The organism is Gottfriedia acidiceleris, from assembly GCF_036421055.1.
Classification (GTDB): domain Bacteria; phylum Bacillota; class Bacilli; order Bacillales; family Bacillaceae_G; genus Gottfriedia; species Gottfriedia acidiceleris_C.
This window is the reverse complement of sequence record NZ_JAZGQS010000009.1, coordinates 1-57,671: the sequence shown is the minus strand read 5'-3', so window position 1 is coordinate 57,671 and position 57,671 is coordinate 1. Positions and strand designations below refer to the sequence as shown.

Here is a 57,671-nt window from a genome sequence, read left to right as displayed (position 1 = left end):
TTGCATCTTTTACTGAATCAGCGACTTTAAAAATATCTGATTTACTTACATTTGCTTTCTTTTCAATCTTATCGAAGAAACCATTTGGATTATTATTAGTCACCATTCAAACCTCCTTCTTTTCTATACAACATATGCTATGCAAAAAAAGAGAAATGGTGAAACGCCTATTTTAGTCCACACAAGAAAAAGCATTAAAACAAAGTTTTAATGCTTTTAATCTATCTATTTTAATAAAATTAATTACTCAGCAAGATCGCTTATATAATTTGAAGTACTTTCACCCTCATGTTTTTTTACACGAGACATAAGTGCATCTACTGCTAGTTTTGGATTTTTATTTTCAAATAATACTGCGTGCAATTCATTCACAATTGGCATCTCTACATTTACTTGTTTTGCTAATTGATATGCAGCCTTAGTCGTGCGAACACCTTCAACGACCATACCCATATTATCCAATACTTCGTCTAAAGATTTGCCTTTCCCTAATAAATTACCAGCTCTCCAATTACGGCTATGGACACTTGTACATGTTACGATTAAGTCACCCATTCCTGTTAAACCAGCAAAAGTTTGAGTATTAGCGCCCATAGCCTTACCTAAACGAATTATTTCAGCAAGTCCTCGAGTCATTAAAGCCGCCTTCGCATTATCGCCATATCCAAGTCCATCAGTAATACCTGCAGCAAGTGCGATAATATTCTTTAATGCTCCACCAATTTCTACACCAATCACATCTTCGTTTGTGTAAACACGGAAATAACCATTTGAGAATAATTCTTGAACAATTTCCGCATCTTCCATATTTTTAGATGCCGATGTTACAGTCGTTGGGTGTCTTAAAGCAACTTCTTCAGCATGACTTGGGCCTGATAATACAACAACTGATTTTAAGAACTTTGAATCAATTTCTTCAGAAATCATTTCCGAAACACGCTTAGATGTGTCAGGCTCAATCCCTTTACTTGCATGGATTATAGTAACCTCGTTCGTTAATTCATTATTTAATTGTTGGCATACTTCTCTTATTGCTTTAGTTGGAACAACAAGCAAAATATAGTTAGCTCCATTGATAGCTTCCTTTAAATTGACCGATGCCTTTAAATTTTGAGGTAAATTAATTTCTGGCAAGTATCTTTTATTAGTATGATGTTCATTTATTTCATTGATTAGTTCGGATTTATTTCCCCATAAAGTAACCGTATGACCATTGTCTGATAAAACCATGGCTAATGCAGTTCCCCAACTACCTGCACCTAAAACAGCGATTTTTTCCAAATCAACACTCCCCTTCATAAAGAATCCATATTTACATCGAATTTAAGCTCGTGCACGACCGATAATCTTAATTGGAGATCCCTCAAAATCAAAAGCATCTCTAATACGATTTTCTAAGAAACGCTCATAACTAAAGTGAAGTAATTCAGGATCATTTACAAAAACAACGAATGTTGGTGGTTTAATAGCTACTTGAGTTGCATAATACACTCTTAATCTTTGTCCATTATGAGTTGGTGTCGGATTCATCGCAATTGCATCCATAATTACATCATTTAATACATTTGTTGGAACGCGTAAACTATGGCTTTCACATGCTTTATTAATCATTGGTAATAAAGTTTGAGTTCTTTTCTTCGTTTTAGCTGATAGGAATACAATTGGAGCATAGTCTAAGAATTGGAAATGCGCTCGAATGTTTTCAATGAATTCATTCATCGTTTTTTCATCTTTTTCTACTGCATCCCATTTATTTACAACAATAACAACAGATCTACCTGCTTGATGTGCATATCCAGCGATTTTCTTATCTTGTTCGATTATACCTTCTTCACCATCTAATACAACTAAGACGACATCTGATCTCTCAATTGCACGTAATGCACGTAATACACTGTATTTTTCCGTACTTTCATATACTTTACCTTTTTTTCTCATACCAGCTGTATCGATAATGACATAGTCTTGGCCATCTTTTGAATAAGGTGTATCGACAGCATCACGTGTAGTTCCAGCAACATTACTTACAATTACACGTTCTTGACCTAATAATGCATTTACTAATGATGACTTTCCAACGTTTGGTCGACCAATTAAACTAAATTTGATTGTCTCTTCATCATAATTTTCATCTTCTTGGTCAGGGAAATGTTTTACAACTTCATCAAGTAAATCACCTAGTCCTAAACCATGAGAACCTGAGATTGGAAATACTTCTCCAAATCCTAATGCATAAAAGTCGTAAATATCGCTTCTCATTTCAGGATTATCTACTTTATTAACTGCTAATACTACCGGTTTTTTTGTTTTATAAAGGATTTTTGCAACTTCCTCATCTGCCGCTGTAACCCCTTCACGGCCATTTGTTAGAAATATAATAACATCCGCTTCATCTATTGCGATTTCAGCTTGTTGACGAATTTGCTCTAAAAATGGCTCATCACCAATGTCAATTCCACCTGTATCGATTAAACTAAATTCTTGATTTAACCATTCTCCTGAACTGTAAATTCGATCACGAGTAACACCTGGAATATCTTCTACAATTGAAATTCTCTCTCCCACTATCCTATTAAAAATAGTTGATTTCCCTACATTTGGTCGTCCAACTATTGCAACTGTCGGTTTAGACATTTAATTCATCCTTCCTAGCATAACTATGTACCATTTAAATCATCTAAATGAGTTTTAGTTTAGTTTTAAAAATTGATTTATTTAAATAACTTATCTATTTTAACAAAAAATATGAGAAAAGACCAATACACTTCAACTTTTTAATAATTTTCTATTTTTGAGACTTATTTTTGATACGTAAATTACTATGAATTGAATTGCTGACAATAATAAAATAGATATAAATAAAGTATCAAACCAATTTAAATCTCCTATTATATAGTTAAAATGAATCGACTTAAACGTAATATAATTAAAAATGTCTCCCTGAACTAGACCAATCGTTATATAGCGAATTTTGTCAAAATAGGATTTACTTAAAAAGAAAGAAAGTAGTATTGCTAAAAATGAACTAATTATCATCTCATCAATAAAAAAACTTGCAGGATCATAAATTGATAGAAGTGTAACTACACTATATGTCATAGCAATAATCAAGCCTTTAAAGAAATGAACGATTTGTTCAATAAAATTTAATAAACTAATAAAGTAACTTATGATAAAAATTATGATGATATATGAAAAATTTATTTCAATCGAAAATAGATCAATTGTGTAAGTAGAACAGCCGATTAATATTAGCAATCCCGCTAAATACAAGAAATTCTTCTTATTTCGATCCCGGTAAAGCAAAAGAAATAAAACAATAATCCAAGAACTAATGATAAATAGACTACCCTGCACACGAAAACCTCCTAATACTACTAGTATGAACAATTCATATTTCAAAAATAATCAAATACAAAAGAAAGTGTATAAGAAGTTGCTTTTAAAACGAATCTATAAATGAGATTTTTTTTGGAGGTGAAACGAATGGGAAAAGATCGTCAAGAAAAGAAACTTAAACAATCTAGAAGAGTTGAATCTGATCGAGATCAAAGCATTCATAACAAAGGTGCTACGCGTTTAGATACACCTGAAGAAGCAAGAGCTGAAAATCAGCATAACTAAAGTGTTCAAAATAAAAATCCTTCAGCAAATGGCTGAAGGATTTTTTATTATTTTTTAAATTTATTTAATTTGTCACCAAGTAGTTCGCTTAATTGGAAACCACTTTCACTTGGTTGTACATATTTAGCAATATCCTCTTGAAGTTCAGCTTCACCAGCTTCTTTAATACTTAATGATAAGCGTTTTTCAGTAGGGTTAATATCTAAAACTTTAACTTTTACTTGTTGACCTACTGTTAGGACTTCGTTTGGATTTTTAATATGTTTATCAGCAATTTGAGATACATGAACTAATCCTTCAATTCCATTTTGAACTTCTACAAATGCACCAAAGTTTGTAAGACGTTTTACAGTCCCTTCAACTACAGCCTCAGCTTTAATGCTTGGATTTAGTTGATCCCATGGACCTGGCTGAATTGCCTTCATTGATAAAGCAATACGGTTTGTATCTGTGTCAATTGATAGAACTTGAACTTTTACTGTATCTCCTACAGCTACAATCTCTTCAGGCTTTGTAACTCGTTTATGAGACATTTGTGATACATGGACTAATCCATCAACTCCACCAATATTTACAAAAGCACCGAAATTAGTTAATCTTTCTACTTTACCTTCAACGATTTGCCCAACTTTAATAGAAGAGTATGCTTGACGGCGATTTTCATTTTCATTTAATTGCTCAACAGCTTTATGAGATAGGATTACGCGATTTTTTTCGCGATCTAGTTCTTCAATCACTACTTCAAGCGATTGACCAACATAGCTTCCTAAATCTTCAACGAACTTTTTAGAAACGAGTGAAGCCGGAATAAATCCACGAACGCCTACGTCTGCAATAAGTCCACCATTTACTTGCTCAGTTACGATAACTTCAAAAACTTCTTTACTAGCTAATTTTCCTTCTAATTGTTCCCAAGCTTTAACAGCATCTACGGCACGTTTAGAAAAAACAACAGTATCTTCTTCAACTTTAATAACTTTTAATTCAATTTCTTGCCCAACAGTTAGCGCGTCACTTACATTTTCAATATGTACGTTAGAAATTTCTTTTATTGGAAGAATACCATCTGTTTTTCCACCGAACCCTACGATTGCTTGCTTATCTTCAATTTGTTCTATTACACATGAGATAATTTCCCCAACTTCTGGCATTACTTTTTCAACCATGTCATATTCCTCCTTATGTTTTAAAAATGGATAGACCAATTATGTATTATCCTCTTTTACTCTCTAATAAATAAGCAGAAAAGTCAAGAAATCTGATGACTAATTCTTCTAAATATTTTTTATTTTACCTTCAACAATCGTTAATATTTCATTTACAACATCATCAATGTTTTTAGAAGTCGTATCTAATGAGATTGCATCATCAGCTTTTTTCAATGGTGAAACTTCTCTTTCTGAGTCAATTCGGTCTCTTGTTGCGATTTCGATTTTCAATTGTTCTAAATCACTTTCAAAACCGTTTTTGACATTTTCGATATGTCTTCTTTGTGCTCGTTCATCCACAGAAGCAATCATGAAGATTTTAACTTCTGCACCAACTAATACATGAGTCCCAATATCTCTTCCATCCATTACAACTCCACCATTTACGGCATATTCACGTTGTAAATCGACCATTTTCTCACGCACTAAACTGTGTTTTGCAACAAATGAAACATTTCTAGTTACTTCTGGTGTTCTTATTGGCTCTGAAACATCGACATCATCAATGAAAACTTTTTGAGTACCTTCTTCCGGGATTAACTTAATCGTTATATTTGAAAGCAAGTTACTTAAATCCATCTCATTATTTACATCAATATTGTTTTGGATCGCTTTGAAGGTTAGAGCACGGTACATTGCACCAGTGTCTATATATACATATCCTAATTTTTTTGCAACAATCTTTGCAACTGTACTTTTTCCAGCAGCTGCAGGTCCATCTATCGCGATACTAATTTTTTTACTCATAAGTCCTCCTACATAAAAAAAGTGCTACTTCAATAGCAACCTTTAATCTTATCATGTCCTAAAAAAATAAAAACAAATAAAAATAAAGCAGGCTAGCCTGCTTTATTTTATATTACCATATGATTCAGACGAATTCATCTATTTACCAATATGATTATATACTTCTCTCGTTACGTCCTTAGCTTTTTGCGTAACGCCTTCATATAATTCAATTTTCGTTAAATAGACAGAAAGACTAGGGAATGATAAGACATATTGACTTATGATTAAACAAAATAATTGAATAATAATTAATTTTAATAGAATTCGTTCGATTCTTTTCATTTAAAATCATACCTTTTTTATTACCAGTATGATTAGATTCAATTAATTTTATACACAATTTTGAATTTAATTTTTAATTCATCTAACGTTTATCATTATTAAACCTAGCAAAAAAACAAGTAAAAATTATTTAGAGAATCCTTCAGTAATATCGTTTACTTCGGACGCTAACATAACAGTTAATTTAATTCTTGCTTTTTTACTATCATAATCTTTACCTAAAATAACACCTTTATTAACTAAATCATAAGCACTTCCGTAATAATCATAAGTCGGATATACTTCGCCTTCTTCAGAACTTGTAGTGATGATTACTTTAATGCCATCTTTAACAGCTTTTTCAATTTCTTCTGTCATATGTGGAGATACTTGTCCTCTCCCAACACCTTCAAGGATAATACCTTTAGCACCATTTTCAACTGCTGCTTTAATTAAATATCCTTTTGCTTCAATATAACATTTAATGATATCAACTTGAGGTAACTCACTTGTGATTTTGTATTTATCCTTTAATACCGGTTTTTGATAGATATGTACTTTATCATTATCGATAATACCTAGGTATCCGAATCCAAATACGTTAAAACCTTGAATATTAGATGCATGTTCTTTTTTTACATATTTTGCAGTGAAAATACGCTCATTAAAGACAACAACTGTACCAACGTTTCGAGTAGATTCGTCAGATGCAGTATAAATTGCATGTCTTAAATTGATAAAAGCATCGGTACCTAATTCACCTGGTGATCTTTGAGAACCAGTAATAACAACCGGACGATCATCGTCAATTGTTAAATCTAGAAAATAAGCCGTCTCTTCTAACGTATCAGTTCCATGGGTAACGACAACCCCATCGATTGTTTCATCTTGATAATACTCTTCGATTTTATTCTTTAACAACATCCAATGTTCGAAGCCTATGTGCATACTTGGAACTTGGAAAAAAGAATCAACAATAACATTTATATCTTTTGGTAAATTGAGCATTTCTGCAATTTCTTGACCTGACAATGCTCCAGAATCTAATTTTCCTGATTCTGCATTTGGTTTACTAGCAATTGTTCCACCTGTTGTTATTAATACTACTTTTTTCATTTTAGCACCTCATTTCACATGAAATTATAACATTTTAAAATTCTCTAAGTAAACAGAAAATAGTTTGAAAATGATTAATAAAAAAAACGTAGCATAGCTACGTTTCGCCTGTTGATAATAAACCTTGTCAATTCATTACCAAATTTTCGAGTTTCATTTTATAAAATTATTTATTACTAACTAAGTGTGACGCTATTAAGTCACCGTGAAATCGACCATTTTCTATAAATATTTCGTTTGCATTGTTTCCAGCAGCAATTACGCCGGCAATATATATGCCTGCAATATTTGTTTCCATCGTTTCTGGATTGAATAATGGTCTACCTGTTAGATCATCTACTTTTACGCCCATACTTTTAATTAATGTATGATCAGGATGGTAACCTGTCATGGCATAGACAAAGTCATTCTCAATCTCAAACTTTTGTCCTTCTCTTTCGTATACTACTGATGATTCTTTTATTTCAAGTAGATTTGCGTTAAATTCCATTTTAATTGTTTCAGAACGGACAAGTGCCTCGAATTCTGGTAGAACCCATGGTTTAATACTTGGTGAATAAGAACTGCCTCTATAAAGTACAGTTACATCCGCTCCACACTTTTCTAGCTCTAGTGCTGCGTCAACACTTGAGTTTTTACCACCAATAACGACAACCTTCTGATTAAAATGTTTGTGACCTTCAAAAAAGTAATGGGAAACTTTATTAAGTTGTTCACCAGGTGTTGATAAGTAGTTGGGTTGATCATAATATCCAGTTGCTACAATAACAGCTTTCGCTTCATAACGTTTTTCTTCACCGTTTATTGTAACTGATTCGATGATAAAATCACTTTTCTTATTAACCGTTTTTACTTCTTCAAAAGCATTAATTTTTATTCGATTTCGTTTAACAACATCACGGTAATATGCTAGAGCTTGGTGCTTTTTGGGTTTTCTACCTTCAATAATAAATGGAATATTTCCTACTTCCAATTTTTCACTTGTACTAAAAAATGTTTGATGCGTTGGAAAACGACTGAGGGTATGAACTATATTTCCTTTTTCAATTATTAATGCAGATATCCCTTTATTTTTTAATGCTAGATAAGCTGCAATACCACAAGGTCCTCCACCAATGATCAGAACTTCAACTTTTTCCATTTTGAAACATCTCCAATAAACTAGAGTCTTAGTTATATTTACTATTACTATTTTACGTAAAATATTCAATTTGTCTAATAATAGCTAATCAAAAAAAACAAGATGGAAATTTTCCATCTTGTTTTTATCATCAATTATAATATTATACCCAGCCTCTAAATCGGCTAGCTTCAGCCATTTTACGCGCACCAACCATGTAAGCTGCTAAACGCATATTTACTTTTCTATTAACACTTGTTTCATAAATATTATTAAATGAACGCACCATTACTTTTTCTAATCGTTCTTCTACTTCTTCTTCAGTCCAGTAGTAACCTTGGTTATTCTGTACCCATTCAAAGTAAGAAACGGTTACGCCACCAGCACTAGCTAATACGTCTGGAACTAATAAAATACCGCGCTCTGTTAAAATCTTAGTAGCTTCAAGTGTTGTTGGTCCATTTGCAGCTTCAACTACGATACTTGCTTTAATATTATGAGCATTATCTTTTGTAATTTGATTTTCAATCGCTGCTGGAACTAAGATATCACAATCTAATTCTAATAATTCTTTATTTGAAATTGTATTATTAAATAGTTTAGTAATTGTACCAAAGCTATCTCTACGATCTAATAAATAATCAATGTCTAAGCCATTTGGATCATGAAGTGCACCATAAGCATCTGAAATACCAATAACTTTTGCGCCAGCATCATGCATAAATTTCGCTAAGAAGCTACCTGCATTACCAAATCCTTGGATAACAACTCTTGCTCCTTCTAAGTTAATGCCTTTACGCTTTGCTGCTTCACGAATGACAATCGTTACACCTTTAGCAGTAGCTGTTTCACGGCCGTGAGATCCACCTAATACTAATGGTTTACCAGTAATAAAACCAGGCGAGTTAAATTCATCTATTCTAGAATATTCATCCATCATCCAAGCCATAATTTGTGAATTTGTAAATACGTCTGGAGCTGGAATATCTTTAGTTGGTCCTACAATTTGGCTAATTGCACGAACATAACCGCGGCTAAGTCTTTCTAATTCACGGAATGACATATCACGTGGATCACAAACAATTCCACCTTTACCTCCACCATATGGTAAATCTACAATTCCACATTTTAAGCTCATCCAGATTGAAAGGGCTTTTACTTCATTTTCTGTTACATTTGGATGGAAGCGGATACCACCTTTAGTTGGTCCTACTGCATCATTATGTTGAGCTCTGTAACCAGTGAAAATTTTCACTTGTCCATCATCCATGCGAACTGGAATTTTTACAGTCATCATACGAACTGGTTCTTTTAAAAGTTCATACATTTCATTTGAATATCCTAATTTTTCTAACGCTTCTTTAATAACTACTTGTGTAGGCGCTAGTACATCTAACATTTCTTCAGTGTTGCTATTTTTCTCTGTAGATTTCTCGGCAACCATTGTAAACCCCCTAGAAATTTGAACTATGAAAAGATTCATTCATTCTGAAATTAGTATACAACTTTCCATCCCTTTTTGAAAGTTATAAACACATAGAAAACAAAATATAATATCCGTTTAATGTAAGCGTTTTCTATGGTCATTATACTCCTATTTCCATAATTTGAAAAGGAAAGAATACGAAGAAATACAATATATTAATAAAAAATTTACAAAAGTAAAACCTCTCGTAATAAATTACTGAGAGGCTTTATTTTTAACGAAATAAAAATGCAGTTGTTCAATAGCATTTTCTGAGATAAGTTCCTTACCATATTCAATAATACGGTAAATTGTTCTTGTGGAAGGATTACCATATTCAGCTAGAATCGCATAAAATGTTTCTCGATCTAGTCTTCCTATTTCATTCTCCTCGAACTTTAAGTAAAACGTATTTTCAAAAGAGAATAATCTCCCACCTAAAGCATCACATGAAACTAATTTTTCAGAAAGTAGGATTAGATCATCTAAAGTAGAAAACTCGTACAATATATGTTCACTTTCATCTAGGATTACTTCCATCGAGATAAAATCGTCTTGAAATTCATCTTCCTCTTCTTCAATTTCATCGGATTTTGTTACAATAACAACCATTCCTTGAGCTTGAAGAGAGAAAACTTCAACGGATACTTTACCATCTACTTCGAAACCTAGTTCTACGCTAGCTTCATGCATCATATCTTGAAAAAGCTGTTGAACTTTTGGTGCATTGTACCATAAGTCTTCTTTTGTCAGACCACGTTCAGATAAATCATCAGATGTAAGAAAAACTTTTATTTTATTGTAGTTCAACCGTTCCAACCTCATGAACTAGCCTCCTTGCTGCATTTACCATAGTACAGTTTATGTTTTTATACAATTTTGGTGATTCTAAAGTCAAAATTCATTTATAATTAAAATTCTGCTTTAACCATTCATCCCAGTTCGATTGTTGACTCCCAATATAAAATTCCTGTATGGAATCCATAATTGGGCTCTCACAAGTTGAAACTGCGTGTCCACCAATTCCAATAATGATATCCGGTTTAATTTTTTTGATTATGATGGCTAGATCAATTGTTTTCTTTAAATTTTCTCTTAAAGTACAAGTCATGATAAATCCAGCTGGATTCACTTCATTTATTACTTGTTCAACATCATTTGAATCAATGGATGCACCTAAATAAATAACTTGAAAACCGATTCTTCTTAAATAAATCGTAAAAATTAATAAACCTAGTTCGTGTTTTTCTTCTGGTCCACAAACTGCAATTAACTTTGGCAAATGTTTATTGTTAGGTAAATTTTGATAAATCATACCTAATCTCGTTCTCAAAAAAGATGTTGCAAAATGCTCATGGGCACTTGTAATTTCACCATTACGACATTTATCACCTATTAATATGAAAACCTTAGATATAATTTTAAATAATACTTTATCTACAGAAAAAAGACTAAAAGCGTCATTCACATAATTGTGGGCTTCACTTTCTTCAAAAGATAATAATGAAGAAACAATTCGATTTACTAAAGCATCTGATTGAAGATTTTCAGTAAGAGAGCTGTCATTAGACGATTTATGTTCTTTTGCTTCGTATAAATTAATTGCTTGTCCAATTGTAAACCCTTCATTAACTTTTTGAACGAGCCATTTTAAAATATAAACATGTTCCTCTGTATATAGTCGATGGCCAGCATCATTTCGTACAGGACTTATAATATTATATCTTCTTTCCCAAGCTCTTAATGTACCTGGTAAAATCCCAACAATGTTAGAAATTGCTTTAATATTGTATTTTCCTATTTGGGCCAATTTTCTTTCCTCCTGCATGTAAACAACAAACACTTATTTCATAACTTCAAAATTTAAAATTGTTATTGTGTTTTGTTTGAGAATTCCTTTATTGTTATGTAGCTCCAAATATACCGTTTTCTGATTTCGATTTACAGTTAATTGACTTCTTTCAAACAGATAAACTTGAATACTTTCAAAATTACTACAATTACTATCCATGACTTCAGTATAGCTGGTTAAAATACTAAAATCATCTTCATATCGCTCTTCAAGTGCAAAGTCTAAATGATCTCTCTTTGTTTTCACATCATCTAAACCAACAATCGAAAACTTAGTACCATTTTCAGTTTCAAATGAAGCACTTTTATTTTCTAAAATTGTAATTTTACAATCTAGTAATAATGCATTTAAATCCCTATAGTTGCCATTATAGTCAAATTCATTCCACAAAAAATAGACAGGTGCTATAGAAGATAAATAATGGATGTTATCATCTTTATATTTTTTTGACTTCTTTTTTGAGTAACCACTTAAAAGAATTAATGTATTATGATTGCATATTTTTTCAATCTCACTCAATTTAATAGGAATATCGCCTATATTTGGAATCCATATAAGCTGAATTGACTGTAATGAATCATCTACATGCTTTATTTTAATTTTTTTATGTATAATTTCTAGCTTACTTTTTCGATTAAACAACAAAATAATAGCTAAAATTAATACGAATCCGATCAATGATAATACTTTTATTTTAATTTCCCCCTTGATATTTAACCCATAAACGAAGTAAATGTCAGCTTCGTTCTCTGATCTTACTTTATTCTAAAAATCAGCTTATCTATTTCTTTTTGTAACAGTTCAGGAGTGCTTTTTTTTTATTATACAAAAACTAGTAGAAATTGAACAATTTTAAACAACAAAAAAACTTATGTCCATTAAAATATAATGGACATAAGTTCATGCTGTTGAAAAACAACCTTGTCAATTAAATTATCAAATTTTAGTAAAAGGAGTAGAGTGATGTTGATTTCCACTACGGGATGCTCGCTTTCCATATTGGCGAGATTCTTTAGCCTTCCCGCTAATCCCATAGGAGTCGCGCACCCCTACGTTTCATCATTTCCAAAAGTCTATTTTTGTATAGGATAAATAATATCCTTAATTAATATTTAGTGACAAAATATAGAGCAAATGGATCCACAATTGATTTCGAATTTCAAATCCCTACTTATCATTATTTATCCACATCAACATTTAATGGGATTTTTAATATCTGGCCGGGTGTCACTTCTATCCCATTTAAATGATTTGCATCTTGAATAATCTCTTCGCCATCACGGTTACCATAATATTTCATTGAAATAGTAAATAAAGTTTCTCCTCTTTGGACTTCGTGATTAATCTCTTTCACTCCAACAGTTTCACTTGAATCTGTTGGAGGTTTTACTTCATTTTTTATCTCTTTTTTGATTGGAGCTTTTTTCTGAGTTTCATTATTTTTTTGTTTTTTCAAATGATTGGTAGCAGCTAATTCAACTTTTTCAAATTTATTAGAAGGAATGATTAAACTACCTTTTTCAGTAAAAATTTTATCGTATTTACTATGTACAAACTTCACTACTCCAAATGGAAGCATGATAAAGATGATGACTAAAACAGTGATTAGAGGATATTTTATTTTCCACCAAGGTCTTCGTTGCTCCTCTTTTATTTTCATTGTTTCACTTCTAGGTGGTAGATTTAACACATCAACTGCTTTAGTTTGATCATTTATTTTTTTATTTTTTAATCTCTTATTTTTTTTCTTTCGACTTAAGTCAGCTATACTATTAGTCTCAAGCTCATTTTTCATTCTTTGTCTTCACTTTCCAAACTTAATTTCATATACATTCCTAAAACATAATCTAAGATAAAATGTGCGATAAATACTATAACAAGATTAGTTGTTTTCAAATATAAGTAACCCAAGAAAAAACTTTCAATTAATACGATCGTAAGTAAAATTGGTTTTTTCACATAGCGAAAATGAACTAAAGCAAACACAATTGATGCAATAATTAGTCCAAACTTAGCTTGAATAAATCCTCTAAAGAATAATTCTTCTGATAATGCGATTAAAATACAAAGTAGTGTCATTTCAGGAACTGAAAGTGACGTAAAGAATCTTTTATTAAACCCACCATCGTCCAACAAACGTTCTGGAATCGTATAATTTAATAAAATATTAAATAAGACGAGGGAAAATCCAGCACCTAACCCATATAAATATGTTTTATAACTTTTAAATAAATGTAAATCATCTATAAATTTTTCTGTACCAATAAAAAAAGTAATACATAAAATAGCGATCACTAAAATGATTAACTGCGTACCATATACACTTTTCTTTAAATAGTTAACTGGAATTTCTTGACGGTTTAATTCGCTTTCCATATAGATTCCTCACAGCCCCAATTTATTTCTTAATTCTTGTTTCCATGTAAGTACGTTCGTATTTTCATATTTCTCATAATCATATGAACAATACTCTTCAAACGATATACCACAAATATTACAGCAATTCATTGGTCTCTGTATTAACATTTCATCAAAAAGTAAAAGATATTTTTCGCGATAACAAGTGGATGACGATAAAAAATCGATCATCTCTTTAAGTTTTAAATATTTTACTTTTTTTCGCTCCGAAATTAATTCTTTAATCGATTCGATTAAGTCATTATTTATTTTTTCTAAATATAAGTGTTCATCTACGATTACATTATATTTAACCATTTCAGAATGAAGCGTTGTCCACTGTATTTCACTAAATTGAAAAACTGATTTCCAATTAGACACGAGCGTTTCAGTCAATTTGAACGAATTTTCATCTAATCTTTTTAAATACGCTAGAAAAGACTCAACTTGATTTACAGAAAGAATTTCGTCATCTATTAGCCTTAGAGGTAATTCATGATCTTCTTCACAAACGATTAGTATTGCTATACTAGGCTCTCCATCTCGGCCGGCACGTCCAATTTCTTGAAGATAGTTCTCAATGTTTGAGGGATACTGATAATGAATTACAAACCTTACATTTGGTTTATTAATCCCCATACCAAAAGCACTTGTACAAACTATGATATCGATTTGATTTTGAATAAATTGTTGTTGAATTAAAATTCTTTGTTCATGTTCCATTCCACCATGATAATAAGCGACTTTGCATTTTAATTTTTCACTTAAGGTATGTGAAATTTTCTCGCAAGCAGCTCTTGTGCCACAATAGACGATGCCTGGACCTGTTAATTTAGAAAGATGGTCAGTTAGAGTCTTAAGCTTTTCTATTTCCGAATCTACTTTTTCGACTTGAATGGCTATGTTCTCTCTATTAACAGATTGGATATATTTTTGAACATGTTTTAACTGTAAAGTTTCGATTATTTCTTCGCGTACATTTTTGCTAGCTGTAGCGGTTAAAGCTAAAACAGTCGGATTATTTAATTTCCGTTTTATTTCCCCTAAAGTTTTATATTCTGGTCTAAAATCATGCCCCCATTGCGATATACAATGTGCTTCATCAACAACAAATAACGAGATTCTAGACGCCGAAAGCTTTTGAATTAAAAATTGATTTTGTAACATTTCAGGCGATACAAAAATAAATTTATAGCTATTAATATTATTAAATAAATATTTTTTTTGCTCAAAACTTCTAAAGCTATTTAGTGCAATAACTCGTTTATCCCCAAATGCTTTAATTTGTTCTACCTGATCCTCCATAAGTGACAGTAATGGTGAAACGATTACCACAATTCCTGGCAATAGTAGCCCTGGTAATTGATATAATAATGATTTCCCCCCGCCTGTAGGGAGCATTGCTAAAACATCCTTCGAGTTTAACAAGTCTATAATAATTTCTTTTTGGTTTTTTCGAAAACTTGAATAACCGAACTTTTCGTATAGAACTTTATTTAGTTCCATGTAAATCACCCATTCTTGCAAGCGTAATACGAATTTGAAAATATGTTACCTCATTTAATAAAGCTTCTTTAATAATTTTTAATTTCCTTGTATTTAGTTCAATAATTTTATCTTTTATTAAATTAAATTGATTTGTTGTAATAAATTCATTAATTGGAAATAAATTATCTCCTAATACACACTCAACAATATGATCCTCTATTGTACTTATCTTTAAATTACGGATTACAGCTATTTCTTGAATTGTTTTACCCTCAGTAAATAGTCGCTTCGTTGCAATAGAGGTATTCGTAATATTAGTACTTTTATCTCCATTAACAAATTTTCTTAATAAAGGATATTGATTGTTTGGTTCAACTAAAATAGTGATCATATGATGCAAAGTATTAATTGAATTGAGATAAATTTTTTCAACACTCACTTTTTCTTCTAATGCAATTTGTTCATAAGTCATCCCATAAGCATTTGCGCCAGACAATCGTTTCACAAATCGTAATGCGTCTTCGTCACTTACATTTTCTAAAATTGAATGCAATTCTTTGTAAAATTGATTAACTAATTCGTTTTTATCCCCAGTAAAATTAAGAATTTCATTTTTTACCCATTCTTGTATATCTTGGTCTTGAATTACTGCCCTAAAATATTTTAAATTCATATTCAGATTGGAAACCGTTTGAAAAAACAATGAAAATCTTTTCCAAAATACCTTTTGAATACTAGAAAACCTTAGTCCGTTTATATATGTAAATTCCATAAACTCTAATTTTTGATTTGCTAAATAAGCTTGACCATTTTTATTTAACAAATAAATATTCTTATTTTCAGACTGACCTATAAACCCCTTAACTTCTAACTCATTTATAATTTCTTGCATATTCTGATGAGTAAGGAAATGAAAAAGTCCGAAAAATGATGTGACTTGATAAAAATGAGAATCTTGAATAATTTGAGCACTTTGTTTACCCTTTAATAAATACATTATACCTTGGATCGTTCGTTCTCCATTATATCGATGAAGTAAAAAAAGAATGATTTCTTCCAATATTGATAGCTTAAACATCATAAACCTCTCAAATAAAATTATTCCATTAATATATTTAAATATTTTTCGAATAATAATTAGTAGTACAAAAATAGTTGTGCACTTTTTCTAAATCGTTTTTATTTCTTCTAGCTTATCATATGTATCAATAACCAAACCATTTTAAAGATATAAAAATCATTATTTATTTTATTTGAGATTTCATCATTTCTCGTTTTTTTCAAAACCTTGTACAATTATATTGAAAAGTTTTGGAAACCGTTTTAAAATGTTTACAGGTACATTACAAAAATAGTATCTGTAACACAAACAGGGAATAATTTGGGAGGTCAATACAATGGCAAAATATACAATCGTTGATAAAGACACTTGTATCGCATGTGGCGCATGTGGCGCAGCTGCACCTGATATCTATGACTATGATGATGAAGGGATCGCATACGTTACTCTAGATGATAACCAAGGAATCGTTGAAATTCCAGACGTTTTAATTGATGACATGATGGATGCATTTGAAGGATGCCCTACAGACTCAATCAAAGTTGCTGACGAAGCATTCGATGGCGACGCTTTAAAATTCGAATAGTAAAAACTGCGGCGAAGTTATTTCGTCGCTTTTTTTATTTTTTTTAATAAAAACACTAGCTATGTTTATCGCTCGTGTTCTTTGGAACCCCTTTATATTAGTTCATATAGAATCTTATTTTTCTTCTGCTTTGATCCACAATATTTTTGAATTAGATTAAAACAACATAGGATAGAATGCCAATGTAAGCTAAATATGAGTTGCAAATTTGTAGTAATTCATCCGAATAGCTGTAAATAAAACAAAAAAGTGTCTACCAAAATTTAGTAGACACTTTTATTTATTTAAACGTTATGGACATTCATTCTTTGAGTTAACCAAACCTTTAATTTAGGGTAGATAACTAAGAATAAGATCATGATTAATAAACCTTTAATTGCATTAAATGGCATAATTGACGCAACAATTACTTCATTTGGTAGTTTAAAATTCATGAAATGTGCATATGCAGGTAATAACACAAAATAATTTAAAAGACTCAATATTCCAGTCATCACAAATGTACCAACGATTAATCCAAGAGTTAGCCCTTTAACTGAACGATATTTTCTAAAGAAATATGACGCTGGTAGAATGTATAATACTCCCGCACTAAAATTAGCAAATTCTCCAATCGGTACACCCGTCATACTACCATTAATAACATAATGAAGGATGTTTTTTATTAACTCTATTCCTATACCTGCGACAGGACCAAAAACAATTGCTCCTATTAATGCTGGAACGTCACTAAAATCAATTGTAAGCCATACTGGAAATGCAGGAAGTGGAAAGTACAGCATCATCAGTACATATGAAATACTGCTAAGCATTGCCACTATCACCATTTTATTTACTTTGTTACGTTGTTGCATATTACCTCTCTCCTTTTTCCCGATCATATCAAGAAAAATGAAAGGTTCGCTTAAGTTGCGTTATTATTTGCACAAATTATAATAAGACCAAAATAAAATTAAAAATAATATAAAATTATGCAAATAAAATAAAATCCCCTATTTTTTACGAAATAGGGGAGAAATTTCAGCACGCCAAATAAGCGTTCAAAAAGAAAAAATTTTTGAACTTGCGAACCTCCATCTTCTCCCATCCAGACTATACTGTCGGCTCTAGAATCGCACTAGATCCTGCCCAAAAATCAGGCTCGCGGGCTTATAAGCAATGCTTAATTACCGCCGGTGGGGAATTTCGCCCCGCCCCGAAGATAGATCGTTTATTAAATTACATTTTAATGTTACTAAATTAAATACAGTTTGTAAATAAAAATCTCCAACTAATCCTTTAAAGCATTACTCAGGTTTTCTTGACAAAAACGTACTAACGAATCATTCTTTTGATCGTTCGCATATAACAATAGCACAACGGTCGTGAAGACTGCTCTAAACTGTGCTAGTTTCTTTGACGGTTCCGTTACATTGCCATAAATCTCAAAAAACTTCTCTCTCATATCGTTCGGAATGAGACTATAAATAATTGATAAATCTAATTCACGATTACCGATATGAGCATCACCCCAATCTATAATTCCTTTAAGTTGGTTTTGTTCATTAACAATCAAATTCTTAAAATGTAAATCACCATGAACAAGAACTAATGGAGTCTCACTTTTAATTTCAACCAAGCTTTCTATATAATGATTAATTTCCTGTTCATCTTCAATTAGTTTCTTCTTTATTGCCTGTTGTATATATTTTTTAGCCTGAGGTTTCCTGAAGTTTATATCTAATCTCTTCAACTCATCATACGGTAAATTAATATCCTTTAATTCATCGATATTTATTGAATGCAAATTTTTCAAGAAATTCGCGAATGGTTCAATCATTAAAATTCTCTCAGTTCTATTTAAATAAATTGGAGGATTTCCTTCAATAAAATTATATCCTAAAAATGGCCAAGGAAATAATTCAGAAGGTTTACCCTCGAGTATTGGTAGTGTTGTCTTCAATTCAAAATGATTAAATATAATTGGGAGTAATCTTTTTTCAACGTTTAAAATTGCGACAGCTATTTCTCTTCGAGGAAATCTTAGTAAAATTTCATTATTTAAACAAAAAACAGTATTATCAAATCCTTCGCCAATTTTTTTTATTCCGTTTATTTTTATTTTTGGAAATTGTATCTTTACTATTTTTTTCACTAATTCTTCTTCCAATACAATTGCTGGATCCCATATATTAGTCATTTTTTCTCCTTAAAATCAAAAATAGAACTTCATATTTAAATGTACTTCACCAAATTTATTAGTAAATTACATTTATAATAGAAGTTCTAAAAAGTCTTTTCAACACTAATAATTTATAAGTCCAAAATAAACGGCTAAGGATTTGAAACGATTTTTAATTCATGAAAATTTTTATCAAATATTATATCTTTTAATTTCTCTCGACTTCCTCCGATAAATAAAAGGCCAATCGTTAAAACAAACACAACAATTACAAAACATCTCCTAAGAAAATCAAACATTATTTGCCTCCTACTTTAAAATGTAAAAAGTGTTTAATCTACCAAAAAAACCGTGGACTGACAGCTGGTAATTCAGAAAAAAATTGGATTAAGCGCAAAAAATTCATTTCGAACCTTATACTCTTTTTTATGTAAATTACTTAAGATGCCACTTGAGCAAATCGAAAATGTAAACGCTAAGAAGTATTTTTACTAAAACATACACTCAAACATTCTATGATTGAAAAAACTTATTTATTCAAAAAAATAGCGATTGATTAGAAAATTTTAACTAATCAATCGCTATTTTTTATTTTTTATCAGTTCGAAATACGATTGCACCTCGTTCGTATTCAACATCCTTAATATTTAAACGTGTGTTGATTAACCTTGCAAGTGCAAAGAAATAATCAGATAATCGATTCAAATATAAAAATACTGGAAGATGAATCGTTTCTTGCTTCATTAATGTTACGACCGTTCTTTCGGCACGTCTCGTTACCGCTCTTGCTTGATGAATGATTGCAGCAGGTTTTGACCCACCTGGTAAAATAAATCGCTGTAAAGGGGGAGTAGCTTCCATATATTCATCGATTAATGTTTCAAGCTCCTCAACCATTTTCTCAGTCGTTTTAAAAGGGATGCTATCCTTAACTACTGCTAAATCTCCGCCACAGTCAAACAGTTCATGTTGGATTTTTTGAAGTGAATTATAAATATCTCGCGTATCTTCTTGATCTAAATATGTCATTGCATACCCAACAATTGTATTTACTTCGTCAATTGTCCCGTAAGATTCTACCCTTAAATCATCTTTATCAACTCGTTTGCCAACTAAGCTAGTCTGACCTTTATCACCAGTTTTTGTATAAATTTTCATGAAAAACATCTCCTTTTTTCAATATTAATTTACAAAACATTACTTTTATAAATAATGACCTTTTTATTTGTTTCGGGATTATCTAAAATTTGAAAAGATGTGTCATATAAACCTTCTAATAAATTTTCATTTAAAACTGAGTCTGTTGTTCCTTCGATATAAATTCTTCCATTCTTTAATCCTACTAATCGGTCACAATAAAGACTTGCTAAATTTAAGTCATGAAAAACAGTTACAATCGTTTTATTTTCTTGTTTTTGTAATTCCTTTAAAACGTCTAAAATTTTAATTGTATGCATTAAATCTAGATGGTTACTTGGTTCGTCTAAAAAAATATATGGTGTTTCCTGAGCAAAGCATTGAGCAAGAAATACTCTTTGACGCTCACCACCACTAATTTCATTTATGAAGCTTTTTTCCATCTTCTTTGTACCAGTCATCATCATTGCGTTATTGACTGCAGTTTCATCGACTGTGGACCAGCTAGGAAAAAAGGAAGACGAATGAGCTAGACGTCCGAGTTTAACTGTTTCTTTTACCTCATAAGAATATGTATAGGAATTTTGTTGTGATAAAACCGCAATCTTTCTTGCTATTTGTTTATTAGACATACTAGTAACAAATTCTCCATCCAACATTACATTTCCTTTAGACGGCTTAAACAGTCCACAAAGAATATTTAAAAACGTTGACTTTCCACTCCCATTTGGACCAATAATCCCTAGCCATTCTCCTTGATTAATTGAATAAGACAGTTCATCCAAATCAGTATGAATTCCATCATATGAATATGAGATATCTTGACATTGAATCATACTTTTCCCCTATTTCTCTTTAAAGATAGTAAAATAAAAGCAAATATTGGCGCACCAATTAATGAAGTAATTACCCCTATTGGTAACTCTCTTGGAGCTAAAACAACTCTTGATAATATGTCAGACCCGATTAAAAATATTGCCCCATTGATCATCGATAAAGGAAGTAATTTTTTATGTAATGGCCCTACCATAGTTCTAGTAAAATGCGGAACAACTAATCCTACAAATCCAATTGTTCCCGATACTGCTACTGCTGCACCAGATAAGACACTTCCAGTTAACAAAATTAAATAAGTGGATTTTTTCACATCAATTCCGATATGTTTTGCATTTGTGCTACCAAATGTCATCGCATCTAACTGCCTATTTTGACTAAATAAAATTAAAAAAGAAACGATTAAAAACGGTAATAAACTAAGAGAGTATTGGATGCCTCTACCACCAATATTTCCCATTAACCAACCAATAACTGCTCGTAATTCATTATTTGAAAATGTAATAAATAATGATAATAATGCAGAACAAAATGAACTGATTATGATACCACCTAATATAATTGTCTCTACATTTAGAGATCGATCTAGTTTTCTAACAAAAAGGATTAATAAGACGAGTGTACCAAACCCAAATAATATACTAACAACTGGCAATGTAAAATAAGTTACAAAAGGTAAACTTATTTGGAAAAACAAAACTACAACAGCTCCGACAGAGGCGCCAGAAGAAACACCTAATGTAAAAGGATCAGCTAATGGATTTTTAAGTATTCCTTGAAATGCAACACCTGCCAACGAAAGGCACGCACCGACTAATCCAGCTAACATAACCCTTGGCACTCGTATATTCATGACAATTGTTTGAATATCAGTTGGAACATAATCTGTTTTAAAGAATGCATCTGAAAAGCTAGAAATAATAGAAGAAAAGGGAATCGATGTAGACCCAATCGAAACCCCTAAAATAAATAAAAAAATTAATAAGATAGTTGGTATTAAAAAGATAGAATATGTATTATTTATAAAGCTCTGGGTAAACCGCCTTTGCAATTGCTTCGACTCCCTCTGCAAGTCTTGGACCAGGTCTAGATGTTGTATCTGAATTAACATCATATACACGGTGATTTTTTATAGCGTTTACTGTTTGCCAGTTTTTCCTAGCCATTACAGTTTTTTCTAAATTTGGAACATAAGATCCATAAGTTGTTAAAATCACATCAGGATTCGCTTTAATAGCTGATTCCTCACTATACTTTACCCAACCTTTTTCACTTTCAGCTACGTTTTTAGCATGAACAATCGATAGCATTTCATCCAAGAAGGTACCTTTACCTGCTGTATATATTTCTGGTGGTCCTGATATTTCAAGCCAAACCTTTGGATTAGTATTTGCTTTAGCTGTTTTTTTGCTAATTTCATCTAATTTTGTTTTCATACCAGTTATAACTTTTTTCGATTGCTCAGTTTTTCCTGTTATTTCTCCAACTTGTTGAATTGTATCATACACATCATTAATAGTTGCAGCATTTTTTACGACAAAAACATTGATTCCCGCTTGTTTTATCTGCTCTAAACCGTCAGCAGAAATTCCTAAGCTTGATTCGTGTGCTAAAACTAAATCAGGTTTTAATGAAATAATTTTTTCAACATTATATGTCATATCAGCATTATTTCCGCCAACTTTATCTATTGATTTTACTTCTTTCGGATAATTGTCAAAGTCCGTTACCCCTACAACATCCTTGCCATCTCCAATAGAAAACAAGATTTCAGTATTACTTGGAATAAGTGATACGATTCTTTTAGGTGCCTCTTTAAAGCTAATTTCTTTGTTCGTAGCATCTTTAACAGTCATTGGAAAAGTTGCTTGTTCACTCTTACTTACATTCGATTTTTTTTGAGTCGTATCATTATTACAACCAAATAATCCTAAACACAATAACAAAATGATCACACTTGATAAAAACTTCTTCATTTAAATCCTCCTAATAAGTTTGGAAAGCATAAAAAAACCCCATTCATTTTGAACGGGGGCTGAAACAACATAACTATACAAGAAGTCTTGCAACTGCTGCTTCAAATTCTTACTCCCCGAAGAATTGAACAAGGATGAATTTAGCAGGTCTACTGACTTTGTTTCAACCTACTCCGACCTTCCCATTCTTAAAGAACAGTGGTTATACGTTTCGTCCACATTACAGTTGCGGGGACAGCTCTGGATTATACCAGATTCCCTATTAAGCAATACTTGCACTAAACTCATCAATATTTCATTAATTCAATCGTAAGATAAATTGGGTAAGAATTCAATTATTTTATTTATATGTTTATTATTTTACTATCCTTTTATTTGTTTTTTTGTGTGATTTGCAGAGATTTCGTCTCTAAACTTAATGGAAATATGTTTTATATGAAACAAGATTACTCTACATCTTTTTCGTTCATTCGTAAATTATGCGGTATTTTAACCTTAAATGTCGTTCCCTGTCCTACTTCACTATAGACCTGAATAGATCCACCATGTGCTGTTACAATATTTTTAACGATTGATAAACCTAAACCCGTGCCACTTCTACCTCTTGTACGTGCTTTATCCGCTTTATAAAAACGTTCAAATACAAATGGCAAATCTTCATTTGAAATCCCTGCACCTGAATCAATAAAATTAAATGTAGTTGATCGTTCATTTTGATTTACTGAAACAATTATTCTTCCATTTTCATTTGTATGTCTTATCGCATTATCAATTAAATTTGTAAAAACTTGTTCCATCCGATCCTCATCTATATAAATATACAAATATGGAATGTTGTCGATTTCACCAAATAGCTTAATATTTTTGTCCTTTGCCAATCCTTTAAACTTGCGTAAAATTCGATCTACAAATTGTACTAGAGGAACGTATTCTCTATTTAATTCAGTAAATCCGTTCTCCATTCTTGCTAAGTCTAACAAATCATTTACTAATCGACCCATTCTAAGTGACTCATCATATATGATTTGTGATAATTCTTGCATCTCTTCTTTGGATTCTGCTACACCATCAACAATCGCTTCGCTATAACCTTGTAATAATGAAATAGGTGTACGTAGTTCATGAGAAACATGGGCTATAAAATCTTTTCTCATTTTTTCTAAACGTCTTTGTTCTGTAACATCACGAATTACCGCAACAACGCCTCTTATATTTGTTTGATCATAAAGAGGCGACATTAAAACTTGCCAATTGCCTTGATCGAAATTTAATTCGATAAATTGTTTTTTCTCACTTTCGACTACTAATACAAATAAATCTAATAGTTCCTTCGTTAATACAAGTGAAGAAGGTTCTTCAAATTGATCATCATTAAGCATTTTCAAAAAGCGTTCAGCTGGTGGATTCGATGTCACGATTTGACCTTCTTTATCAATCGAAATTACACCATCTACCATACTTGTAATAATATTAGAAACTTTCTCCTTCTCTTGTTTTAATGCATTCATATTAAAATTTAATTGTTTACTCATCTTGTTAAATGAGTAGGCAAGTTCTCCAATTTCATCACTTGAATGGATTGGTACTTTCACATTAAAATTTCCTGAAGTCATACTACTTACAACTTCTTTCATCTTTCTAAGAGGTGCTGTAATTTTAGAAGAAAGAAAGAATGAGAAAAATGTTGTTAACACGATTCCGATCGATGCAGCGAGTAAAACAAAATTAGTCGTTTGGTGAATCATTACTTTTACAGGTTGTAAAGTTTGATATATAAATACAGCTCCATTTTTTGTGTTTGTATGTAATGGAACACCCACTACTAATTTTTCTCTCTCACTATTTTCACCATATACAAGTCTTTTACTGACCTCTTTATTATCAGTTAACGTTTTATTTAAGATTTCATCATTTTTAATTTCTTTAAAAGGTAGCTCCTGTATCCCATATGTATTATTTGAATACCATGGCTCTTGTCCGTCAATAGATATGATTACTCTTGAATATCTACTAACAATATTATTTGATAGATACTCTATATTGGAGAGTGGTTGACCATTTTCTATTAATTGCGCAATTTTCGTGGCATCATCTTTCATATTTTGTACTTGAAGGTCAATATAAAACTTTTCAAAAAATCCTATTAAGACAAAGGTCAAAAATGATAATACAAGAGAGACTAGTAAGATAATTGTAAGCCAAAGCTTCCCAACTAAACTTCTTACAATCATTACTCCTGACCTACTTCAAATTTATAACCGACACCCCAAACAGTGACGATCATTTTCGCAGCATCCTCAGAGCTTTTACTTAGTTTTTCTCGCAATCGTTTTACATGTGTGTCTACTGTACGTAAATCACCGAAAAAATCATATTGCCAAACTGATTTTAATAATGTTTCACGATCAAATACTTTGTCAGGTGCCTTAGCTAAAAACAACAGTAGTTCGTATTCTTTAGGCGTTAAGCTGATTTCTTCCCCTTCAACAATTACTTTATGCGCGTCATTATCAATCGTTAGATGCGGAAACACAACGACATCCTTTGCTGAAGTATTGTCTGAAGTAAATACTGGTACAGGTGAAGAACGTCTTAATAAAGCTTTAACTCGAAGAACGACTTCACGTGGACTAAATGGTTTAACGATATAATCATCTGTCCCTACTTCAAAACCTTGAACTCGGTTTGTTTCTTCACCTTTTGCCGTTAACATGATCACAGGAGTTGTTTTTGTTTTTCGTAATTCCCTACAAACTTCAATTCCATCAATTTTAGGCATCATCAAATCTAGTACAATTAAGGAATAGTCATTCTTCAATGCTAAATTTAAAGCATCCTCGCCATTTTCAGCTTCATCAATACTATAACCATCACGTTCCAAATACATTTTTAATAATCGTCTAATACGATCTTCATCATCTGCTATTAATATTTTTATATTTTGATCCATAATTTCGACCCCCTCTTCATAATTTTACATAATAAAAATTGTATATTCTAGTATAATTTGTGAACATTTTTACATAATTCTTAGAATTTATTATTTCCATAAAATAGTGAAAAAAAACTAAGAAGTAAGTCTACCATTTCTAGGGAATCAAAATTTAAATACATGTGCATCGAAAATATAAATTAGAAAAAAGCCCTGTAAAGGAAGTTTTATCATCCTTTACAGGGCTTTTTATTAATTAAGCATATGAGTGTAAGCCTGCAATGATTAAGTTAACAGCAATTAAGTTAAACATAATAATTGCAAATCCTAATACAGCTAACCAAGCTGATTTTTCACCTTGCCAATTTCGTTTGAAACGAAGATGCAAGAAAACTGCATAGAATAACCATGTTATTAATGCCCAATCTTCTTTTGGATCCCAGCTCCAGAACTTTGTCCAAGCAATTTGAGCCCAAATCATCGCAAAGATTAGTCCTCCAAGTGTAAATACCGGAAAACCAATCGCTACAGCACGGTATCCGATTTCGTCTAATAATTCACTATCTACTTTTTGTACAAAAGGTTGTAAAAATGCACCAATTCGTTTTCTTAATATTAAACGGATGATTGCATATAATGCCGCTCCAGCAAAAATTGACCAAATTACAGTGTTTAATTTCTTAGCATTAACCATTGCTGGTACTTCTGCAAGTGCTTCAAATCGGTCTTTTGTAGTCAATTCACCTTTATGTGGACCAACAAGTGACGGAAGATTATAGACCATTTCTTCTTGTACTTTATCTTTATTAATCCAATTATATTTTTCTTCGTATCCAGATGCAGTAAATGCTGTTGAAATAACGACGAAACCAACAACAGTTACTAAAAAATATAAAACTGCTTCTAACCAGAATGTTTTCTTTGTTGATACTTTTTGATCGATATTTTTAATTAAATAAATTAGTCCTGTAATAAAGCTAATGGCTAAAATAGCTTCCCCTAAAGCTGCTGTCGTTACATGGATATGTAACCAATAGCTTTTTAAAGATGGAACTAATGGTTTGATTTCATGTGGAAATACTGATGCATAAGCAATGATAATAATTGACAACGGTAATGCGAATAATCCGATTATATTTAAACGATACATAAAATAAATCATGATAAACGCAAAAATTAACATCATTCCAAAGAATGTAATAAATTCAAATAGATTACTTACAGGTGCATGTCCAGCAGCAATCCATCTTAAAATAAAATAAGTAATTTGCGATAAGAATCCAATTATTGTAATTGTAATACCAATTGTGCCCCATCTATTAGGACCATTATCATTTATTTTCATCGAGCCGCCAAAAAAGAAAGTAGCTACAATATAACAAATAAACGCGATAAATAAGAAATTACTACTTAGCTCGTACATATTTTCCCCCTATTAAACACTATTCATTAGCTTGTTGATCGATCGGCAATTCTATTTTTGTGTCTTTAAACACTTTCTTTAATTCCATTTTTAAACCATAATAGTTTTTATTTGTAAATGCCGCAACCCAAACTTCCCCATCTTGATTTTGGATCCAAATGCGTCGGTGATACCAATACATACCTTGAATTACACCGATCATAAAGATTGCTCCTCCAAGACCTAGTAACCAAAGAGTTAAATCTTTACGAACTGTTAAACCTGTTGAATCTTTTGTTTCAATACCAGCAAATGACATTTTATATTTGTTTTCACCATTTGGTTCAATATTTTGTTTGATCGCTACGAATGCTACTTCACCTTTTGGTGTTTTTGGAGTAGTCATTTTAAATACAAACGCTGGATTGTTTGGTTTTCTTGTTTTTGTATCAGGTTGACCATCAGAGTTAAAATAGAAATCTGGAAAATAATTTTTAAGTTCTACTTTATATCCATTTTTTAAGTCATATACTTCTTTAGGATTTTGTAAATCTACTGTTATTGGCCCTAATTTTTCACCTGTTTGTTTATTTTGTAATGTAAATAAAAATGCACTAAATTCACCAATTCGATAGTCTACTTGATAAAGAGCGAAGTTTTGGAACTTTAGAGGTTCATTAACTTTAATACTATAATCTTTTACTTTTTTAAGTTTTGGATCTTCTCCTGGTATTAAATTTCCTTCGCGTTTATACAACGTAACATCGGCTTGATAGTTTTTAGGAATTTTATCATTTCCAAAGCGCTCAATCGCTTTTTTATAAACTTTACCCTCTTTATCTTTATCATACGTTTCCATATGGAAATCATTTAATTTAATATAATAATTTTGGTTAGTACCTACGACAGGCTTTAATTCGCCTTCTTGAACCCAAAGGGCCTTATCCATATACATTCCTGGTACATATCTCATCATTACCCCAATAAGGAAGATAATTAACCCTATATGGTTTACATATGGTCCCCAACGAGAGAAACGACCTTTTTCTGCTAAGATATTGCCGTTTTCTTCACGGATTTTATAACCTCTTTTGCGTAAATTAACTTTAGCTTTTTCTATTTCGTCTGGAATATGTTCAACTCTACTAATTCCAAACATTTTTTGTCTTTTTAGAAAGTTTGGATGTCTAGTAACAGTTTGTTTGTTTAGAGCTTTATAAAGTGGTAAGATTCGATCTAAACTACATATTACTAGTGAGATCCCTATCGATGCCACAAGTAACATGAACCACCAAGAGTTAAACGTATTATCCAAACCAATTGCATCGTATATTTTACCAAAGATTCCATATTCATCTTGATAATACGTTGTCGGATTCGCAGTCGGCGGTAGTAAATCTCTTTGCGGAAAAATAGTACCTAATGCTGCTGCTACTAGCGTAATTAGGATGATTACAACAGCTACTTTCACAGATGAAAAAAACGTCCATATTTTATCTATAAAAGTTTGATTATTAACGATTGATCTTCTAGCAGTTCCTTCATAGCGCATATCAAGTATTTCAGTTGATTTTTCATCTTGTGGTTTACCACAGGACTCACATATTACAGTACCTACATGATTAAGATGACCACATTCACATTTAAAAGTCTCCATTTTATTTCCCCTTACTAATGTACACTCATCATTTTGGTAATATTTCTTTAATATAACTTTCAAAAGAATTCGGTGTCATTTGACCAGTTACGATTCTCTTTATTGTCCCATCCGGACTAACAAAAAACGTAGTTGGTAAAGGGTTAACACCGTATATATTTAAAACCTCTTGATCTTTATCTATTCCGACTGGAAAATTAAGTTTATAATCGCTTACAAATCTTTGTACTGAAAATTTCGATTCATCTGCGTTCATTGCAAGTAACTCGATTCCTTTTCCTTTATATTTCGAATAGATTTCATTCATAAAAGGCATTTCTCGCTTACATGGCTCACACCAAGTACCCCAAAAATTAACAATTACGCCTTTTCCTTTTTCACCTGAAAGAGTATATCTCTTACCAGTATTCAGCTCCGTCATAGCAAAATTTGGTGCCTTACTTCCTTTAGTAATCACTTCATCTTTCTTAAAGAAATTTATGTAAAAAGTATAACCAATTGCACAAACCAAAACTAATAAGATAATTGTTCGAATTAACGTTCTATTTTTCTTCATATATACAGTTCCTCCCATATGATAGAATATCATTATTTCCTATTCTTGAATAGAAATTTGATACGTTTCAAAAAAGACTAAATTTTCAATCTTTTACCCTAAAATATTTCATGTTTAAAGCAAAGAAAAAACTCGGTATTTACCGAGTCTTAGTGGAAAATTAACATATCAGACTGAATTAAAACACAGTTTCTAAAAGTGTTAACCGGATTATAGATCAATACGATAAATAGGTAAGATAACTAAATATGAAAGCAGTGATCTTTAGTCTGACTTATCATTAGCGTGGCTTTGCTGTAGCCATTGCTCTTAGTTTTTTCACTTCATGAGGAGATAGTTCTCTTGCATCACCAGGCGTTAATCCAGTCAAATCTAAAAACGCATATCGTTCACGTTTTAACTTCATAACAGGTGTACCAATCGCCTCAAGCATTCTCTTGACTTGACGGTTTCTACCTTCATGAATGATCAATCTTATAATGGCAGTATTTTTGCTTTTATCAAGTGAAATCATTTTTACTTGTGCCGGAGCCGTCTTCCCGTCCTCAAGTACAATTCCTCTTTCTAATTTACGTAACTGCTCTTTAGTTGGAATCCCTTTTACTTTTGCAATATATTCTTTATCTATTTCATATTTTGGATGTTGAAGTAGATTTGAAAATTCTCCATCATTTGTTAATAGAATGATACCTGATGTATCAAAATCCAATCTACCAATTGGATAAATACGTTGTTTAATCATTGGAAAAAAGTCTGTTACAACTTTTCTACCTTTATCATCTGAAACGCTTGAAATTACACCTGATGGTTTATATAAAAGGAAGTAAACTGGTTCTTCTTTGTCAATCGGAATCTCTTCCACTTCAACACGATCGTTACCACTTACTTTTACACCTAACTCAGTAACAACCTGACCATTTACTTTCACTTTACCTTCTTTAATTAACTCTTCTGCTTTACGACGAGAAGCAATACCCGCTCTAGCAATAACTTTCTGTAATCTTTCCATTCGATCATTTCACCTCTTCAACCATCATACAGATTTATACAATTGAAAACAAGTGGCAGGTACAAGGTTTTTGTGAATAAAGTATGTTAAACGCTAAATCTAAACCATAATTCCATTTTACAAGTAGTGCAAAAACGTCATTCTTCCATCTATCCCCTTTTTCCATATTCCTTTTCTCAATATCATATTTTTAAAAATCTATCATATAATTTACTAGATTTGCAGAAATGAGGTAATAGATATGAATTTAACTTTAAAACACTCCTCAGCCTTTGACCGTTCTAAAATTATTACGCCAGGTAGTGTACTTATAACTAAAAAGAATGAAACAATCTATATGCTTGTTTATGAAGAAAATGAGGACGATTTTCCATATGTACTTGTCTCATTAACTGATGCAAGACTAGTCCAAAATTATGACATTATGCCAACCCTAGGAGATATTGAAGACTGGATTGGTGAAGTCACAATGGTAACGCAAAAAAACAAGCTATCTATTACAATTCAAGCAAATTACTAGTTTGCTGTTTAATCTATTAGAAACCCGTCAATAATATAATAAGTAAAATGAAAAAGGAGCTTACTATATGAATTATTCTTTTAATCCTGCAGTAAAATATAATTCAGTTGGTTCGTTTAAATTAGGCGATGTATTTTTCACTTCAGATAAACCATCAAAAGCATACAAATTAATCTATGACTCTACAGAAACTAACTTCCCTTATATTTTATTATGCTTAGATGATGCCATTTCAATTCAAAGCTTTGATGATATCCCAACAATTGAAGATATTGAAGAGAATATTGGAGAAATTAAATTCACTGTTCCAAAAGAGAAATTACTTCTTGTGATTAATTAAAAAAAGACATATATTTGTTAATTAAAAACGCCATCAAAATTTGGATGACGTTTTTTCATCTGCTTAAAAAACGATTTTTATCATTCTTACTTGATTTGCAGTCTGATGAATAGAAAACAATTAGATTACCCTAAGTAAAGGCTATTTGAATAGGGTTTATCGCAGACATTTTTGATGAATAAGTTGATTGGATCCAATAGTGCTCGACTCCTATGGGATTAGCGGGAAGGCTAAAGACCCCGCAGGCTTTGCCGAGGAGGCGAAAGACCCCGCAGGCTTTGCCGAGGAGGCGAAAGAATCTCGCCCCATGGAAAGCGAGCATCCTGTAATGGAAATCAACATCACTCTAATCCTTTTACGAAATTTTGATAATGAATTGACAAGATAGTTTTTCAACATCATAAAAAAACGTCATCCATTAAGATGACGTTTTTTACGATTAAGCAAATACGCTTTCCAACGTTTCGTCTGTTTGTTCGCTCCAATATTTTAACCATTTTTTTGCGCCTTCAAGGTCATGAAGTTTTGCTTGGCCGCATTGAAGTTCATTTGCAGCAGGTACTTCTTCAACTTGTAGTCCAAGTTCAGCTGTTTTACGTAATAATGTGATTACTTCTGAAATTGAAGGTGTACCAGCGATAATTAAATAAAATCCTGTTTGGCATCCCATTGGTGATAAATCAATAATTTTAAAAGGGTCACCCGCAGGTACTGCTTCACGAACGTTCAAAGCTAATAAATGTTCTAAAGTGTGAATTGTATCTGGCTTCATTGCTTGCTTATTTGGTTGGCAAAAACGAATATCATATTTTGTAACTACTCCATCTGTACCAACTGCATGAGTACCACAGTGTCTAACGTAAGGAGCAACAACCTTTGTGTGATCTAATTCAAAACTTTCAACTGATGGCATATTTTATTTCCTCCTAAATTACATCTCTCTATTTTTTTGTAGCTTCAACGATCCATACAAAATCATTATATTGTTCGAATTTCACTTCAAATCCATTTTTTTCAAAATGTGAACGAACAACTGGAATTAATGGATAATATTCTCTAATTAAATCATCTCTTAGATTGATATAATTTGCATTTTCTGCTTTTGTAATTTCATTCTTATAATCTTCTTCTGTTAGAAACATTGTATCCGCAAATACGATTTTCCCATTTGAGTTCAGTATGGAGCTATATATTTTAATAGCTTCATATTTTTCTTGATCAGTTAAATGATGAAAAACGTATGAACTTACTATTGTATCAATCGGGGACTGTGGTTTCGGAAAATCAATTAAATCTCCGTCGTGAATCGTAATATTCTCTCCTAATTTCTTTGAGGCAATAATTCTCATCTCAGGAGATGGTTCGATTGGAAATACAGTTTTTCCTTCATTAAGAAGTAACTTTGTTAGATTTCCTGTACCAATACCAAATTCAAGGACGCTGTTTCCACTTCTATTAACAATTTCATTCAGTATTTCATCGTAACGTCGAAATGCTTCTTTGTATTCTGGATCATGGCCTTGAACAAAAGAATCATAACTTTCTGCCCAACCAGTAAAAACGTCTAAAAACTCTCTACCCATTTATCTCACCTTTGATGTTTGAAATATTAATGCTTGTTCTAGGTCTTCAATTAAATCTTCTAAATCTTCTAGACCAACCGATAATCGAATTAATTCATCAGAAATTCCTGATGCAATTCGTTTTTCTCTTGGTATTGAAGCATGCGTCATTTTTGAAGGGATACCGACAAGACTTTCAACTGCTCCTAAACTTTCAGCTAATGTAAACCACTTTAATTTACCTACAAATTCTTCTGGATCTAATCCTTCTTTTAATTCAAAAGATAACATGCCACCAAATCCACTGCTTTGTTGTTTTGCCAATTCATGATTTGGATGTGTTGCTAATCCAGGATAGAAAACTTTATTTACATTTGGGTGATTTGATAAGAACGTTACAATTTCATGCGTATTTCTTTCATGCTCTTCCATTCTTATTCCAAGTGTTTTAATACCACGTTGTAATAACCAGCTATCGTTTGGTCCTAAAACGCCACCAATCGAATTTTGATAAAACGCTAACTCTTCAGCTAACTCTTCTTTATTCGTTACAACAATCCCAGCTACTACATCACTATGTCCTCCAAGGTACTTTGTTCCACTATGAACAACAATATCAGCACCTAATGTAAGAGGTTGTTGCCAATATGGTGTAGCAAAAGTATTATCAACAATCGTTAATAAGTCATATTCATTTGCAAGTTTCGCAATTGCTTTAATATCAGTAATTTTTAATAATGGGTTACTAGGTGACTCAATAAAAATTGCTTTTGTATTTGGTGAAATAACACTTTCAACTAACGTAATATTACTTGTATCAACAAATGTAGCTGTTATACCTAAATTCGATAATACTTTTGTAAGTAAACGGTAAGTACCACCATAAACATCATCGCCAACTACGATATGGTCACCTGTCTTAAATAAACTAAACACCGTATGAATCGCTGCCATTCCAGATGCAAATGCAAACCCTGCAACACCGTGTTCAATATCTTTCATTAACTCTTCAAGAGCATGTCGTGTCGGATTGCCTGTTCTGGAATATTCAAATCCTCTATGTTTGCCAACAGCATCTTGTTTATACGTACTAGTTTGATAAATTGGAACACTAACCGCACCAGTTGTTTCATCTCTACTAATTCCCCCGTGTATTAACGCCGTCTTTTTCTTCATATTTTATCCCTCACCATATATGTTTTTACTTAAGTATCTTTCACTACTATCTGGGAAAATCGTTACGATTGTACTCCCTGGTTTTGCTTTTTTGGCTTCTAATAAACTTGCATATAACGCAGCTCCTGACGAACTTCCAACTAAAAGTCCTTCTTTCGTTGCTAATTCTTTTACTAAACGAAATGCGTCTGAATCAAGTACTGTGTGAATATCATCAAATAAGTTTGTATCTACAAAAGCAGGAATGAATTCCATTCCAATTCCTTCTGTATCATGTGAACCTGGCTTTCCACCATTTAATATTGATCCTTCTGGCTCAACAATAACTGTTTTTACATTTTGTAATTTTTCTTTTAAATACTGAGCTGTTCCAGTAAATGTTCCTCCACTGCCAGCTCCAGCAACAAATACATCTATTTTTCCATCGAGTTGTTCAACCAACTCTGGACCTAATGTTTTGTAATAAGTTCTAGGATTTGCTTCATTACTAAATTGTGAAGGTACAAATGAATTCGGAATTTCTTTTGAAAGTTCATTTGCTTTTTTAATTGCACCTGTCATTCCATCTTCTGTAGGTGTGTTCACAATTTTTGCTCCAAGTGCTTTCATTAACGTTTGTTTTTCTAAACTGAATTTTTCAGGAACAACAAATATCACATTTACGTCATATTTTATAGCTGCTAGTGCTAAACCAATTCCTGTATTTCCTGCGGTGGGTTCAATTACTGTTCCACCTTTTTCTAATTTACCTTCATTAAATGCAGTTTCTAACAATTCCATTCCAAGTCGATCTTTTACACTTCCACCTGGGTTACAGAATTCTAGCTTTGCAAATAGTCTTGTTCCTTTTGGTAAAGGGAATGTTGTAATTTCAAGCAATGGTGTTGATCCGATCAGCTCGTGTACTGACTTTACAACTTTCATAATTTCAAGCTCCTTTATGTCACAAAAAGGTTAGTTTCTTCCAATCCATTATATGCAACATGGGTAAAATTGAATGTTGTCTTAATACCAACTATTCTTATTGGTATTATAAGATATTAAATTTAAATGTGCAATAAAAAAAGTACTTTTATCCTAAAATAAAAGTACTCATGTTGTTGAAAAACTACCTTGACAATTCATTATCAAATTTTTGTAAAAGGAGTTTAGTGAGGTTGATTTCCTTACGGGATGCTCGCTCTCCATGGGACGTATTGTGTTTAGTTTACGAAAAGAACATTGTTACAAAAATAATTGAAAAAATAATACTAATTGCATCTGCGATTAGACCGACTTTTAATGCATCACCCATTTTTCGAATACCTACTGCTCCAAAATAAACCGTTAGAACATATAACGTTGTATCTGTACTACCTTGCATAGTTGAAGCTAGTCTTCCTATAAATGAATCCGGTCCATATGTTTTAATTAAATCCGACGTAATACCTAAGGCAGCTGAACCAGAAATAGGTCGAATAATTGCTAGCGGAAAGACTTCTGCAGGAATACCTAGTGAACTTAATAACGGGCGCATAAGTTCTACACAAAACTCTAGAGCACCTGATGCTCTAAAGATCGAAATGGATACTAGCATCCCTACTAAAAATGGGATTAATTGTACAGCAATTGTTACACCTTCTTTTCCACCTTCTACAAAAGATTCATACGTCGGTACTTTTTTCCAAGTTCCATGTATTAAAATGACAGCGATAATAAATGGAATGATATAAAGTGAGAGTGTATTCATATATCCCATTTATTTTCTCCCCTTTCGATTTCGCCTACTTGCAAAAAAACTATTTACTGCAAGTCCCCCAATAAATGAAACGACTTGTGCAAGGATTGTAACTCCTACTATTTCAGTCGGATTTGAAGAATGATAGGACATTCGAACTCCTATGACAGTTGTAGGAATTAGTGTGATTGCACTTGTATTTAACGTTAAAAATGTAATCATGTCATCACTAGCTTCATTACTATTTCTATTTAATACTTTTAGTTGTTCCATCGCCTTTATTCCTAATGGGGTTGCAGCATTTCCTAAACCGAATAAATTGGCCACCATATTTGACATAATATAACCAAGAGCTGGATGGTCTTTAGGAATTCTTGGAAACAAGAATGCTAGAAATGGTTGAAATATTTTTGAAAGAATTTTTAATAATCCTGATTCTTCTGCTATACGCATTAAGCCTAACCAAAAAACAAGAACACTTACTAGTCCAATAATAATGGTAATTGCTTGTTTTCCTCCGTCAAATACTGCTTTATTTACTTCGTCCATCGTGCCATTAATCATCGCAAAAATAAAACCAATTATCGTAAGAGCAACCCAAATGATATTAACCATCAGAGTGCTCTCCCATTAAGTTTAATAGAACTTGTTTTCCATTTTGGATGATTTCTTTCGTAAATACTTTGACCTTACTATCACTATAAAAAATATTCCTAAATCCAATTTGTTCACCTTCTAGTTCAATAATTGCTTTACCAACAATTGCATCATTCGCGATTTTTTTCTTGGTCGGCTTTTGCATTTCAATTGTAATTCTTACTTGATCACGCTCTTTTTTATCTAATGGATAAGAAAAGTCATTTTTTATATAAACATGTCCTTTATATTTTTTATTTGTGACCTCCTTAATTCCACCTTTACTTAATACTTTCGTTAAAGGATAGTTACTGAAACCATATTCGAAAAGTGACATATGATCTTGCCAATCTTGCCCATCATTTAGTGTTACAACAATTAAATCCATTCCATTTTTTGAAGCAGTTGAAACGAGTGTTCTTTTTGCTTTTTTAGTAAATCCAGTTTTTCCCCCAGTACTATACTTGTACATAAAAGTAAGCAACTTGTTTTTATTCTTCCAAACATAATCCCAAGATTCTGCCGTATTTGGGGCACGATGTACTTTTGTACCTGAAATTTTTGCATATTTAGGATTTTCCATAGCGTATCTCGTTAATAGCGCCATATCATAAGCAGATGAGTAATGTTCTTTTCCTTGCTGATCGAGTCCTGATGGATTGCTAAAATATGTATTACTCATTCCTATTTCTTTTGCTTTCTCGTTCATCATATAAACAAATCCTTCGATGCTACCTCCTACAGCCTCGGCAATTGCATTAGCCGCGTCATTCCCAGATCTAAGCATTAAACCATAGACTAAATCTTCCAGCTTAATTTTTTGACCGGGTTTTAAATAAATGGATGATCCTTCTGTTTGAACTGCTCTTGAACTAATTGTTATCGTGTTTTGCATTTTACCGGACTCTACAGCAAGAATTGCAGTCATTATTTTTGTAATGCTGGCAATTCTTTCAGGGTCATGCATTGCCTTACCATATAAGATTCGTCCAGTTTTTTGATCCATCAAAACAGCATTTCTAGCACTAACTCCTCCAAATGCTTTAACATTATTCGTCGGAATAAGAATTCCGATTAAAAATAAGCCAATGATTCCTAATATCAGCCATTTTTTCATCTTTCGCATCAACTCCACAGTTAGTCCTAATTAGTACAAGTTTACGAATTACATTATAAAAAAATGACTTTTTTTAAGAAAAAAAGTGCTGAACTTGTTCAGATATATAACCTGAGCAATTCCAGCACCTACTTTTTTTCGCAAATTAATAAAAGGGTTGCCATTTTAATTGACTAGCATAATCATATCGATAATTTACATCCGGCCAATTAACTATGTTCCAAAAATTTGTAATGTATGCGTCTTTATCAAATTTATATTGTAAATAATAAGCGTGCTCCCAAACATCCAAAACTAACAAAGGAATTGTATCCCATTGAGTAAAAAATTGATGTTTTTCAGTTTGAAGAATCTCCAACCGATTCGATCTTGGAACCCAAACTAAAATCGCCCAACCGACACCTTCAACTTTTTTAGCAGCTTGTGTAAAATGCTCTTTAAAGTCTTCATAACTTCCGAAGTCATCTTCAATTTGTTTTAAAAGAGCTCCATGAGGTTGCCCTCCACCTGATTTACTTAAATTATTCCAAAATATAGTATGCAAATAATGACCCGACCCATGAAATGCAAGCTCTCTTTCCCAATGCTTTAATAAATCGTATTGCTTATTTTTTCTTGCTTTTTCTAATTCAATTTCAGCTTTATTTAACCCATCTACATAACTTTTATGGTGCTTATCATGATGTAGCATCATAATTTCTTTTGATATATATGGCTCGAGTGCATTATATGGATATGGTAATGGTGGAAGCTCATGTTTACCAATTCCTACTCTCTCTTCGACTTCTATTACCCGATACGCATAGCTATCATCATATTCCTCTTCATTTAAAATTGAAATTAAACGTTCTTGAATATCGTCCACATCCATACTAATTTCATCTAAAAAGGAATTTTGATCTACATAATGACTTTTTGTCCCCATTCTGTTTAGTAAGAGTTTTACTTTATATTCTAATAGTTCTTTTTCTTGAATATGGTCAAATCTTTCAGACAGCAACTGTAATACATTCGCACACCAGATTTCTACCTCCTGAAAGTAAGTGACGAGTTCAGATTGATTTAACATCATACACCTCCATCAGAGAAAATAAATTTCTCTTCTACTTTCCATTGTATGATTTTAAATTTATAGCTATTACTTGTATTCACGTGTTTCACACGATTAATGGAATTTGCGTCATTAAGAAATTAGATCCACATGTTCTTATAATAAATGATTAGTTTAACTTCTCTAAAACAGTCTGATTTTCTGAGTAAAACTCCATTTTTAATGAAATTATTTTTTCCAATTCATATACAATCATCATTAAACTAGCTCTAGTCTCGAACTCATCTCTTGATTCAGGTAATGGCATCTTTCTAAAGTCATTCATCATATGACTGAATTCGCCTAATAATTCAATACCCGTAGATTTTTCTTTTAAGTAAACACCTGTGTCCTCAAAAAATTCAGCGACAATTTTTGAATGCGGATAATTTAAGGCAACTTTTTTTAATAAAGGAATGATTTGATTCGATATGATTTCAAATTGACGTTCTCTCATTTCAAAATAATTAATATAGTATAAGTTCGATTTTATAAAACTATTTTCAACTTGCCTATAAGCTAATGTTTTCGCCGTTTGTAAAAGCATTTTAGTTTCATAAATTAATTCATTTTGTGAATCTTCATCCTTACCCTTCATTTTTAAAGCAATACCTAGTAGTAACATTTTAAAATTTTGCTCAATTTTCTTTTGAGATTCAATCATCTTCTTCTCAATACTCGGCATATATGTATTCATTATTAAAGCAATTAAGATCCCAACTGCTAAAATTTCAACTTGATTAAATAAGAAAGAGATTGATTTATTATTACTCACATAGATTTGCAAAACGATAACTGAACTTGGAATGATTCCCTCTTGTAACTTTAAAGTGACTAATAACGGTATTGTTAAAAGAAAATAAATGACAACTGTTAATGGTGTATAGCTTAAAAATTCAAACATCATCCATCCAATTAACATTGCGATAACTGATGCAACAAATCTTTGAATTGCAACAATAAATGATCTACGTTTTGTATTTTGAATACTTAATAGTGTAACGACAGCTGCAGTACTGTAATTTTGTAAATGTAGCGCTTCTGCAATTAATAGGGATATTCCACTTCCAATTGCTGTTTTAAGTGTCCTTTGTCCAATTGAATACATTTGTTTCATTTTTTATCCTCTTCTCTTACAAAGAAATTTCAATAGTATTGTAACGTATCTTAGCTAAAAATTTCTAGATATATCCAATTTTTTTGAGTTTTGTTCAAAATGAAAAGACTAGAAAATTTCTAGTCTTGTTCTTTTCACATTATTATTTACATTTAATTAATTTCTAATTATTGTTTGTATTGTTGCATAAGTTTTGTTGAATAATCTGTTTCATAATACTCAAGTTCTTCTCGCATTTGTTGAAAAACTTTTTCTAATGACGAAAATAGGTCTTGGATCGTATCTGGTACAGTTTTAAAAAATGTAATTGCTTGGTTACCAGTGTATGCTGAACGACTATTTTCATACCATGCATCGTTTTTAGGAGAGAAGAATTCTGCGATACATCTGTGATAAATTTTATGTAAAGTATCTTCAGCTGTTGCTTTATGGAACTGTCCACTTAAAATTTTCTCACAAACTTCTTTAGCATCCTCACAATATACTGTAATTCTACGTAATGAAGAAAGTATTTTTTCTAAGTAGTTAGAATCCACTGCTTGGTTTTCATGTTGAAATGACGGTAAAGAATTCTTATTTAAAAATAAATTACACTCTAGACCAACAATCCCTAATTGATTACCAACAATTTTTAATTGATGCTCTACCATCTTATTCGACATTTTTTTCCCTCCGTTAATTTAGATCGATATTTCAATTTTATTTGAACTTTGTTTAATACTTCTCACATATCCAACTAATTTATCAAAATCAGCACCTTGTAGCTCTTTTACAAATTGATCTAATTCATTAATATATATTCGCTTTCTTCCACGATAATCAGGATTTTTAATAATTAACGCAAGTGCAACTATATCACGGAAATCTACTGATTGATCGCCATTTTCATCTAATCTTGTTTTTAAATCACTTACTTCAGAAAGTTGTTCTTCAAAAAAGCGAACATATAAGACAGAAGTTACAATTTTTTGACCATTGTATTCATATTCAACTTCAGAACGATTAAAAAAATCTTCTGAAGTGTTTGGTTGAGCCTTTACTAATTCATACCCATGACAATTATAAATTAACAATTCTTTCACCCTCCAAGATTTCCATATTACTAGTTTAACATAGGATACAGTTAGATTTGCAGAATTTTTTAACTAATCTTGTTTTTCAAATTTGCTAAAAAATAGATCTGCTTCTTCTTCTACCTCTTCCATTTTTAAATCTTGTGGTAGTGGAGGTAATTCTTTAATGTTTTTTAGGCCAAAATAATCTAAAAACTCTGAAGTAGTGCCATATAAAATTGCACGTCCAGTACCTTCAGCCCGTCCAACTTCTTTAATTAGATATTTCGAAACAAGAGTTTGAATTGGTTTTTCAGTCTTAACTCCACGAATATCTTCAATTTCTGTCCTAGTAATTGGTTGTTGATATGCAACAATCGCTAAAGTTTCTAATGCTGCTTGTGACAACGAAGAGTTCGATGGACTTTCAACTAATTTTTTGAAAAACTCACCATGCTCCCTCTTTGAAGTAAGTTTATATCTGTTAGCTAAAATTCTAATTTGTAATCCTCTGTTAGGATTTTCATATTCTCTTTTTAGACTCTCAATTAATTCTAATACATCGGTTTGAGTTAATTCTAAAGTCTCAGATAGCTCGACGATTGATATCCCTTCATCGCCTGCTACAAATAAAAGTCCTTCTAGAATTCCTACTAATCTTTTTTCCTGTTCCATTACAAGTACACCTCAGCTTGCTTATCTTCAAAAACCTCCCGTGATGTTAGAAAAATTTCTGAAAAGTTTTGTTCCTGTTCTACTACAATGTCTTTTGTTTTCATTAACTCCAAAATCGCTAAAAAAGTAACTACAATACTTTCTTTATCATTATATGGAAATAAACTGATGAAATTAGTTCTCTTTTTTATACTTTTTAAGTAGGTAATAATTTCGCCCATTCTTTTTTCGATTGATATTTCTTCTCGAACAATTTTAGTTTGTAGCGGTTCTTGTAGCTTTTTACGTTTAAATAGCTTTTGAAGTGCACCAAACATATCGTATATTGTCACATCAGTCGGCATGACAATATCTTCTGGTCTAGGTCCATATTCAGACAAATCAACCGGGTTTCGTGTGAAAATCATCGCCCGTTCGGATTCTTTTTCCTGAAATACGATCGCCGCTTCTTTAAATTGCTTATATATTATTAATCGATTCATTAATTCTTCTCTAGGGTCTTCTTCAAGTATTGCATCCCAATCAGCTTGTTCTTCATGATTAGGTAAAATACTTTTACTTTTCATCGCAAGTAATTCAGCTGCCATCACTAAATATTCACTTGCAATATCTAATTCTAATTCTTTCATTGTATGAATATATGAAACATATTGATCTGTTATTTCAGATACAGGTATATCATAAATATCAATTTCAAATCGTTGAATTAAATGAAGTAATAAATCTAATGGCCCTTCAAATGCATCAATTTTAACTTCATATTGCTTCACAAACTACTCACCAACTTACTTTAAAATAAAAATATACTCTATAACAGTATAAAGTATTATTTCATAAAACTATAAAACAGAAAAGGTTTTTTCATCGATGAAGTTACTTTGTTCCTAAATTTTTAGTTTTGCGCCTATACCATTTTCTTCAAATTTTCATAAGATATCAGTGCAAGAGAATTTTTTTTTGGTAAGGAGGTTATTTCATGGGTAAAGGTGCTGTTTCTCCAGAGTTCGGCGGTTTTGGCCACGGCAGGGGCTTTGCTTTAATCGTAGTATTATTTATTTTATTAATCATCGTTGGATGTGCTTTCGTCTGTTAATTTAACCCTGTGAATAAACAAAACGTGAAAGTCTAGACATTAGCTCTAGGCTTTCTTCTTTTTAAATCATTCCATTTCTGATAAAATTTTAGTAATAAAGAGGTGAAAAACTTGGTCCATTACAATAAAAGCGAACGATACATAAAATATTTATGTCATTTCCATTTCGATCAAGATTTTTTTGAATGTCATGAAATTCTTGAGGAACAATGGAAACTTGAATTAAATGATCAATATAAAAAGGTCTGGTTAGGTTTAATCAGATTATCGGTAGTGTTATATCATTATAGAAGAAGAAACTTTACTGGTGCTAAAAAATTATTTCGACACGTCATTACCTTTTCAAATGATTTTAATTTAGTGAATATGGCTGGAATTGATCAATTGCGCTTTCAACAAATCATATCAGATTTACAGCTAAAACTTCAAAACGAAACGGAATTTCACCCTTTCGATCTCCCAATATATGACCAAGAATTAATAGAAAGATATCAAAATCAAAAAGAAAATTACTCGACTTTTACGGAAGATTTAATTAATAAACATTCTACAAGAGATCGAACAGATGTCATTTCGGAAAGATTAAAACAATTAGAATTACGTAGAAAAAATTAGCGTTATAGGAAAAGGTGCTCAGGATATTGAGCACCTTTTTCTATAATACTTTCAAACTAACATGGCAATGTTCAATAAATGAAGCAATTTCTTGAGTTGTTACGATTGTATAGTCTGTATACTGAGATCTAATAGCATCGTAAAGTGAAGTTGCAATACCTTGATTTCGGAATGAAGGGTTTACACTTAAATGTTTAATCATAATAACCTTATCTGGTAGTAGTTGTATTCCAATAATCCCAACAATATCGTCTAATTTCCAAAGGAATAAATGATTATCATCTTTAGTTTCATAATCTTTAATCGTATTTACTAAGCTCTTCACATTCTTTTCATTCGGCATAAACGAAAGCAGGCCCATTGCAATTTTCTCATATGTTTTCTTATACCTAATTAACATGTTAACCCCTCTTAAAAATTATTAAAACTCTAATTTGCTTCTAAACCAATACATAATATATGATTGATTATCCCTCTATAGTACGGTAAATATAAAAAATTCGTTCCAAATATATCAATATTTCAAATATATAATTCTCACATTTTTCTGTCAAGTCTAAAAAATCAGAGAGAAAAAAACGGGATCTATGATACAAGAGAGAATATTAAATAATTTAGAGACTAGTTATTATTCTTCCTGTCCTTCCCACCTTATAGGCTTTTGTCACCAATTTTAGAAGTTTGAATACAGTAAATTTTAGTTAGAGTTCTATAAAAGGGTGATCATTATGAGATTAGATTTAGATTATACATCGCCAAGTATTCAATTTACTTATGATATCAATAAAAACCATGCCTTTGTGAAAGATAATCAAAACTTTATCAATCAATTAAGCGTTAATGATTTGAATACTTTGGATAATTTGTCTTTATTGGATATATATTTAAGTGTAAATAATGTTGTAGAGCCACATTATCATCAAAATTCATCAGAATTAGTATATTGTATTTCTGGGGCCGCAGTTGTATCGATTTTGAATCCTTATACAAAGCAACTATTAAATTTCCCAATTACTCCTGGTCAAGTTGCAAACGTACCACAAGGATGGTGGCATTATGAAATTGCAACTGTTGACAATACTCATCTATTAGCAATATTTAATGCGCCTTCCCCTGATGTAATTTTATTCTCTGATTTAATGAAATTTACACCTTCAAATATCGTCTCACATACTTACTGTCTTGATGAAAACCAATGGAAAAATGCAACAGCAAATTTACAACCTTCTATATTTATAGGACCACCAAAAAACTGTAATCGACAAGCTCATAATCAGCATGAATTTGTAAATCAGCAGAACCATACTAATTATCAAAACTCCTATTACAACCAAATTTATTATCAACAGCGTTTTTAAATGCAAAATAAAAGGGCGAACAAGAAGTGAAATTAAATTTGGGCAAGTGCAAATAAAAAAATCATGTGGAAATAGATTAAAATAGTCAAAAATATTAGAAGAAATAACATGCAATAGAATGTGAAACAATTAAAACTAAATTTACATCCAAATTAATGTTCAATAAATAGTTCGAGCTGTTTATCGAATAATTTCTCTGTTCAATCAACAATGAGCCACAAAGAAATTTTCTTTGTGGTTTTCTTTATTTGAGATCTAATTTGGAAAGACAGAATTATAAGGATCATTACTAATAAATATTCTTTAGTCTTGTCGTAAAATTTACTTATTCTTTATTATTTGAACAAAAAGGAAAAATATATAAATGTAAATAAAAAGTAGACTAACAGAAATGTTAGTCTACTTTTTATTTATTTTATCTCTTACAAAAAATTAAAATGTATATGAAAAGTTGATATATCAAGCTTTTCAGAACATACTTTGTTACTAAAGTACTCGGTCAAAACACTTAAATCTATTCTTCGTCCCAAACCTTCACTTCTTGCATAACATCGCCATTACGCATTCTTAAAACTGTATCCATACCCTCGATTACTTGACCGAAAACTGTATGTACGCCATCTAAATGTGGTTGTGGCTCGTGAACGATAAAGAATTGGCTACCGCCAGTATCTTTTCCAGCATGTGCCATTGATAAAGCTCCAGCTTTATGTTTTAATGGGTTACCAACAGTTTCACATTTAATTTTGTATCCTGGGCCACCTGTTCCATTACCGTTTGGATCTCCACCTTGAGATACAAATCCAGGAATTACACGGTGGAAAGTTAGTCCATTGTAAAAACCTTCACGGATTAATTTTTCAAAGTTTTCAACTGTACCTGGTGCATGCTCTGGGAATAATTCGATTAAGATTTGTTCACCATTTTCAAATGTAATACTTGCTTTTTTCATAATAAAAAATCCTCCTTATGTATGTACAACTTTATAAGACTTAAATTGTCCTATATTTTTCATTACTGAATAAATTAGTAACGCTGATATTATCATACAAAAAACAAAAAGTAATGACAAGTTTTCGAAAAGTACTATAATAGTGTTGTAAGATGTAAAAAATGGATTATTGTAAAGGGAGTGTCTCTTTGTTAAAACGAAAGTTATTAGCGTTCACCTTATCAATGGGATTAGTAGCTATGCCTTTATCGGTATTTGCTGATGCTGTTCCGGGTGAAACGATTGTTACTCTTGGGCAAAATTTATCTGAAACGCAAAAGAAATCATTATTAGCTGAAATGGGTGCGCCATCTGATGCTAGAATTGTGACTGTTTCAAATCAAGAGGAGCATAAATATTTAGATGGTACTGTGCCTAGTGCTCAAATCGGTACTCGAGCTCTTTCATCTGCTATGATTACAATTGGTGAAAAAAATACAGGTATCGTTGTTCAATCAAATAACATTTCATGGGTTACTAACTCAATGTATACAAATGCTTTAATCACGGCTGGATTAAAGGATGCAAATATTGTCATTACTGCACCATTTCAAGTCTCTGGTACAGCTGCTTTAACTGGGATTATGAAGGCTTATGAGCTAAGTTCAGGTGAAGTTATACCTGATGATGTTAAAAAAGTTGCAAATGAAGAAATGGTTAAAACTGCTGAGCTTGGTGATTCAGTAGGTAATGAAAAAGCTGTACAACTTGTCACTAAAGTGAAAGAAGAACTAGCTAAAAATCCAAATATGTCAACCGATGAATTAAAATCATTAATTGATCGATTAGCAAAGGATCTTGGTATTACATTAACTGCAGATCAAAAGGCTAGTTTAATGTCTTTATTTGAAAAAATGAAAGATTTAAATATAAATTGGGATCAAGTAGGAAACCAATTGACCAAAGCTAAAAATAAAATTTCAGAATACCTAAATTCTAAAGAAGGTCAATCTTTTATTCAAAAACTTAAAGATTTCTTCTCCGCATTATTTGATGCGATTCTTTCATTCTTTAAATAATAATAAAAAACCCGGTTACTAAAAATAACCGGGTTTTTCTTTGTTAAAAAGAAGTTTTTTTCACTGTAGTATGCTTGTCCCATGGGAATGAACTGAGCGACGCATAAGCCCTAGCTACATAAGCCTTGATTGTGCAAATAATTTGAGAATCGCAATTAAAATTAACAAAAACTTCAGTTTAACTCCATAGAAACGCAAATAAAGAGTAACGTTACTAGTATAGGTATTTTGAGTAAAAGCTACCACCATAAAATCTGATGAAAATTGGTTATTCCTATAAAAAGTACAATTTTATCTACTAAAAATAAAAAGCGCTGTAGAGATAGCACTCGCAGCGCTAGTACATTCTTGAGGGTGTTGTCAGTAAGGACAGTTTCCTCTTTTATTTATAAGTAAATTAAATGGTAGCATCACCGATTGTTTTTCCACCTTTTTGATGTTGACTTTCACTAGCTTTTGTACGGATCACTAAATGCCAGAAGGCTCTACCATCAAATGGGATAAATGGCCAAAAATAAGGTGTATTTAAAGTATTGAGGCTTGCTAAAAACAGTATAAATAATGTTGAACCAATCATAAAACCTTTAACACCTAATATTGCAGTAAAAATTAATATCAAGAATTTGGCTAGTTTATTTGCAAGTGCTAGCTCATAACTAGGTGTCGCATATGATCCAATCATTGACACAGCTGTATATAATACTACTTCTGGTTGGAAAAGGCCAACATCAATTGCGACTTGTCCAATCAATACGGCTGCAATAATCCCCATCGAAGTGGAAACTGCATTTGGTGTATGTATACTTGCCATTCTTAGGAATTCAATCCCTACATCTGCAATAATTAATTGTAAATAAATTGGAATATTACTTGTTTCTTTTGGACCTATATAACTTAATGATTTTGGTAAAACCTCTGGATAATTACATAACAGTAACCAAAATGGTAATAAAAAGACTGACATAAATATCCCCATATAACGGACCCAACGAAGGAATGTTCCGACTGTAGGAGTTTGTCTAAATTCCTCAGCATGTTGCATATGGTGGTAATATGTTGCAGGCGTTATGATTACGCTTGGGGAAGTATCTACGATAATACATACATGTCCTTCCAATATATGGTTTGCAACAACGTCAGGTCTTTCCGAATATCTAACTAAAGGAAATGGATTATACCCTTGCTTTAAAATAAATTCCTCTAATTTCTTATCTGACATTGTAAGACCATCAACGTGGATACCTGTAATTCGATCCCGAACTTCTTTAACAAGTTCAGCGTGCGCTAAACCTTCTATATAAGATAAACAGATATCTGTCTTTGAACTTTCACCTACTTGAAGAATTTCATTTCTTAAATTTTCATCGCGAATACGTCTTCTAATTAGGCCAGTATTATTTATAATGTTTTCAGTAAAACCATCTCGCGAACCACGAACTACTCGCTCTGTATCCGGTTCTGTTGGACCACGTCCAGGATAACTTCTAACATCGACTGCAAGTCCTTTGTCTTCCCCATCAACTAATACTACGATTAAGCCAGATAATACTTTCTTAATAACATCTTCAAAAGTTAAAACGATCTCTACTGATTGATGGACAATTGTATCCTCAATATTTTTAAACATCGATTTATTTTTCTCGACTTTTTCTAACCCAATTAAGTCATCAAGGAATCTTTGAATAAAGCTTGTATCTGTTAATCCGTTAACATAGTATAGATTTACTTCAACTTTATTTACAAATATCACACGTTTTCCGACATCAAAACTTACTCCATAACCTATTCGATCACTTATTGTATGAGCATTTGTCACTAATTTATTTGTAAGTTTTGTCGGCTCTTTTTTCGTAGTCATTTGAGTTCACTCCTCTCGAGAATATATTCAATTGCTTTTCTTGTAATGGGTGAACCGATTTCAATATCATCTCTTCCACCCATTTTTCCAATATCGCCGATTCCTAAAATGAAAGGAATATTTAGTTGATCTAAGTTATAAACGGTGTCTCCATTTATTCTTCCGATTTCAATATCCGGTACTCCATACTTATCGACACCGTATTCAGTTAAATTCCCTTCATTATCGATACTTACATCTACTTTTGTCCATTCTTGATGATGTGTATTTGATGCTACTGCAAGTGCAGCAATAACTTCAATATGTTTATCACTCGCAACATATTTTAAAGCTTTTTCTCCAGGACCTTCTCCCATAAAGCCACTATCATCAAACAATACAAATACTGGTTCTTTTTGTGCTTGCATTATGATTTCAACCATTCTCTTTCCAGAGAACTTAGTGGGATTACCTTTAGATTGTGATATTGTGCATCCGCCAAATTGCTTTGCCAAATACTCAATGCTCCGATGTGCATATACATCTCCGTCGGTTACGATAATGATCCTTTTCTTTTTCATAAGTTAACCTTTTGGCTTAAAAATAAGTGCAATTATAAATGAGAATAAAATTGCTGCTGAAATCCCAGATGAAGTTAAGGAAAAGATCCCCATTCCAATACCAATAAATCCGTGATCACTCGCTTCTGCCATCGCTCCATGTAATAATGAATGGCCAAAACTAGTAATTGGAACGGTTGCACCTGCACCGGCAAATTTTATTAACTTATCGTAAATGCCAAACCCATCTAAAATTGACCCAATTACTACAAATATGCACATCACATGCCCTGGTGTTAATTTTGTGAAATCAAAAAATAATTGCCCAATTACACAAATTAGACCTCCTACTATAAAAGCATTAACAAAATCCATCTGAACACCTCCTAACAGCTTTCGAAAACGACAGCATGTGAAATAGTTGGAATTGATTCTTTCTGTTGAATCATTGTTGGACTTAAAAGAGCACCGGTTGCCGCTACTAAAATTCGTTTATAAGTGCCTTTATTTAATTCTTGAAATAAATGACCATATGTTACAACCGCTGAACAAGCACATCCACTTCCGCCAGCAAAAACTTCCTGATTTTCTCGATCATAGATTAGCAATCCACAATCATTGTATTTTCCTGCCATGTCATACCCTTCTTCTCTCACTAGTTGCTCGCAAATTGGTGCGCCTACAGCGGAAAGATCTCCTGTTACAATAAAATCGTAATCATCAGGTGTCGTATTTGTGTCCTTAAAGTGTTGTACGATTGTATATGCTGCTGCTGGTGCCATGGCAGAGCCCATGTCGAATGGATCTGTCAATCCTAAATCCTGAACGGTACCAATTGTTGCGCTTTTAACTTTTATTTTGCTTTTTTTATTAGAAAGGAGAACACTTCCTGCTCCAGTTACTGTAAAAGTTGCAGAATCTGGTTTTTGTCCACCATATTCTGTAGGGTATCGATATTGCCTTTCAGCAGTAGCATTATGGCTACTTGTTGCTGCCAATGCCATTTTTGCATAGCCACTATCGATTAACTGTGCACCTAGTGCAGCTGTTTCCATAGAAGTTGAGCATGCACCAAACATACATAAAAAAGGAAGTTGCAATTCCCTTGCCATAAAGTTTGCAGTAACATTTTGATTTAGTAAATCACCTGCTAAAAATACATCGATATCTTCAACAGTTTTATTTGCTTTTTTTAGTGCAACTGAAATTGCATTTCTCATTAATGCTCTTTCTGCTAATTCCCAATTATCTTCATTACAATGTAGATCTTCATAAGCATAATCAAATTTGCCACCTAACAGTCCCAAGTTTTCTCTTGGTCCTACAGCGGTTCCAGATGCTTGGACATAAACACCATTTTGAAACTCCCACGTTTGTTTACCGACTAAAGCCATATGTACTCACCTCCTAAAAGAATACTTTAAATGCGTATCTGATCATTCCAACGATGTATGCCGAAACAACTCCATAAACAATTACACAACCAGCTAGTTTAAACATATTTGTTGCAACCCCTAAAACAAGACCTTCACTTCGATGTTCCATAGCAGCACTCGTCATAGAGTTGGCAAAGCCTGTTACAGGAACAGCCGATCCTGCACCTGCAAATTGTCCAATTTTGTCATATATACCAAACCCTGTCAGTAAGCTAGAAATTAATACAAGTGTAGCTACCGTTGGATCACCCACATTTTTTTCAGTAAAGTTAAAATAGTTAATATAGATTTTCGTAATACACTCACCTAAAAAACAAATAAATCCTCCAACTAAAAACGCTTTAATACAATTTTTTAATACCGGCTTTTTTGGTTGGTATGGTTTTATATTCTCTTTATAATTAGCTTTTAATTTCCCACTCATTTCATCCATCCTTTACTCTATAAAATAAATCCAATGAAATAACGACCCAAAAACTTTACCTAGTGCAATTGCCATTAATAAGTAAACAATTTTCTTTTGAATGCCAATTCGTTTCGCTAAGATTGGAAAAACGTTTAATACTTCGGTTAACGCTGCAGCTAACATCCCAATAAAAATACCTGCTAATAGCCCAATAAAAACTGAAAAGATATTCGGCAAATTAAAAACAGTATTTCTTAAACTAATCCAGCAACCAAAAATTGCTCCCAAAATAACTGCAAACTCATAAGCTCGAATTTTTTTAACCGTTTTTGTTAACTGCGTTAGTCTCGGAATGATTCCAATTACTGATAAAAATGCTACAAAGCCAGTACCAACAGCTATACCTCCCGAAAAACCTACAAACACTATAAACAATTCTCTAATCATCGGTATTTACACTTTTGTTTGGCTTTTTATTTTCGTTTACTAGCACATATTCATCCATTGAGCGTTGATACTGAAACATTTCTACTTCAAGAGGACTCGGTTCTTCGTTTAATCTAGTCTTAAACCATTGATTAAAAAATAAAATCATCCCAATTCCTAGTCCAAAAGAATATGGTACTTGAAGTAATAAAGGTTTATGATTATGTTCCCCTGTAATCATATAGTAAATTCGTTGTTGAACCTGTTGCATGCTAACATCTTCGTGGAAATAAATAATTGCTAATGAAGAACCTGTAAATAACAAGATCCAAACGAAACAAAACAGGAAAAAACGATCCTTTGAAACTTCATTTTTAAGTTCTATTATGCACATCGTCACTCCAACGATCTCAAACGAAATATCAGGTTCGATTTCAAGAATTAATGGTAAAAGCTCTAGAATATCAATAACTGTATGTGTACCATCCTCCTTTTTTGATTCATGTACAATAATGTTTTGAATTTGGGTTAAATCAACATTAATCCCTTGTAATCGTGCAATCTCACCTAGATGTACACGTTTACCTACTTGTACAACGATTCGATTAAGTAATTTAATGTATAACACCTTATTCATACTTTCCCCTCAGTTTCAAAGCTTTATGAATTCAATTACATCTAGTATGTGAAAACTTCCCAAAAATATAAGTCCAGTAAGATTGATCTCCAATAGTTCGGTAAGTAAAAATAGGAAAAGTTAATCATTTGCCCTTTCAAAAAGTGTCTGATAGTAGAAATTGAAGATGTTCATCTTTAATTTGAAACCGGAGTTACAATAAAATAACGCCAAAATAAAGACAAAATAAAAAAGCTGAAAATCGTATTGTATTTCCTACGATTCTTCAGCTTTTTTAGCTCAAGATTTTATTTAATTTTGTCTTTCATTTGTTGGAGAATCTTTTTCTCTAGTCTTGAAACCTGTACTTGAGATATTCCTAATCGTTCAGCAACTTCTGATTGAGTTTGATCTTTGTAATATCTTAAATAGACAATTAATCGCTCTCGATCATCTAGTTGTTTTATCGCTTCTTTTAATGCAAATTTTTCAAACCAATTTGTCTCATGGTTATCAGCAATTTGGTCTAACAATGTAATTGGATCACCATCATTTTCATACACCGTTTCATGTATTGATGAAGGAGCTCTACTAGCTTCTTGTGCAAGTACAACATCCTCTGGAGTAATTTCCATATGAGTAGCAATTTCATTAATTGTTGGCATTCTTCCAAGCGTTTTACTTAACTCTTCTTTTGCTTTTCGAATCTTATTATTCGTTTCCTTTAATGAACGACTCACTTTAACTGTTCCATCGTCTCGAATAAATCGTTGGATTTCTCCGATAATCATCGGAACAGCATATGTAGAAAATCGCACATCATAAGATAGATCAAATTTATCTACCGATTTCAATAAACCGATACAACCAATCTGAAATAAATCATCTGGTTCATATCCACGGTTAATAAAGCGCTGAACAACTGACCATACAAGTCTCATGTTGTGCCCGACGATGCTGTCTCTAGCCAATTGATCTCCAGCCTGACTACGCTTAATTAACTCTTTTAATTCATGGTCCTTTAACTGCGCACGGGGTTGATCTTGCTTGACTTCTACGTCCATAGGCGATTCTCCTTAATTACTTAAAACATTGCTATTTGATAAGTACTTTTTAACCGTAATCGTTGTACCAACATTAATAGTGGACACAACTTCACATTGATCCATGAAATTCTCCATAATCGTAAATCCCATGCCGGATCTTTCTAAATCTGGTTTTGAAGTGTATAAAGGTTGCATTGCTTCATCTAAATCAGCAATACCAATACCTTCATCCCGAATTGTTAACGTTACTGTTTGATCTTCAAGAAGAACTGAAATGAATACGATTCCTTCAGGATTATTTTCATATCCATGAATAATCGCATTTGTTACAGCCTCAGATACGACAGTTTTAATTTCAGTTAATTCATCTAATGTAGGATCTAGCTGTGTAATAAATGCAGCTACAGTAACACGAGCAAATGATTCATTTTGACTTAATGCGGAAAATTGAAGGTTCATTTCATTTCGCATTATGCCACCCCCAATACATTAAGTCCATTTGACTCATCATCAGCTAAATGAACAATCTTAAATAAACCAGACATGTCGAACAACCGTTTAATTGATGGAGAAATTGAACATACAACCATTTCTCCACCTTTATTTCGAATAACTTTATATCTACCTAAAATGACACCTAAACCAGAACTATCCATGAACGTTAAATGCTCAAGATTTAATAAAATATGTTTGATAGTCTGTGACTCTAATACCTCGTTTACTTGTAAACGTAAATCCTCGGCAGTGTGATGATCTAGTTCCCCTGCAAGTCTTACACAAAGGATTGCATTTTTCACTTCAAGTTCAATATTAAGACTCACTACAATAACCTCCTTATTTGACGGTTATTGAAAGTTTCGTTAAAACTAAACCGAATTCCTTCATGCATGACAAAACTAGTGGTAAAACGCCAAATCTTTTAGTAATACTCGAAATTAGTCGGAAAAAATTAGTTGAATCCTCCAACAGTACGTTTAAATAAATCGTACCAATTTGCTTTACTTACCGATTTATTAGCAACCAAGTCTGTTTTAGATAAAACTTTACTACCTTGTTTTAATACCAAAATTCCGACAACTTGCCCTTTTTTAATTGGTGCTTGAATATTTTTGTTGAGCTGAATATCTTTTGTAATTTTATTCATCGCTTCACCCTTCTTCAATACAACTGAAACTGGGCTTTTTGTGATCACATTTACACCTTTAGACTTACCTTTACTAATACTAAGCCTTTCGATATTCTCACCTTGTTTAATTAATTGCTTTACTTGATATTGATTGAATGCGTAATCAAGTAAATTTGTCATTTGTGCATTTCTTTCTTTAGAAGTTGGTGCACCCATTATCACGCTAACTACTCGCATATTGTTCTTTTTAGCTGTTGCTGTTAAACAATATTTTGCTTCTGCAGTAAATCCAGTTTTCAATCCATCAGCTCCTGGATAAAAACGGACTAGTTTATTCGTATTAACTAACCAAAATTGTTTTTCAGTATCTTTTCTCAAGTAGTCTTCATAAGTACCAGTAAACTTTGTGATTAAAGGATATTTTAATAGCTCTCTTCCCATGATTGCCATATCATAAGCAGATGAATAATGACCAGGTGCTGGTAGCCCAGTTGGGTTTTCAAAATGTGTGTTTTTTAATCCTAACTGTTTTACTTTTTTATTCATTAGAGCAACAAACGCCTCTTCTGTACCTGCAATTTTCTCTGCCATTGCGACCGATGCATCATTTCCTGATGCGATTGCAATCCCTTTTAACATTTCTTTTACTGTCATCTCTTCACCAGGTTCTAAAAAGATTTGTGATCCGCCCATTGACGCAGCATGTTCACTTGTCATTACTTTATCATCTAACCTGAGTTTTCCTTTATTGATTTCTTCCATAATAATAAGCATTGTCATAATCTTAGTCATACTTGCTGGTGGAAGCTCTTTTCTAGCATCTTTTTCATATAAGATTTTCCCAGTATCTTGTTCAATAATTACGGAAGATAATGCACTTTTTGCCAAACTTACATCATTATTTTGTGTCTCTCTTGCATTTACTTTAGGTAGTGATAAAGAAAAGATCATAACACTACTTAAAAGAGTTAATAATACCCTTTTCATCTATAACCCTCCATTCTTTTCATACATATTTTTTCCAAATATAAGTAGTTTAATCAACCACAGAAGAAAATATTAGAAAGAATGGAACTATTTACACATATGAGAACATATGATATAAGTAAAGTGTATTAATTACACCCATACACTTAATACACTCCATACACTTAAGAAAATATTTGAGGTGGTGATCTCTTGATGATTATTTTAGACCCAAGAAGCCATTTACCCCTTTGGGAGCAAATTGTTCTACAAACAAAAGAACAAATGCTAAAAAAGATTTTGGTAAATGGAGATAAACTTCCTTCCGTGCGTGAATTAGCAACTACATTACTAATCAATCCAAATACTGTTAGTAGAGCCTATCAAGAACTAGAGCGCACTGGTGTCATCGAAACGATAAGGGGAAAAGGAACATATGTAATTGGATTAACAAAAGAGACTGTTTCAACAGATACCCTTTTAAAATATAAAAATAAACTTTCCAATTTATTAATTGATTGTTTAACAGATGGCGTAAAAGAGGAAGAAATAATTAGTTGGGTAAAAGAGTTTTATTCTAATAAAGGAGCTGAATAGTTTGTTGAATATCCATCATTTAAGTAAAAAACTAGATGAACATGAAGTGTTAAAAGAGCTAAACTTTCAAATAGAAAAAGGTAAAATAACAGGGTTAATCGGTAGAAACGGGGCTGGTAAAACGACTCTTTTAAGGACAATCGTTGGCATTTTATCTCCAGACGAAGGCTCAATTAGTATTGACGATGAAGAGATTAACGAATCGCCAATTACTAAAAGACAAATTGCATATATGAGTGACTCTACGAATTTCATTAATCAATATAGTGTAAAAGAGCTTATAACAATCTATGAACATTCATACCCAAACTTCAATAAACACAAATTTCTAGAAGCATTAAATAAATATAAATTACCTAATACTTCTCTTCGTAAATACTCAAAAGGCATGAAAACACTTATCTATTTATTATTAACGTTTTCAACAGATGCTAAATATGTCATTTTAGACGAACCAACTAACGGTTTAGATCCAGTCGTAAAACGGACAGTTTTGCAATTAATCATTGAATATGCAAGCACAAACTCAGTCGGAGTGATTATTTCATCACATCATCTTGCTGAGCTGGAAAAAATAATTGATCAATATTTATTTATTAAGGATGGAAGAATTAATTCAATCTCTACAATGGAAGACAGTACGAGTCAATTTTATAAATTACAAGTTGCATTTGAAAATGGTTTACCTAAAATATTTGAAGATGACCCGTCTATTTCTGTATTCTCAAAAACAGGCAAGGTAGCAATTATCATTATTAATGGAAATAAAAACGAATATATAAAACGAATGGAAAATGAAAATCCGCTTCTATTAGAAGAACTTCCATTGACATTAGAGGATTTATTTTTCATAAATGATGGAGGGGATTTATATGTTTAGTAAAGCATTGTGGCTTATAAATTCTAAACAATCTAGACTTGCACTTATTTTATTATATCTTATCTATTTGATTATTCTTCCATTTAGCTATTACAATAACACGGATGAATTAAAAAGAGCATTACTAACTCAATCGAGTGATCCTTACCTTTATATATCTGACTTTAGTATGCTAGCAGTTATTTCTCCAATCATTGTCTTAATTTTAAGTATCTTATTAATCGGAATTGGACGAAATACAGGTGGAATTGATTTTCAATTTTCGCTTCCCTATTCACCAAGACAACTTTATCTATCAAAATGGGTATTTGGAATTGCGCATATTTTTATGGCGACTGTTGGATTAATTATTTTAACTCTATTAATCCATTACAATACTAATCTACACAATTATATCGATGCTTCATCATTTGTAACGATTTTTTCTGTCATTTTCCTATTTACAATTGCTTTTTTTACGATTGGTCTTTCAATTGGAACAATTACAGGTCATTATTTTTCTCAAACTCTATTCACTATTTTTACGATTTTCTCACCTAGTATTATCTATTTTAGTATTTATTCAAACTTAAATGGTATCTTCAACTATAAATTACCTATCAATAGCTTTGAAAAAATGATTACTAGTTGGTCTATTCCATATCAAGCAGGCCAACTTTCAATATCAAAGGATTTTAATGAAAAGATCGTTCACTATCCTACAGTAGACTACGGAAATTTAACGATCATTATCCTTTATATTGTTGCATTTTTAATCATCGGTTTATTATGTTATAACAGAAATGCGAATGTCAATAATGGCAAATTATTCGTTTATAAAAAATTCGGTTTATTCGTAAACATCATATTTGTATATCTTTCAGCGACATTAATCGCCTTATTAACATCTACCATTGCAAATGGAAATAACACGATTATTTACGTAATCGGATTGGTAATTGGTACCGTTGTTGGCTATTTCTTTTATAAACGTTTAAATAAATTTTTTGACTAAAATTTTTTAAAATTTAAATTTCAAAAAACAACAAATAAAAAAGCGCTGGTTCTTTAGTAAAAGAATCAGCGCT

At 31.9% G+C, this 57,671-nt stretch carries 68 protein-coding genes and 2 riboswitches (1 of these 70 running past the window's edge); of the genes, 12 read left to right on the top strand and 56 right to left on the bottom strand.

The window, feature by feature from the left end:
* From RAH41_RS14845 to RAH41_RS14830, 4 genes are all read right to left on the bottom strand, one after another.
* Positions 1-106, bottom strand: partial view of a stage VI sporulation protein F gene (locus RAH41_RS14845; RefSeq protein WP_056466710.1) — the 5' portion only. It extends 164 nt beyond the left edge of the window; only the first 106 of its 270 coding nucleotides appear in the window; it begins with the start codon at positions 104-106; the stop codon falls past the left edge of the window.
* Between the two features lie 137 nt (positions 107-243).
* Entirely contained in the window at positions 244-1,281 is a 1,038-nt protein-coding gene (locus tag RAH41_RS14840; protein ID WP_331223520.1) for an NAD(P)H-dependent glycerol-3-phosphate dehydrogenase, read from the bottom strand.
* Between the two features lie 42 nt (positions 1,282-1,323).
* On the bottom strand, positions 1,324-2,634 hold the full coding sequence (der, locus tag RAH41_RS14835; RefSeq protein WP_331223518.1) for a ribosome biogenesis GTPase Der: 1,311 nt from the start codon (positions 2,632-2,634) through the stop codon (positions 1,324-1,326).
* 132 nt (positions 2,635-2,766) lie between these two features.
* Positions 2,767-3,357, bottom strand: coding sequence for a hypothetical protein (locus RAH41_RS14830; RefSeq protein ID WP_331223516.1), 591 nt, complete (start codon positions 3,355-3,357; stop codon positions 2,767-2,769).
* Positions 3,358-3,486: 129 nt separating this feature from the next.
* Between RAH41_RS14830 and RAH41_RS14825 the strand changes: the two genes are divergently transcribed.
* The gene (locus RAH41_RS14825) at positions 3,487-3,624 is read left to right on the top strand and encodes a YpzI family protein (protein ID WP_069031858.1); all 138 of its coding nucleotides are present in this window, start codon (positions 3,487-3,489) and stop codon (positions 3,622-3,624) included.
* A 47-nt stretch (positions 3,625-3,671) separates the two neighbouring features.
* On the opposite strand, the gene rpsA is transcribed toward RAH41_RS14825, so the two are convergent.
* The 13 genes from rpsA to RAH41_RS14760 all read right to left on the bottom strand — a co-directional run bounded on the left by rpsA (position 3,672) and on the right by RAH41_RS14760 (position 16,398).
* Positions 3,672-4,790, bottom strand: a complete 1,119-nt coding sequence (rpsA, locus tag RAH41_RS14820) for a 30S ribosomal protein S1 (protein WP_331223512.1) — start codon at positions 4,788-4,790, stop codon at positions 3,672-3,674.
* A gap of 108 nt (positions 4,791-4,898) precedes the next feature.
* Positions 4,899-5,579, bottom strand: coding sequence for a (d)CMP kinase (gene cmk / locus RAH41_RS14815; protein ID WP_098233013.1), 681 nt, complete (start codon positions 5,577-5,579; stop codon positions 4,899-4,901).
* A gap of 138 nt (positions 5,580-5,717) precedes the next feature.
* Positions 5,718-5,903 carry a DUF5359 family protein gene (locus RAH41_RS14810; protein WP_331223509.1) on the bottom strand — a complete coding sequence of 62 codons (186 nt, stop codon included), beginning with the start codon at positions 5,901-5,903 and terminating at the stop codon, positions 5,718-5,720.
* A gap of 126 nt (positions 5,904-6,029) precedes the next feature.
* The gene (locus tag RAH41_RS14805) at positions 6,030-6,998 is read right to left on the bottom strand and encodes an asparaginase (RefSeq protein WP_331223507.1); all 969 of its coding nucleotides are present in this window, start codon (positions 6,996-6,998) and stop codon (positions 6,030-6,032) included.
* A gap of 166 nt (positions 6,999-7,164) precedes the next feature.
* A complete protein-coding gene (locus tag RAH41_RS14800) occupies positions 7,165-8,139 on the bottom strand; it encodes a YpdA family putative bacillithiol disulfide reductase (RefSeq protein WP_331223505.1) in 975 nt (324 codons plus the stop codon).
* A 142-nt stretch (positions 8,140-8,281) separates the two neighbouring features.
* Complete coding sequence (locus RAH41_RS14795; protein ID WP_331223502.1) at positions 8,282-9,562, bottom strand: Glu/Leu/Phe/Val dehydrogenase; 1,281 nt, start codon at positions 9,560-9,562, stop codon at positions 8,282-8,284.
* Between the two features lie 237 nt (positions 9,563-9,799).
* Positions 9,800-10,408 carry a genetic competence negative regulator gene (locus tag RAH41_RS14790; RefSeq protein ID WP_025672362.1) on the bottom strand — a complete coding sequence of 203 codons (609 nt, stop codon included), beginning with the start codon at positions 10,406-10,408 and terminating at the stop codon, positions 9,800-9,802.
* Positions 10,409-10,484: 76 nt separating this feature from the next.
* Positions 10,485-11,393 carry a MerR family transcriptional regulator gene (locus RAH41_RS14785; RefSeq protein ID WP_331223499.1) on the bottom strand — a complete coding sequence of 303 codons (909 nt, stop codon included), beginning with the start codon at positions 11,391-11,393 and terminating at the stop codon, positions 10,485-10,487.
* A 33-nt stretch (positions 11,394-11,426) separates the two neighbouring features.
* Positions 11,427-12,113, bottom strand: a complete 687-nt coding sequence (locus RAH41_RS14780) for a hypothetical protein (protein ID WP_331223497.1) — start codon at positions 12,111-12,113, stop codon at positions 11,427-11,429.
* 499 nt (positions 12,114-12,612) lie between these two features.
* Positions 12,613-13,230 (bottom strand): LysM peptidoglycan-binding domain-containing protein, encoded by a 618-nt coding sequence (locus RAH41_RS14775; RefSeq protein ID WP_331223495.1) that lies wholly within the window; start codon positions 13,228-13,230, stop codon positions 12,613-12,615.
* On the bottom strand, positions 13,227-13,811 hold the full coding sequence (locus RAH41_RS14770) for a CPBP family intramembrane glutamic endopeptidase (protein ID WP_331223493.1): 585 nt from the start codon (positions 13,809-13,811) through the stop codon (positions 13,227-13,229). The genes RAH41_RS14775 and RAH41_RS14770 overlap by 4 nt, the downstream gene beginning before the upstream one ends.
* A gap of 9 nt (positions 13,812-13,820) precedes the next feature.
* Positions 13,821-15,338: a RecQ family ATP-dependent DNA helicase gene (locus RAH41_RS14765; RefSeq protein ID WP_331223491.1), complete on the bottom strand. Its 1,518-nt coding sequence runs from the start codon at positions 15,336-15,338 to the stop codon at positions 13,821-13,823.
* The gene (locus tag RAH41_RS14760; protein ID WP_331223489.1) at positions 15,325-16,398 is read right to left on the bottom strand and encodes a helix-turn-helix domain-containing protein; all 1,074 of its coding nucleotides are present in this window, start codon (positions 16,396-16,398) and stop codon (positions 15,325-15,327) included. Before RAH41_RS14760 ends, RAH41_RS14765 begins: the two co-directional genes overlap by 14 nt.
* A 319-nt stretch (positions 16,399-16,717) precedes the next feature.
* Between RAH41_RS14760 and RAH41_RS14755 the strand changes: the two genes are divergently transcribed.
* Positions 16,718-16,966: a ferredoxin gene (locus RAH41_RS14755; protein ID WP_088069256.1), complete on the top strand. Its 249-nt coding sequence runs from the start codon at positions 16,718-16,720 to the stop codon at positions 16,964-16,966.
* Between the two features lie 284 nt (positions 16,967-17,250).
* Here the strand turns inward: RAH41_RS14755 and RAH41_RS14750 are convergent, their stop codons facing one another.
* The 13 genes from RAH41_RS14750 to rluB all read right to left on the bottom strand — a co-directional run bounded on the left by RAH41_RS14750 (position 17,251) and on the right by rluB (position 30,630).
* Positions 17,251-17,820 carry an ECF transporter S component gene (locus RAH41_RS14750; protein WP_331223484.1) on the bottom strand — a complete coding sequence of 190 codons (570 nt, stop codon included), beginning with the start codon at positions 17,818-17,820 and terminating at the stop codon, positions 17,251-17,253.
* 217 nt (positions 17,821-18,037) lie between these two features.
* Positions 18,038-18,173: riboswitch (FMN riboswitch) on the bottom strand.
* A gap of 63 nt (positions 18,174-18,236) precedes the next feature.
* On the bottom strand, positions 18,237-19,145 hold the full coding sequence (locus RAH41_RS14745) for a phosphotransferase (RefSeq protein ID WP_331223483.1): 909 nt from the start codon (positions 19,143-19,145) through the stop codon (positions 18,237-18,239).
* Between the two features lie 134 nt (positions 19,146-19,279).
* Positions 19,280-19,426, bottom strand: coding sequence for a hypothetical protein (locus RAH41_RS14740; RefSeq protein WP_331223481.1), 147 nt, complete (start codon positions 19,424-19,426; stop codon positions 19,280-19,282).
* Between the two features lie 289 nt (positions 19,427-19,715).
* Complete coding sequence (locus RAH41_RS14735) at positions 19,716-20,285, bottom strand: cob(I)yrinic acid a,c-diamide adenosyltransferase (protein ID WP_331223479.1); 570 nt, start codon at positions 20,283-20,285, stop codon at positions 19,716-19,718.
* A gap of 29 nt (positions 20,286-20,314) precedes the next feature.
* Positions 20,315-21,100: an ABC transporter ATP-binding protein gene (locus RAH41_RS14730; protein ID WP_331223477.1), complete on the bottom strand. Its 786-nt coding sequence runs from the start codon at positions 21,098-21,100 to the stop codon at positions 20,315-20,317.
* Complete coding sequence (locus tag RAH41_RS14725; RefSeq protein ID WP_331223476.1) at positions 21,097-22,149, bottom strand: iron ABC transporter permease; 1,053 nt, start codon at positions 22,147-22,149, stop codon at positions 21,097-21,099. The genes RAH41_RS14730 and RAH41_RS14725 overlap by 4 nt, the downstream gene beginning before the upstream one ends.
* The gene (locus tag RAH41_RS14720; RefSeq protein WP_331223475.1) at positions 22,115-23,074 is read right to left on the bottom strand and encodes an ABC transporter substrate-binding protein; all 960 of its coding nucleotides are present in this window, start codon (positions 23,072-23,074) and stop codon (positions 22,115-22,117) included. Before RAH41_RS14720 ends, RAH41_RS14725 begins: the two co-directional genes overlap by 35 nt.
* Positions 23,075-23,198: 124 nt before the next feature.
* A riboswitch (cobalamin riboswitch) is annotated at positions 23,199-23,372 on the bottom strand.
* Between the two features lie 148 nt (positions 23,373-23,520).
* A complete protein-coding gene (locus RAH41_RS14715) occupies positions 23,521-25,305 on the bottom strand; it encodes an ATP-binding protein (RefSeq protein WP_331223474.1) in 1,785 nt (594 codons plus the stop codon).
* Positions 25,305-26,024: a response regulator transcription factor gene (locus RAH41_RS14710; protein ID WP_331223472.1), complete on the bottom strand. Its 720-nt coding sequence runs from the start codon at positions 26,022-26,024 to the stop codon at positions 25,305-25,307. Before RAH41_RS14710 ends, RAH41_RS14715 begins: the two co-directional genes overlap by 1 nt.
* 238 nt (positions 26,025-26,262) lie before the next feature.
* A complete protein-coding gene (ccsB, locus tag RAH41_RS14705) occupies positions 26,263-27,429 on the bottom strand; it encodes a c-type cytochrome biogenesis protein CcsB (protein ID WP_331223470.1) in 1,167 nt (388 codons plus the stop codon).
* Between the two features lie 19 nt (positions 27,430-27,448).
* Positions 27,449-29,065 (bottom strand): cytochrome c biogenesis protein ResB, encoded by a 1,617-nt coding sequence (gene resB, locus RAH41_RS14700; protein ID WP_331223469.1) that lies wholly within the window; start codon positions 29,063-29,065, stop codon positions 27,449-27,451.
* Between the two features lie 28 nt (positions 29,066-29,093).
* Positions 29,094-29,621: a thiol-disulfide oxidoreductase ResA gene (gene resA, locus RAH41_RS14695; RefSeq protein ID WP_331223468.1), complete on the bottom strand. Its 528-nt coding sequence runs from the start codon at positions 29,619-29,621 to the stop codon at positions 29,094-29,096.
* 280 nt (positions 29,622-29,901) lie between these two features.
* Positions 29,902-30,630, bottom strand: a complete 729-nt coding sequence (gene rluB / locus RAH41_RS14690) for a 23S rRNA pseudouridine(2605) synthase RluB (protein WP_331223467.1) — start codon at positions 30,628-30,630, stop codon at positions 29,902-29,904.
* Positions 30,631-30,871: 241 nt separating this feature from the next.
* Between rluB and RAH41_RS14685 the strand changes: the two genes are divergently transcribed.
* The 3 genes from RAH41_RS14685 to RAH41_RS14675 all read left to right on the top strand — a co-directional run bounded on the left by RAH41_RS14685 (position 30,872) and on the right by RAH41_RS14675 (position 31,878).
* Positions 30,872-31,150, top strand: a complete 279-nt coding sequence (locus RAH41_RS14685; RefSeq protein WP_098231587.1) for a hypothetical protein — start codon at positions 30,872-30,874, stop codon at positions 31,148-31,150.
* A 67-nt stretch (positions 31,151-31,217) separates the two neighbouring features.
* Positions 31,218-31,490 (top strand): hypothetical protein, encoded by a 273-nt coding sequence (locus RAH41_RS14680; RefSeq protein ID WP_088010721.1) that lies wholly within the window; start codon positions 31,218-31,220, stop codon positions 31,488-31,490.
* A gap of 187 nt (positions 31,491-31,677) precedes the next feature.
* The gene (locus tag RAH41_RS14675) at positions 31,678-31,878 is read left to right on the top strand and encodes a hypothetical protein (protein ID WP_331223465.1); all 201 of its coding nucleotides are present in this window, start codon (positions 31,678-31,680) and stop codon (positions 31,876-31,878) included.
* Between the two features lie 51 nt (positions 31,879-31,929).
* Here RAH41_RS14675 and RAH41_RS14670 read toward each other — a convergent pair whose 3' ends face one another.
* From RAH41_RS14670 to RAH41_RS14610, 13 genes are all read right to left on the bottom strand, one after another.
* On the bottom strand, positions 31,930-32,403 hold the full coding sequence (locus RAH41_RS14670; RefSeq protein ID WP_069031830.1) for an S-ribosylhomocysteine lyase: 474 nt from the start codon (positions 32,401-32,403) through the stop codon (positions 31,930-31,932).
* A gap of 28 nt (positions 32,404-32,431) precedes the next feature.
* Complete coding sequence (locus RAH41_RS14665) at positions 32,432-33,073, bottom strand: class I SAM-dependent methyltransferase (RefSeq protein ID WP_331223463.1); 642 nt, start codon at positions 33,071-33,073, stop codon at positions 32,432-32,434.
* Positions 33,074-34,228, bottom strand: a complete 1,155-nt coding sequence (locus tag RAH41_RS14660; RefSeq protein ID WP_331223461.1) for a bifunctional cystathionine gamma-lyase/homocysteine desulfhydrase — start codon at positions 34,226-34,228, stop codon at positions 33,074-33,076. It abuts the gene before it with no gap.
* Between the two features lie 3 nt (positions 34,229-34,231).
* Positions 34,232-35,152 (bottom strand): cysteine synthase family protein, encoded by a 921-nt coding sequence (locus tag RAH41_RS14655; protein WP_331223460.1) that lies wholly within the window; start codon positions 35,150-35,152, stop codon positions 34,232-34,234.
* A gap of 283 nt (positions 35,153-35,435) precedes the next feature.
* Positions 35,436-35,966 (bottom strand): spore maturation protein, encoded by a 531-nt coding sequence (locus RAH41_RS14650; RefSeq protein WP_331223458.1) that lies wholly within the window; start codon positions 35,964-35,966, stop codon positions 35,436-35,438.
* A complete protein-coding gene (locus RAH41_RS14645) occupies positions 35,967-36,560 on the bottom strand; it encodes a nucleoside recognition domain-containing protein (RefSeq protein ID WP_331223457.1) in 594 nt (197 codons plus the stop codon).
* Positions 36,553-37,707, bottom strand: coding sequence for a D-alanyl-D-alanine carboxypeptidase family protein (locus RAH41_RS14640; RefSeq protein WP_331223455.1), 1,155 nt, complete (start codon positions 37,705-37,707; stop codon positions 36,553-36,555). The genes RAH41_RS14645 and RAH41_RS14640 overlap by 8 nt, the downstream gene beginning before the upstream one ends.
* 136 nt (positions 37,708-37,843) lie before the next feature.
* Positions 37,844-38,767, bottom strand: coding sequence for a superoxide dismutase (locus tag RAH41_RS14635; protein WP_331223454.1), 924 nt, complete (start codon positions 38,765-38,767; stop codon positions 37,844-37,846).
* A gap of 151 nt (positions 38,768-38,918) precedes the next feature.
* Positions 38,919-39,905 (bottom strand): aromatic acid exporter family protein, encoded by a 987-nt coding sequence (locus tag RAH41_RS14630; RefSeq protein ID WP_331223452.1) that lies wholly within the window; start codon positions 39,903-39,905, stop codon positions 38,919-38,921.
* Positions 39,906-40,072: 167 nt separating this feature from the next.
* Positions 40,073-40,567 carry a DUF3907 family protein gene (locus RAH41_RS14625; protein WP_331223450.1) on the bottom strand — a complete coding sequence of 165 codons (495 nt, stop codon included), beginning with the start codon at positions 40,565-40,567 and terminating at the stop codon, positions 40,073-40,075.
* Between the two features lie 18 nt (positions 40,568-40,585).
* Positions 40,586-40,978 carry a hypothetical protein gene (locus RAH41_RS14620; protein WP_331223448.1) on the bottom strand — a complete coding sequence of 131 codons (393 nt, stop codon included), beginning with the start codon at positions 40,976-40,978 and terminating at the stop codon, positions 40,586-40,588.
* A 72-nt stretch (positions 40,979-41,050) separates the two neighbouring features.
* Positions 41,051-41,632, bottom strand: a complete 582-nt coding sequence (gene scpB, locus RAH41_RS14615; protein ID WP_331223447.1) for an SMC-Scp complex subunit ScpB — start codon at positions 41,630-41,632, stop codon at positions 41,051-41,053.
* Complete coding sequence (locus tag RAH41_RS14610; protein ID WP_331223446.1) at positions 41,632-42,402, bottom strand: segregation/condensation protein A; 771 nt, start codon at positions 42,400-42,402, stop codon at positions 41,632-41,634. Before RAH41_RS14610 ends, scpB begins: the two co-directional genes overlap by 1 nt.
* Before the next feature lie 206 nt (positions 42,403-42,608).
* Here RAH41_RS14610 and RAH41_RS14605 point away from each other — a divergent pair, with 206 nt between their 5' ends.
* Together RAH41_RS14605 and RAH41_RS14600 are read left to right on the top strand one after the other, a co-directional pair.
* A complete protein-coding gene (locus tag RAH41_RS14605) occupies positions 42,609-42,725 on the top strand; it encodes a YjcZ family sporulation protein (protein WP_331223444.1) in 117 nt (38 codons plus the stop codon).
* A 111-nt stretch (positions 42,726-42,836) separates the two neighbouring features.
* Entirely contained in the window at positions 42,837-43,340 is a 504-nt protein-coding gene (locus RAH41_RS14600) for a DUF309 domain-containing protein (RefSeq protein WP_331223442.1), read from the top strand.
* A gap of 40 nt (positions 43,341-43,380) precedes the next feature.
* On the opposite strand, the gene RAH41_RS14595 is transcribed toward RAH41_RS14600, so the two are convergent.
* On the bottom strand, positions 43,381-43,740 hold the full coding sequence (locus RAH41_RS14595; RefSeq protein WP_331223439.1) for a GNAT family N-acetyltransferase: 360 nt from the start codon (positions 43,738-43,740) through the stop codon (positions 43,381-43,383).
* A 328-nt stretch (positions 43,741-44,068) separates the two neighbouring features.
* Here RAH41_RS14595 and RAH41_RS14590 point away from each other — a divergent pair, with 328 nt between their 5' ends.
* Complete coding sequence (locus RAH41_RS14590) at positions 44,069-44,698, top strand: cupin domain-containing protein (RefSeq protein ID WP_331223438.1); 630 nt, start codon at positions 44,069-44,071, stop codon at positions 44,696-44,698.
* Between the two features lie 514 nt (positions 44,699-45,212).
* On the opposite strand, the gene RAH41_RS14585 is transcribed toward RAH41_RS14590, so the two are convergent.
* On the bottom strand, positions 45,213-45,650 hold the full coding sequence (locus RAH41_RS14585) for a peptidylprolyl isomerase (protein ID WP_069031815.1): 438 nt from the start codon (positions 45,648-45,650) through the stop codon (positions 45,213-45,215).
* A gap of 161 nt (positions 45,651-45,811) precedes the next feature.
* Between RAH41_RS14585 and RAH41_RS14580 the strand changes: the two genes are divergently transcribed.
* Complete coding sequence (locus RAH41_RS14580) at positions 45,812-46,708, top strand: DUF1002 domain-containing protein (protein ID WP_331223437.1); 897 nt, start codon at positions 45,812-45,814, stop codon at positions 46,706-46,708.
* A gap of 397 nt (positions 46,709-47,105) precedes the next feature.
* Here the strand turns inward: RAH41_RS14580 and RAH41_RS14575 are convergent, their stop codons facing one another.
* The 11 genes from RAH41_RS14575 to RAH41_RS14525 all read right to left on the bottom strand — a co-directional run bounded on the left by RAH41_RS14575 (position 47,106) and on the right by RAH41_RS14525 (position 55,148).
* The gene (locus RAH41_RS14575) at positions 47,106-48,566 is read right to left on the bottom strand and encodes a spore germination protein (RefSeq protein WP_331223435.1); all 1,461 of its coding nucleotides are present in this window, start codon (positions 48,564-48,566) and stop codon (positions 47,106-47,108) included.
* Complete coding sequence (locus RAH41_RS14570; RefSeq protein ID WP_331223433.1) at positions 48,563-49,126, bottom strand: stage V sporulation protein AE; 564 nt, start codon at positions 49,124-49,126, stop codon at positions 48,563-48,565. The genes RAH41_RS14575 and RAH41_RS14570 overlap by 4 nt, the downstream gene beginning before the upstream one ends.
* Positions 49,127-49,129: 3 nt before the next feature.
* The gene (gene spoVAE, locus RAH41_RS14565; protein ID WP_097979052.1) at positions 49,130-49,480 is read right to left on the bottom strand and encodes a stage V sporulation protein AE; all 351 of its coding nucleotides are present in this window, start codon (positions 49,478-49,480) and stop codon (positions 49,130-49,132) included.
* Between the two features lie 11 nt (positions 49,481-49,491).
* Positions 49,492-50,499: a stage V sporulation protein AD gene (gene spoVAD / locus RAH41_RS14560; protein ID WP_331223430.1), complete on the bottom strand. Its 1,008-nt coding sequence runs from the start codon at positions 50,497-50,499 to the stop codon at positions 49,492-49,494.
* 13 nt (positions 50,500-50,512) lie between these two features.
* The gene (spoVAC, locus tag RAH41_RS14555) at positions 50,513-50,965 is read right to left on the bottom strand and encodes a stage V sporulation protein AC (RefSeq protein WP_025672025.1); all 453 of its coding nucleotides are present in this window, start codon (positions 50,963-50,965) and stop codon (positions 50,513-50,515) included.
* 12 nt (positions 50,966-50,977) lie between these two features.
* Complete coding sequence (locus RAH41_RS14550; RefSeq protein ID WP_331223427.1) at positions 50,978-51,394, bottom strand: stage V sporulation protein AB; 417 nt, start codon at positions 51,392-51,394, stop codon at positions 50,978-50,980.
* The gene (locus tag RAH41_RS14545; protein ID WP_331223426.1) at positions 51,387-52,010 is read right to left on the bottom strand and encodes a stage V sporulation protein AA; all 624 of its coding nucleotides are present in this window, start codon (positions 52,008-52,010) and stop codon (positions 51,387-51,389) included. Before RAH41_RS14545 ends, RAH41_RS14550 begins: the two co-directional genes overlap by 8 nt.
* A 287-nt stretch (positions 52,011-52,297) precedes the next feature.
* The gene (sigF, locus tag RAH41_RS14540; protein WP_056466881.1) at positions 52,298-53,053 is read right to left on the bottom strand and encodes an RNA polymerase sporulation sigma factor SigF; all 756 of its coding nucleotides are present in this window, start codon (positions 53,051-53,053) and stop codon (positions 52,298-52,300) included.
* A 12-nt stretch (positions 53,054-53,065) separates the two neighbouring features.
* The gene (spoIIAB, locus tag RAH41_RS14535) at positions 53,066-53,506 is read right to left on the bottom strand and encodes an anti-sigma F factor (protein ID WP_025672021.1); all 441 of its coding nucleotides are present in this window, start codon (positions 53,504-53,506) and stop codon (positions 53,066-53,068) included.
* Positions 53,506-53,856, bottom strand: coding sequence for an anti-sigma F factor antagonist (gene spoIIAA / locus RAH41_RS14530; RefSeq protein WP_069031806.1), 351 nt, complete (start codon positions 53,854-53,856; stop codon positions 53,506-53,508). The genes spoIIAB and spoIIAA overlap by 1 nt, the downstream gene beginning before the upstream one ends.
* A gap of 128 nt (positions 53,857-53,984) precedes the next feature.
* Positions 53,985-55,148: a D-alanyl-D-alanine carboxypeptidase family protein gene (locus RAH41_RS14525; RefSeq protein WP_331223423.1), complete on the bottom strand. Its 1,164-nt coding sequence runs from the start codon at positions 55,146-55,148 to the stop codon at positions 53,985-53,987.
* Between the two features lie 195 nt (positions 55,149-55,343).
* On the opposite strand from RAH41_RS14525, the gene RAH41_RS14520 reads away from it, so the two are divergent.
* The 3 genes from RAH41_RS14520 to RAH41_RS14510 are packed head-to-tail and all read left to right on the top strand — an operon-like array spanning position 55,344 to position 57,598.
* Entirely contained in the window at positions 55,344-55,724 is a 381-nt protein-coding gene (locus RAH41_RS14520) for a GntR family transcriptional regulator (protein WP_331223741.1), read from the top strand.
* 1 nt (position 55,725) lies between these two features.
* Complete coding sequence (locus RAH41_RS14515) at positions 55,726-56,604, top strand: ATP-binding cassette domain-containing protein (RefSeq protein WP_331223422.1); 879 nt, start codon at positions 55,726-55,728, stop codon at positions 56,602-56,604.
* On the top strand, positions 56,597-57,598 hold the full coding sequence (locus RAH41_RS14510) for an ABC transporter permease subunit (RefSeq protein WP_331223420.1): 1,002 nt from the start codon (positions 56,597-56,599) through the stop codon (positions 57,596-57,598). The genes RAH41_RS14515 and RAH41_RS14510 overlap by 8 nt, the downstream gene beginning before the upstream one ends.
* Positions 57,599-57,671 lie beyond the last annotated feature (73 nt).

Coding starts and splice junctions, on each gene's coding strand:
- der (WP_331223518.1), bottom strand. CDS start 2,634: ATGTCTAAACCGACAGTTGCAATAGTTGGACGACCAAATGTAGGGAAA.
- RAH41_RS14825 (WP_069031858.1), top strand. CDS start 3,487: ATGGGAAAAGATCGTCAAGAAAAGAAACTTAAACAATCTAGAAGAGTT.
- rpsA (WP_331223512.1), bottom strand. CDS start 4,790: ATGGTTGAAAAAGTAATGCCAGAAGTTGGGGAAATTATCTCATGTGTA.
- cmk (WP_098233013.1), bottom strand. CDS start 5,579: ATGAGTAAAAAAATTAGTATCGCGATAGATGGACCTGCAGCTGCTGGA.
- RAH41_RS14810 (WP_331223509.1), bottom strand. CDS start 5,903: ATGAAAAGAATCGAACGAATTCTATTAAAATTAATTATTATTCAATTA.
- RAH41_RS14805 (WP_331223507.1), bottom strand. CDS start 6,998: ATGAAAAAAGTAGTATTAATAACAACAGGTGGAACAATTGCTAGTAAA.
- RAH41_RS14800 (WP_331223505.1), bottom strand. CDS start 8,139: ATGGAAAAAGTTGAAGTTCTGATCATTGGTGGAGGACCTTGTGGTATT.
- RAH41_RS14795 (WP_331223502.1), bottom strand. CDS start 9,562: ATGGTTGCCGAGAAATCTACAGAGAAAAATAGCAACACTGAAGAAATG.
- RAH41_RS14790 (WP_025672362.1), bottom strand. CDS start 10,408: ATGAGGTTGGAACGGTTGAACTACAATAAAATAAAAGTTTTTCTTACA.
- RAH41_RS14775 (WP_331223495.1), bottom strand. CDS start 13,230: ATGAAAAATGAGCTTGAGACTAATAGTATAGCTGACTTAAGTCGAAAG.
- RAH41_RS14770 (WP_331223493.1), bottom strand. CDS start 13,811: ATGGAAAGCGAATTAAACCGTCAAGAAATTCCAGTTAACTATTTAAAG.
- RAH41_RS14765 (WP_331223491.1), bottom strand. CDS start 15,338: ATGGAACTAAATAAAGTTCTATACGAAAAGTTCGGTTATTCAAGTTTT.
- RAH41_RS14760 (WP_331223489.1), bottom strand. CDS start 16,398: ATGTTTAAGCTATCAATATTGGAAGAAATCATTCTTTTTTTACTTCAT.
- RAH41_RS14755 (WP_088069256.1), top strand. CDS start 16,718: ATGGCAAAATATACAATCGTTGATAAAGACACTTGTATCGCATGTGGC.
- RAH41_RS14750 (WP_331223484.1), bottom strand. CDS start 17,820: ATGCAACAACGTAACAAAGTAAATAAAATGGTGATAGTGGCAATGCTT.
- RAH41_RS14745 (WP_331223483.1), bottom strand. CDS start 19,145: ATGACTAATATATGGGATCCAGCAATTGTATTGGAAGAAGAATTAGTG.
- RAH41_RS14740 (WP_331223481.1), bottom strand. CDS start 19,426: ATGTTTGATTTTCTTAGGAGATGTTTTGTAATTGTTGTGTTTGTTTTA.
- RAH41_RS14735 (WP_331223479.1), bottom strand. CDS start 20,285: ATGAAAATTTATACAAAAACTGGTGATAAAGGTCAGACTAGCTTAGTT.
- RAH41_RS14730 (WP_331223477.1), bottom strand. CDS start 21,100: ATGATTCAATGTCAAGATATCTCATATTCATATGATGGAATTCATACT.
- RAH41_RS14720 (WP_331223475.1), bottom strand. CDS start 23,074: ATGAAGAAGTTTTTATCAAGTGTGATCATTTTGTTATTGTGTTTAGGA.
- RAH41_RS14715 (WP_331223474.1), bottom strand. CDS start 25,305: ATGATTGTAAGAAGTTTAGTTGGGAAGCTTTGGCTTACAATTATCTTA.
- RAH41_RS14710 (WP_331223472.1), bottom strand. CDS start 26,024: ATGGATCAAAATATAAAAATATTAATAGCAGATGATGAAGATCGTATT.
- ccsB (WP_331223470.1), bottom strand. CDS start 27,429: ATGTACGAGCTAAGTAGTAATTTCTTATTTATCGCGTTTATTTGTTAT.
- resB (WP_331223469.1), bottom strand. CDS start 29,065: ATGGAGACTTTTAAATGTGAATGTGGTCATCTTAATCATGTAGGTACT.
- resA (WP_331223468.1), bottom strand. CDS start 29,621: ATGAAGAAAAATAGAACGTTAATTCGAACAATTATCTTATTAGTTTTG.
- rluB (WP_331223467.1), bottom strand. CDS start 30,630: ATGGAAAGATTACAGAAAGTTATTGCTAGAGCGGGTATTGCTTCTCGT.
- RAH41_RS14685 (WP_098231587.1), top strand. CDS start 30,872: ATGAATTTAACTTTAAAACACTCCTCAGCCTTTGACCGTTCTAAAATT.
- RAH41_RS14680 (WP_088010721.1), top strand. CDS start 31,218: ATGAATTATTCTTTTAATCCTGCAGTAAAATATAATTCAGTTGGTTCG.
- RAH41_RS14670 (WP_069031830.1), bottom strand. CDS start 32,403: ATGCCATCAGTTGAAAGTTTTGAATTAGATCACACAAAGGTTGTTGCT.
- RAH41_RS14665 (WP_331223463.1), bottom strand. CDS start 33,073: ATGGGTAGAGAGTTTTTAGACGTTTTTACTGGTTGGGCAGAAAGTTAT.
- RAH41_RS14660 (WP_331223461.1), bottom strand. CDS start 34,228: ATGAAGAAAAAGACGGCGTTAATACACGGGGGAATTAGTAGAGATGAA.
- RAH41_RS14655 (WP_331223460.1), bottom strand. CDS start 35,152: ATGAAAGTTGTAAAGTCAGTACACGAGCTGATCGGATCAACACCATTG.
- RAH41_RS14650 (WP_331223458.1), bottom strand. CDS start 35,966: ATGGGATATATGAATACACTCTCACTTTATATCATTCCATTTATTATC.
- RAH41_RS14645 (WP_331223457.1), bottom strand. CDS start 36,560: ATGGTTAATATCATTTGGGTTGCTCTTACGATAATTGGTTTTATTTTT.
- RAH41_RS14640 (WP_331223455.1), bottom strand. CDS start 37,707: ATGCGAAAGATGAAAAAATGGCTGATATTAGGAATCATTGGCTTATTT.
- RAH41_RS14635 (WP_331223454.1), bottom strand. CDS start 38,767: ATGTTAAATCAATCTGAACTCGTCACTTACTTTCAGGAGGTAGAAATC.
- RAH41_RS14630 (WP_331223452.1), bottom strand. CDS start 39,905: ATGAAACAAATGTATTCAATTGGACAAAGGACACTTAAAACAGCAATT.
- RAH41_RS14625 (WP_331223450.1), bottom strand. CDS start 40,567: ATGTCGAATAAGATGGTAGAGCATCAATTAAAAATTGTTGGTAATCAA.
- scpB (WP_331223447.1), bottom strand. CDS start 41,632: ATGGAACAGGAAAAAAGATTAGTAGGAATTCTAGAAGGACTTTTATTT.
- RAH41_RS14605 (WP_331223444.1), top strand. CDS start 42,609: ATGGGTAAAGGTGCTGTTTCTCCAGAGTTCGGCGGTTTTGGCCACGGC.
- RAH41_RS14595 (WP_331223439.1), bottom strand. CDS start 43,740: ATGTTAATTAGGTATAAGAAAACATATGAGAAAATTGCAATGGGCCTG.
- RAH41_RS14590 (WP_331223438.1), top strand. CDS start 44,069: ATGAGATTAGATTTAGATTATACATCGCCAAGTATTCAATTTACTTAT.
- RAH41_RS14585 (WP_069031815.1), bottom strand. CDS start 45,650: ATGAAAAAAGCAAGTATTACATTTGAAAATGGTGAACAAATCTTAATC.
- RAH41_RS14580 (WP_331223437.1), top strand. CDS start 45,812: ATGGATTATTGTAAAGGGAGTGTCTCTTTGTTAAAACGAAAGTTATTA.
- RAH41_RS14575 (WP_331223435.1), bottom strand. CDS start 48,566: ATGACTACGAAAAAAGAGCCGACAAAACTTACAAATAAATTAGTGACA.
- RAH41_RS14570 (WP_331223433.1), bottom strand. CDS start 49,126: ATGAAAAAGAAAAGGATCATTATCGTAACCGACGGAGATGTATATGCA.
- spoVAE (WP_097979052.1), bottom strand. CDS start 49,480: ATGGATTTTGTTAATGCTTTTATAGTAGGAGGTCTAATTTGTGTAATT.
- spoVAD (WP_331223430.1), bottom strand. CDS start 50,499: ATGGCTTTAGTCGGTAAACAAACGTGGGAGTTTCAAAATGGTGTTTAT.
- spoVAC (WP_025672025.1), bottom strand. CDS start 50,965: ATGAGTGGGAAATTAAAAGCTAATTATAAAGAGAATATAAAACCATAC.
- RAH41_RS14550 (WP_331223427.1), bottom strand. CDS start 51,394: ATGATTAGAGAATTGTTTATAGTGTTTGTAGGTTTTTCGGGAGGTATA.
- RAH41_RS14545 (WP_331223426.1), bottom strand. CDS start 52,010: ATGAATAAGGTGTTATACATTAAATTACTTAATCGAATCGTTGTACAA.
- sigF (WP_056466881.1), bottom strand. CDS start 53,053: ATGGACGTAGAAGTCAAGCAAGATCAACCCCGTGCGCAGTTAAAGGAC.
- spoIIAB (WP_025672021.1), bottom strand. CDS start 53,506: ATGCGAAATGAAATGAACCTTCAATTTTCCGCATTAAGTCAAAATGAA.
- RAH41_RS14525 (WP_331223423.1), bottom strand. CDS start 55,148: ATGAAAAGGGTATTATTAACTCTTTTAAGTAGTGTTATGATCTTTTCT.
- RAH41_RS14520 (WP_331223741.1), top strand. CDS start 55,344: ATGATTATTTTAGACCCAAGAAGCCATTTACCCCTTTGGGAGCAAATT.
- RAH41_RS14510 (WP_331223420.1), top strand. CDS start 56,597: ATGTTTAGTAAAGCATTGTGGCTTATAAATTCTAAACAATCTAGACTT.